General features: G+C 35.2%; 48 protein-coding genes, 2 rRNA genes and 3 pseudogenes (2 of these 53 running past the window's edge). 33 read left to right on the forward strand and 20 right to left on the reverse strand.

From position 1 onward, the window contains the following. Positions 1-346, forward strand: the 3' portion of a protein-coding gene (locus ABWU73_RS05685; protein ID WP_182282568.1) for a hypothetical protein. It extends 308 nt beyond the left edge of the window; the window shows 346 of its 654 coding nt (coding positions 309-654); its start codon lies off the left edge, out of view; its stop codon occupies positions 344-346. Positions 347-467: 121 nt separating this feature from the next. Here the strand turns inward: ABWU73_RS05685 and ABWU73_RS05690 are convergent, their stop codons facing one another. From ABWU73_RS05690 to yidC, 6 genes are all read right to left on the reverse strand, one after another. Next, positions 468-638, reverse strand: coding sequence for a hypothetical protein (locus tag ABWU73_RS05690; protein WP_010962456.1), 171 nt, complete (start codon positions 636-638; stop codon positions 468-470). Positions 639-667: 29 nt separating this feature from the next. After that, the gene (locus ABWU73_RS05695; RefSeq protein ID WP_265017868.1) at positions 668-1,285 is read right to left on the reverse strand and encodes a transposase; all 618 of its coding nucleotides are present in this window, start codon (positions 1,283-1,285) and stop codon (positions 668-670) included. A gap of 1 nt (position 1,286) precedes the next feature. Then, positions 1,287-1,616, reverse strand: coding sequence for a transposase (locus ABWU73_RS05700; RefSeq protein WP_007548762.1), 330 nt, complete (start codon positions 1,614-1,616; stop codon positions 1,287-1,289). 172 nt (positions 1,617-1,788) lie between these two features. Then, positions 1,789-2,271 (reverse strand): transcription antitermination factor NusB, encoded by a 483-nt coding sequence (gene nusB, locus ABWU73_RS05705; protein ID WP_007549265.1) that lies wholly within the window; start codon positions 2,269-2,271, stop codon positions 1,789-1,791. Further along, the gene (locus ABWU73_RS05710; RefSeq protein WP_006279647.1) at positions 2,271-2,699 is read right to left on the reverse strand and encodes a 6,7-dimethyl-8-ribityllumazine synthase; all 429 of its coding nucleotides are present in this window, start codon (positions 2,697-2,699) and stop codon (positions 2,271-2,273) included. Before ABWU73_RS05710 ends, nusB begins: the two co-directional genes overlap by 1 nt. Then, on the reverse strand, positions 2,677-4,386 hold the full coding sequence (yidC, locus tag ABWU73_RS05715; RefSeq protein WP_095742636.1) for a membrane protein insertase YidC: 1,710 nt from the start codon (positions 4,384-4,386) through the stop codon (positions 2,677-2,679). The genes ABWU73_RS05710 and yidC overlap by 23 nt, the downstream gene beginning before the upstream one ends. 134 nt (positions 4,387-4,520) lie before the next feature. Here yidC and ABWU73_RS05720 point away from each other — a divergent pair, with 134 nt between their 5' ends. Next, positions 4,521-5,036: a TIGR02281 family clan AA aspartic protease gene (locus tag ABWU73_RS05720; RefSeq protein ID WP_006279648.1), complete on the forward strand. Its 516-nt coding sequence runs from the start codon at positions 4,521-4,523 to the stop codon at positions 5,034-5,036. Positions 5,037-5,042: 6 nt separating this feature from the next. On the opposite strand, the gene secF is transcribed toward ABWU73_RS05720, so the two are convergent. The 3 genes from secF to ABWU73_RS05735 all read right to left on the reverse strand — a co-directional run bounded on the left by secF (position 5,043) and on the right by ABWU73_RS05735 (position 10,630). Continuing rightward, positions 5,043-5,918, reverse strand: coding sequence for a protein translocase subunit SecF (secF, locus tag ABWU73_RS05725; protein ID WP_264329804.1), 876 nt, complete (start codon positions 5,916-5,918; stop codon positions 5,043-5,045). 200 nt (positions 5,919-6,118) lie between these two features. Continuing rightward, positions 6,119-8,329 (reverse strand): hypothetical protein, encoded by a 2,211-nt coding sequence (locus ABWU73_RS05730; RefSeq protein ID WP_264329803.1) that lies wholly within the window; start codon positions 8,327-8,329, stop codon positions 6,119-6,121. 174 nt (positions 8,330-8,503) lie between these two features. Further along, positions 8,504-10,630: a heme lyase CcmF/NrfE family subunit gene (locus ABWU73_RS05735; protein WP_265017869.1), complete on the reverse strand. Its 2,127-nt coding sequence runs from the start codon at positions 10,628-10,630 to the stop codon at positions 8,504-8,506. 168 nt (positions 10,631-10,798) lie between these two features. Between ABWU73_RS05735 and ABWU73_RS05740 the strand changes: the two genes are divergently transcribed. The 11 genes and pseudogenes from ABWU73_RS05740 (at position 10,799) to ABWU73_RS05790 (ending at position 27,670) form a co-directional block, all read left to right on the forward strand. Next, complete coding sequence (locus ABWU73_RS05740; protein WP_341810197.1) at positions 10,799-12,040, forward strand: hypothetical protein; 1,242 nt, start codon at positions 10,799-10,801, stop codon at positions 12,038-12,040. A 122-nt stretch (positions 12,041-12,162) separates the two neighbouring features. Continuing rightward, a complete protein-coding gene (locus tag ABWU73_RS05745; RefSeq protein WP_022626228.1) occupies positions 12,163-13,488 on the forward strand; it encodes a dihydroorotase in 1,326 nt (441 codons plus the stop codon). A 198-nt stretch (positions 13,489-13,686) separates the two neighbouring features. Continuing rightward, on the forward strand, positions 13,687-14,871 hold the full coding sequence (locus ABWU73_RS05750; protein ID WP_010082165.1) for a dicarboxylate/amino acid:cation symporter: 1,185 nt from the start codon (positions 13,687-13,689) through the stop codon (positions 14,869-14,871). A gap of 3 nt (positions 14,872-14,874) precedes the next feature. After that, complete coding sequence (gene pyrE / locus ABWU73_RS05755) at positions 14,875-15,471, forward strand: orotate phosphoribosyltransferase (protein ID WP_006279657.1); 597 nt, start codon at positions 14,875-14,877, stop codon at positions 15,469-15,471. 105 nt (positions 15,472-15,576) lie between these two features. Next, on the forward strand, positions 15,577-17,406 hold the full coding sequence (gene typA / locus ABWU73_RS05760; RefSeq protein ID WP_010962447.1) for a translational GTPase TypA: 1,830 nt from the start codon (positions 15,577-15,579) through the stop codon (positions 17,404-17,406). 62 nt (positions 17,407-17,468) lie between these two features. Beyond that, positions 17,469-17,714: pseudogene (locus tag ABWU73_RS05765) on the forward strand (PD-(D/E)XK nuclease family transposase); the annotation flags it as partial. A 437-nt stretch (positions 17,715-18,151) separates the two neighbouring features. After that, positions 18,152-18,295 carry a hypothetical protein gene (locus tag ABWU73_RS05770; RefSeq protein WP_173862872.1) on the forward strand — a complete coding sequence of 48 codons (144 nt, stop codon included), beginning with the start codon at positions 18,152-18,154 and terminating at the stop codon, positions 18,293-18,295. Positions 18,296-18,683: 388 nt separating this feature from the next. Further along, positions 18,684-21,245 carry an ATP-dependent chaperone ClpB gene (gene clpB / locus ABWU73_RS05775; RefSeq protein ID WP_209473398.1) on the forward strand — a complete coding sequence of 854 codons (2,562 nt, stop codon included), beginning with the start codon at positions 18,684-18,686 and terminating at the stop codon, positions 21,243-21,245. Between the two features lie 27 nt (positions 21,246-21,272). Beyond that, on the forward strand, positions 21,273-26,015 hold the full coding sequence (locus tag ABWU73_RS05780) for an NAD-glutamate dehydrogenase (RefSeq protein ID WP_341810198.1): 4,743 nt from the start codon (positions 21,273-21,275) through the stop codon (positions 26,013-26,015). Positions 26,016-26,019: 4 nt separating this feature from the next. Next, the gene (locus tag ABWU73_RS05785) at positions 26,020-26,316 is read left to right on the forward strand and encodes a hypothetical protein (RefSeq protein ID WP_038250226.1); all 297 of its coding nucleotides are present in this window, start codon (positions 26,020-26,022) and stop codon (positions 26,314-26,316) included. Beyond that, positions 26,288-27,670, forward strand: a complete 1,383-nt coding sequence (locus ABWU73_RS05790) for a PleD family two-component system response regulator (RefSeq protein WP_264329798.1) — start codon at positions 26,288-26,290, stop codon at positions 27,668-27,670. Before ABWU73_RS05785 ends, ABWU73_RS05790 begins: the two co-directional genes overlap by 29 nt. A 144-nt stretch (positions 27,671-27,814) precedes the next feature. Here the strand turns inward: ABWU73_RS05790 and recO are convergent, their stop codons facing one another. Next, the gene (gene recO / locus ABWU73_RS05795) at positions 27,815-28,537 is read right to left on the reverse strand and encodes a DNA repair protein RecO (protein ID WP_264329797.1); all 723 of its coding nucleotides are present in this window, start codon (positions 28,535-28,537) and stop codon (positions 27,815-27,817) included. A gap of 202 nt (positions 28,538-28,739) precedes the next feature. Further along, positions 28,740-29,771 (reverse strand): YhcG family protein, encoded by a 1,032-nt coding sequence (locus ABWU73_RS05800; protein ID WP_077188564.1) that lies wholly within the window; start codon positions 29,769-29,771, stop codon positions 28,740-28,742. A 171-nt stretch (positions 29,772-29,942) separates the two neighbouring features. Between ABWU73_RS05800 and ABWU73_RS05805 the strand changes: the two genes are divergently transcribed. Beyond that, positions 29,943-30,563, forward strand: a complete 621-nt coding sequence (locus tag ABWU73_RS05805; RefSeq protein ID WP_264329796.1) for a hypothetical protein — start codon at positions 29,943-29,945, stop codon at positions 30,561-30,563. A gap of 78 nt (positions 30,564-30,641) precedes the next feature. Beyond that, a complete protein-coding gene (locus ABWU73_RS05810; RefSeq protein WP_155975170.1) occupies positions 30,642-30,788 on the forward strand; it encodes a hypothetical protein in 147 nt (48 codons plus the stop codon). A 472-nt stretch (positions 30,789-31,260) separates the two neighbouring features. Here the strand turns inward: ABWU73_RS05810 and ABWU73_RS05815 are convergent, their stop codons facing one another. Beyond that, a complete protein-coding gene (locus ABWU73_RS05815) occupies positions 31,261-31,599 on the reverse strand; it encodes an outer membrane protein assembly factor BamE (protein WP_006279908.1) in 339 nt (112 codons plus the stop codon). 131 nt (positions 31,600-31,730) lie between these two features. Between ABWU73_RS05815 and ABWU73_RS05820 the strand changes: the two genes are divergently transcribed. The 3 genes from ABWU73_RS05820 (at position 31,731) to tsaB (ending at position 34,554) form a co-directional block, all read left to right on the forward strand. Continuing rightward, the gene (locus ABWU73_RS05820) at positions 31,731-32,720 is read left to right on the forward strand and encodes a ribonucleotide-diphosphate reductase subunit beta (RefSeq protein WP_006280119.1); all 990 of its coding nucleotides are present in this window, start codon (positions 31,731-31,733) and stop codon (positions 32,718-32,720) included. Positions 32,721-32,848: 128 nt separating this feature from the next. Continuing rightward, positions 32,849-33,979 carry a cation:dicarboxylate symporter family transporter gene (locus ABWU73_RS05825; RefSeq protein ID WP_006280118.1) on the forward strand — a complete coding sequence of 377 codons (1,131 nt, stop codon included), beginning with the start codon at positions 32,849-32,851 and terminating at the stop codon, positions 33,977-33,979. Continuing rightward, positions 33,979-34,554, forward strand: coding sequence for a tRNA (adenosine(37)-N6)-threonylcarbamoyltransferase complex dimerization subunit type 1 TsaB (gene tsaB, locus ABWU73_RS05830; RefSeq protein ID WP_010962437.1), 576 nt, complete (start codon positions 33,979-33,981; stop codon positions 34,552-34,554). Before ABWU73_RS05825 ends, tsaB begins: the two co-directional genes overlap by 1 nt. Here the strand turns inward: tsaB and ABWU73_RS05835 are convergent. Further along, a complete protein-coding gene (locus ABWU73_RS05835; RefSeq protein WP_353285476.1) occupies positions 34,549-35,181 on the reverse strand; it encodes a hypothetical protein in 633 nt (210 codons plus the stop codon). The two genes, tsaB and ABWU73_RS05835, sit on opposite strands and share 6 nt — an antisense overlap. Before the next feature lie 280 nt (positions 35,182-35,461). Between ABWU73_RS05835 and ABWU73_RS05840 the strand changes: the two genes are divergently transcribed. The 5 genes from ABWU73_RS05840 to ABWU73_RS05860 all read left to right on the forward strand — a co-directional run bounded on the left by ABWU73_RS05840 (position 35,462) and on the right by ABWU73_RS05860 (position 38,376). Next, the gene (locus ABWU73_RS05840; protein WP_010082280.1) at positions 35,462-36,172 is read left to right on the forward strand and encodes a class II aldolase/adducin family protein; all 711 of its coding nucleotides are present in this window, start codon (positions 35,462-35,464) and stop codon (positions 36,170-36,172) included. Positions 36,173-36,277: 105 nt separating this feature from the next. Then, complete coding sequence (locus ABWU73_RS05845; RefSeq protein WP_007548354.1) at positions 36,278-36,412, forward strand: IS3 family transposase; 135 nt, start codon at positions 36,278-36,280, stop codon at positions 36,410-36,412. Next, positions 36,409-36,543 carry a hypothetical protein gene (locus ABWU73_RS05850; RefSeq protein WP_007548509.1) on the forward strand — a complete coding sequence of 45 codons (135 nt, stop codon included), beginning with the start codon at positions 36,409-36,411 and terminating at the stop codon, positions 36,541-36,543. The genes ABWU73_RS05845 and ABWU73_RS05850 overlap by 4 nt, the downstream gene beginning before the upstream one ends. Before the next feature lie 59 nt (positions 36,544-36,602). Continuing rightward, positions 36,603-36,749 carry an IS3 family transposase gene (locus ABWU73_RS05855; protein ID WP_080717648.1) on the forward strand — a complete coding sequence of 49 codons (147 nt, stop codon included), beginning with the start codon at positions 36,603-36,605 and terminating at the stop codon, positions 36,747-36,749. 289 nt (positions 36,750-37,038) lie between these two features. Continuing rightward, entirely contained in the window at positions 37,039-38,376 is a 1,338-nt protein-coding gene (locus tag ABWU73_RS05860) for an IS110 family transposase (protein WP_264704179.1), read from the forward strand. Between the two features lie 157 nt (positions 38,377-38,533). Here the strand turns inward: ABWU73_RS05860 and ABWU73_RS05865 are convergent. Continuing rightward, positions 38,534-39,220: pseudogene (locus ABWU73_RS05865) on the reverse strand (integrase core domain-containing protein); the annotation flags it as partial. Positions 39,221-39,298: 78 nt separating this feature from the next. On the opposite strand from ABWU73_RS05865, the gene ABWU73_RS05870 reads away from it, so the two are divergent. Next, positions 39,299-40,387 (forward strand): IS481 family transposase, encoded by a 1,089-nt coding sequence (locus ABWU73_RS05870; RefSeq protein ID WP_264329420.1) that lies wholly within the window; start codon positions 39,299-39,301, stop codon positions 40,385-40,387. 151 nt (positions 40,388-40,538) lie between these two features. Here ABWU73_RS05870 and ABWU73_RS05875 read toward each other — a convergent pair whose 3' ends face one another. The 3 genes from ABWU73_RS05875 to pstC all read right to left on the reverse strand — a co-directional run bounded on the left by ABWU73_RS05875 (position 40,539) and on the right by pstC (position 43,513). Continuing rightward, positions 40,539-40,883: a F0F1 ATP synthase subunit epsilon gene (locus tag ABWU73_RS05875; protein WP_006279902.1), complete on the reverse strand. Its 345-nt coding sequence runs from the start codon at positions 40,881-40,883 to the stop codon at positions 40,539-40,541. Between the two features lie 12 nt (positions 40,884-40,895). After that, complete coding sequence (atpD, locus tag ABWU73_RS05880; protein ID WP_010962432.1) at positions 40,896-42,323, reverse strand: F0F1 ATP synthase subunit beta; 1,428 nt, start codon at positions 42,321-42,323, stop codon at positions 40,896-40,898. 101 nt (positions 42,324-42,424) lie between these two features. Beyond that, positions 42,425-43,513, reverse strand: coding sequence for a phosphate ABC transporter permease subunit PstC (gene pstC, locus ABWU73_RS05885; protein WP_264329867.1), 1,089 nt, complete (start codon positions 43,511-43,513; stop codon positions 42,425-42,427). Positions 43,514-43,620: 107 nt separating this feature from the next. On the opposite strand from pstC, the gene rpmH reads away from it, so the two are divergent. The 3 genes and pseudogenes from rpmH to ABWU73_RS05900 all read left to right on the forward strand — a co-directional run bounded on the left by rpmH (position 43,621) and on the right by ABWU73_RS05900 (position 44,448). Then, entirely contained in the window at positions 43,621-43,755 is a 135-nt protein-coding gene (rpmH, locus tag ABWU73_RS05890; protein ID WP_006279898.1) for a 50S ribosomal protein L34, read from the forward strand. Positions 43,756-43,822: 67 nt separating this feature from the next. Next, a pseudogene (rnpA, locus tag ABWU73_RS05895) lies at positions 43,823-44,098 on the forward strand (ribonuclease P protein component); the annotation flags it as partial. Positions 44,099-44,184: 86 nt separating this feature from the next. Next, positions 44,185-44,448 carry a hypothetical protein gene (locus ABWU73_RS05900; RefSeq protein WP_077188558.1) on the forward strand — a complete coding sequence of 88 codons (264 nt, stop codon included), beginning with the start codon at positions 44,185-44,187 and terminating at the stop codon, positions 44,446-44,448. A gap of 85 nt (positions 44,449-44,533) precedes the next feature. Here ABWU73_RS05900 and rrf read toward each other — a convergent pair. Together rrf and ABWU73_RS05910 are read right to left on the reverse strand one after the other, a co-directional pair. Further along, a 5S ribosomal RNA gene (gene rrf, locus ABWU73_RS05905) occupies positions 44,534-44,640 on the reverse strand. A gap of 66 nt (positions 44,641-44,706) precedes the next feature. Further along, a 23S ribosomal RNA gene (locus tag ABWU73_RS05910) occupies positions 44,707-47,472 on the reverse strand. Positions 47,473-47,807: 335 nt separating this feature from the next. Between ABWU73_RS05910 and ABWU73_RS05915 the strand changes: the two genes are divergently transcribed. From ABWU73_RS05915 to guaA, 3 genes are all read left to right on the forward strand, one after another. Beyond that, positions 47,808-48,884 carry a methyltransferase domain-containing protein gene (locus ABWU73_RS05915; RefSeq protein WP_010082287.1) on the forward strand — a complete coding sequence of 359 codons (1,077 nt, stop codon included), beginning with the start codon at positions 47,808-47,810 and terminating at the stop codon, positions 48,882-48,884. A gap of 58 nt (positions 48,885-48,942) precedes the next feature. Continuing rightward, positions 48,943-50,727: a ribonucleoside-diphosphate reductase subunit alpha gene (locus ABWU73_RS05920; RefSeq protein ID WP_077188557.1), complete on the forward strand. Its 1,785-nt coding sequence runs from the start codon at positions 48,943-48,945 to the stop codon at positions 50,725-50,727. Between the two features lie 1,007 nt (positions 50,728-51,734). Then, the gene (guaA, locus tag ABWU73_RS05925) at positions 51,735-53,297 is read left to right on the forward strand and encodes a glutamine-hydrolyzing GMP synthase (protein WP_264329794.1); all 1,563 of its coding nucleotides are present in this window, start codon (positions 51,735-51,737) and stop codon (positions 53,295-53,297) included. Between the two features lie 32 nt (positions 53,298-53,329). Here guaA and ABWU73_RS05930 read toward each other — a convergent pair whose 3' ends face one another. Further along, the gene (locus ABWU73_RS05930; protein WP_038199715.1) at positions 53,330-54,037 is read right to left on the reverse strand and encodes a TerC family protein; all 708 of its coding nucleotides are present in this window, start codon (positions 54,035-54,037) and stop codon (positions 53,330-53,332) included. Positions 54,038-54,434: 397 nt separating this feature from the next. Between ABWU73_RS05930 and ABWU73_RS05935 the strand changes: the two genes are divergently transcribed. The 3 genes from ABWU73_RS05935 to mutS form a co-directional block, all read left to right on the forward strand. Beyond that, entirely contained in the window at positions 54,435-54,617 is a 183-nt protein-coding gene (locus ABWU73_RS05935; RefSeq protein ID WP_006279522.1) for a hypothetical protein, read from the forward strand. 185 nt (positions 54,618-54,802) lie between these two features. Further along, a complete protein-coding gene (locus ABWU73_RS05940) occupies positions 54,803-55,609 on the forward strand; it encodes an ankyrin repeat domain-containing protein (RefSeq protein ID WP_264329793.1) in 807 nt (268 codons plus the stop codon). A gap of 274 nt (positions 55,610-55,883) precedes the next feature. After that, positions 55,884-57,671: the 5' portion of a DNA mismatch repair protein MutS gene (mutS, locus tag ABWU73_RS05945; protein ID WP_264329866.1), read on the forward strand. 732 nt of this gene lie beyond the right edge of the window; only the first 1,788 of its 2,520 coding nucleotides appear in the window; it begins with the start codon at positions 55,884-55,886; the stop codon falls past the right edge of the window.

Genomic DNA, 57,671 nt, shown 5'->3' on the forward strand with positions numbered 1-57,671 from the left:
ATTGCTAGTAACAAAAGACACATTTAAGGAAATGGCAAGGAATAACCAAGTTAAAGATGAAGAAGGTAAGGTAGAAAAGGGTAAACATTATATAGCCTTCAGCTTAGAAGGCAAGAACTACCGTATTATTGTTGATATTAATCAGCTTACCAATACGCTAGGCAATACTTTACTCTTCGAGATAGGTTCACTAAAAGAGAAAAACGATGAAGGTAAGTTCGAGGCAGTAAATGAAACAAAGTGGAATAAAACATTAGGTTTAGACAAAGATGGTGCTAAAGGGGTTAACACTTATTTAGGCTCACTTATTGTTGAACAAGTTGCTTCTCAACAACAGACAGTATAGCCAAGTGAAATAAAAGAGGTAGATTAAGTCTGCCTCTTTGTTTTTTTTGATTTTTAGTGTTACGCGCATAACTGCATGGATGTTGCGATTCTCAAGGCAACGTATCTGTTTAGATGCATGGCTAATGCTGAAACAAAAATTCCAGTGTTCCCTTTCTTGTCATCCCAGTGCTTGACACATAACTGTACAAACATTCATTTTTGAAGGTAAATTGCACAACAGATAATGTCATTCCAGTGCTCCCTTTCTTGTCATCCAAGTAGCTGACACTGGGATGGCTTTGTTGCATCACACTTTATGAGATGGTGATTTATGGTAAATTCATGTAACTATCTCAAATTTAGCCATACCAATATCAGTGAATTTATTAAGCAAATAGCATTTGATTAGCAGTTCTTTTTCTCGATTTATCTCAGATTTATTCCTAAAACTAAATCCGAATATTTGCTTTAATCTTGAGAAAAACCCTTCAATATAAGATCTTTTCCCATAATTTACTTCTTTTTTCCATTCTTTCATGCCATCTTCACCGTATAATTTTATTAACCTAATAGCAGCATTCCTGTCAGACATATAATCTATTTCTGGATGTTCTGCCGCATTGTTTATTGGTGGAATTTTTGTCTTTATATCATATTCGTTACACAACTTATAAAACTTGTGCCTATCACATGCCCTATCTGCATATAGTACTTTTATGACATACTGAAAATCGACTTCTTTTAGCAAATCACAAGCTCCATAGTGATCAGAGTAGACACCGTTACTGTATTTTACAGCTATGGCTTTTTTGCTGTTTGTATTCAACATTACATGCAATTTTCTTGTCTGTTCATAGCTGCGATACTTTCTATCTTCGCTATTTTCTTTGCTATGACCAGGAGTGTTGTTGTATATACTAATTCCTGTACTGTCTATAGCAATTTCGATATCTTCCATATTATTTTCTGCAATCATTGATCTTAATATTGAGTTTCTTAAACCTTCTTGATGATTGTGAATAGCTGATAACTTGCAAATTTTTCCCAATTTGCTCAAGGTATCCTGCTATAAACCCAACTGTTTGCCTCAGGCCTATTCTAAATAAACAAGTTATTATGTGCACCAAAATTACAACTTTATCGCTATAAATATTGTTGCCACCTGGTATTTTTGGACCATTCTCGTACCACTTTTCTATGGCTTCGTTGATATAATGAAAAATATTTCCTCTTTTTTCTAGAAATTTGTTATATTCGCTATGGTTACTGACCCTCATTTTTTGTGGCATATTTTTTCTTTCAAGGTTAAATGGCTATTTTATAATGAATTTTGTCAGTAGCCACCAGATTTTTTCAGTTGCTATGCAACAAAGCCATTCCAGTGTCAAGCACTGGGATCTGGTAGACAATGTTCATACAGCAGCTACTCGGATGACACCTTGTGCTTGCTGGCTATAATTGCTAAGGATTTTTATTTAATTTAACTGCATCTTTTGCCTTATCCAATAACCCATTAATAAAACCAATTTCGCTTGGTTTATCAAGTAAATCAGATGCAATGTTAGTATATTCATTAATGACAACTGGAACTGGCGTATCACAATTAGCTAACTCACATATTGCAACACGCAAAATAGATAAGCTTATAAGATTTAACCGTGAAAGGGACCAACTTGGGTGTAAATAAGACTCTATTATTTTATCATATTCTTCACTGCTTTTTATAACCTTATATAACAAGTTTTCTAAGAACTGATGTTCAAATTCTTCACATTCAAATATATCTTTCAACTTATTTATGTAGTCCTTAAGCTCACAATTTTCCAGTTTAAAAGTGCTTTTGTTGTAACCTACGAAAATATTTGAATAAGCAATTTGTACAGCAAGAAATCTTGCCGTGCTTCTTTTTATGCGCCACTTTTTATCTACTGGTTTTTCCTCCATTATTTTAATTTATTGTGTAAATCTATCATACGCAAAACAGTTGAGGCTGCATGGCCACCAACGTTCTTTTTGTTTTTATCAGCTCTAACTAGTGCTTTATCTTTGCTGTCAGCGGTAATTACACCCATACCAAGGGGTATTGCATAATGCATAACAACCTCATTTAAGCCTTCAATTACTCCTTTACAAACATATTGATAATGATCGGTTTCACCGCGAATTACGCACCCAAGAGCTAAATAACCATCATAATTAGTATGCCCACTCTTGACTGCAAAAAGAATTGTAGCTGGTATCTCAAATGTACCAGGAACCTCAACTACATCGTAACTGGCATTACTGCCTTTTAATTTATCAATTGCACCTTCAAGCAAAAGGTTCGCTATTTCAGTATAATAAATCGAATTAACTATTAGTATTCTCGACATTTACTACCACTTTTTTTGTTAAAAACAACTTTATTAATGACTGTTGAATTAGAGTTATAATATTACTAAATATCCAATATATTACCAGGCCGGCAGGAAAAGAAGAAAAAATAAAGACAGAAATGTAAGGTAAAAACTTCATAACATTTACTTGAATATCATCTTTACTGGTTTGATCTTTCTCACTTAGCTTCTGCTGAATTATCATGGTGGCACCGAAAATTATAGGTAAAATGCCTATAGAAATAGGAAAGTTATAATTAAACAACCCAAATAATGTAAAGATGTTCGTTGGGTCAGGAGCTGAAAGATCCTTAATCCATAAAAAAAAAGGAGCATGCCTCATCTCTATAGTAACAAATAATACTTTATATAGAGCAAAAAATACCGGTATTTGTATTAGCATGGGAAAAATGCTCGACATTGGATTTACGTTGTTTCTCTTAAACAATGCAATTGTCTCTTTATGCTGCTTTAAGCTGTCATTTTTATACAACTCTTTTATACGAGTTAATTCAGGCTGCAGGCTTTTTACCTTAAACATCGAAATATATGATCTATTAAATAAGGAAAGCATCAAAAGTTTGATTACTAAAGTCAGCAATAATATTGCTAAGCCAAAATTTTTTAAAACGAAGTTAAAATATTCAAGCAGTAAAAACACTGGTTTAGTTATAAAGTAAAGAACACCAAAATCTACAGCTTTATCAAACAGGGGTATATTGAGAGTGTCCTTATAAGAATCCAGTAAATTCAACTTTTTTGCTCCAGCAAAAAAATAATTCACATTAGAAACGCTTGCACCAGGAAGTATGCTCTTGTAAGGTTTGACAAAATCTACTTGGAATTTATCAGTATTATTAACGTTTGTGTGTTTAATGCTTACATTTATTTTATCAGATTTTTCAGGTATGATGGCTGTGAGCCAGTATTTATCAGCAAAACCAAACCAATTTTTTTCACTCGTGCTTGCTTTTATTAAATGTTTTTTGGAAATATCCTTATATGTCCACTCCTCTAGTTTATTATCAAATGCACCCAGTACTCCTTCATGGGATATCCAATAAGATTCGTTGATATTGTCACGTTTACGGTTAATTTTACCATAAGGAACCAAAACTACATTATCCTTTGTATTATTTTCAACAACTTGCTCAACTTTAAACATGTAATTATCGTCGAGGTTAATTTTCATTCTAAATAAAATGCCATTCTCATTGTCCCAAGATAAATTGACCTCTTTTTGATTAAGTTTATCTGCTCGCCAGACTGCTTTAGAATCTGGAACTTTAATCTTGTTACTCGGATCGAGCCACCCAAATTCTGCAAAATATACATCTTTTGATTCTGCAGGTGACAGTAACACCACTTGTGGAGAAGAAGAACTCGGTTCTAAGTGGTAATTAGTTAAAATTAAGTCATCAAACCTTGCACCTTTCAGAGAAATTGATCCTTTAATCATGTTATTGGTTAAACTAACCCTCTGTTCTCGAGTAGAATTAATAATTTCAGAACGATTTTGGTATATTATAGGAGCAAGGTCGTTAAAAGATTCGATATGTTCAATATTTTCAATCAATGGCTGGTTTTGGTTTGTACTAAAAAAATTATCATAAATAATACGCCAAGACACCATGATTAACATGGAAAGGATAGCTGCCAAAATTAAACTTTTTGCTTCTGACATGAAATTAAATCAAACATATCTTCTTAAAGTGTATACTAAATATTGTACTAAAACAATGAAATTTACTTATTTTTAATAATAACTTTTAACGCTGATCTTTAAAATTTATTTTAATAGCTTCAAATTTTAACAATATGAACGCGGTGAAAAATCTAGTTATTTGGTTGCTAATAATAGCCACTACTGCAATGCTTATTGATTCACAAAGGGACAAACTAAGCGACAGATTTCTCAGTACTTTTTTACCATATAAAGGAAGAATTCAAAATAGCGGTCAGAATAGTGGAAGTATTGAATTTACGAAGTCATATGATGGACACTTTTATATTCAGGCTCAAGTCAATGATCGCAATATAACGTTTTTGCTTGATACTGGAGCAACCGATATTGTTCTATCACAAAAAGACGCATTACATGTTGGTATTAACTTACAAAATGTTCAGGATTTTAAAATATATGAAACTGCGAAAGGTCAAATAAAAGCTGGAGTGGTTCAAATACCTCAAGTTAAAATAGGAAATTTTTTGATTAATGATGTACAGGCAAGCGTTAACACTCATTCTATGTCTCATTCACTACTTGGAATGAGCTTTTTAAGGTATTTTCATTTCACTATAAGAGATAATAAGTTGATATTATACCGCGACTAAACACTTCTACAATCTACTTATCAAAGCTCTGTAGGTCAATATAGGAGCAGAAATAAATATTGCAGAACAAGTGCCAATCAAAATACCAAAAAAAATGATCAAGCTGAAGTCTCTCACTGCATCTGTGCAGATTAATACCAAAGGAAGAGCAGCAAGAAGGGTTGTACCAGAAGTTAATATAGTGCGAAATAATGTAGCGTTGATACTTGCATCTACTACCTCACTCATCCGCCCACTTTTACCACTCCTGCGATACTCTCGAATCCGATCATATATAATTACTGAGTTATTGATTGAATAACCAATGACAGTAAGGAGAGCTGCAACTGATGAAATATTAAACTCAATGCCATTTAGGCTAATAAAACCAACAGTTAAAATCACGTCATGAATCAGTGCTGTTATTCCACTGAATCCACATTGCCAATTAAATCTAAACCAAACGTAAAAAAATATTCCAACAATCGCGATCAACATGGATAACATTCCTTCAAATATTTGTGTTGAGCTTATTTGTGGGCCAACATAGTCTATTTTACGATAGCTTATTGAGCTCCCCAGCTTTTCTTCTAGTATGCTTTTTATCTTTTTGATTTTATCTTCATCTCCTTCATCTTTAAAACGCATGACTAAATTATCACCCGCTTTTGAACTCTGCACTGTAAAACCATTTTCTTTTAATGCATCGAGAATAGAGTGATTCTCATCTGAAGATTTTATCTCTATCAAAATTCCGCCTGCAAAGTCTATGCCTAAGTTCACTCCACGCAGCACAACAGTGAATATTGAAAAGATGATAAGAATAATGCTAATTAATGCAGTCAAATCCCTATATTTACTAAACTTGATATCGAGGTTGTCTGGAATGAGTCTAAGTGCCATGCTATTTACTTAAACTTGAATTTTATATACTTTTCAAAAAATTCACTAGTTTATTCTGTGATTGTTTGATTATGTCAATTTTTCCATCAGTTAATTCTTGTCTGTCAATTAAGTTCTATCTAGCTTGCATACTACCATTTTGAAGTACATTACAAAAGCGAAATACTGCCAATTTGGCCCATCATTTTATCTCTGCAAGCTTATCCCCCCCTTGCTATGTTAGCAACGCAACCTAAGCTAGGTTCCTTCATAGCAGTGTTAGGTACACTGCCATATCTTTCAAAACTTTCATGCTCTATAGCTTCCTCAACACTTTTTCCTCCTAAAAGACAGTTTTCCCCTAAACTTTTTCCCCTATTTTTTAACTCATTAAGCCTTGCTCTGTTTTCCCCATCAATCTCCACTTTTATTTTATTGCTGCCTTTCTCACTAGGACTTAGATAAATACTTATCTCTCCTACCTCAGTAGTAAAAGACATTTCAATACCACCTTTTGAGACATCCATGTAATTTCTTTTTCCCCCTATTTCTTCTACATTTTCAACTCTTACTATACTTTCTCCAATTTTGAGTATGCCAACTCTTAAATTTAAGTCTTTGGCTTTTTCATTGTTTAGGATTTCTGCAACTTCAACAATACTATCTTGCGAGTACTCTATACAAAAATATCTATTATCCTTGTCTACTCCTAATACATTTTGAGTCTGCTTGCTTTTGTTTACAATACTTTCATATGCTAAACCTTTTAGCTTGCTTTCAATTTCCTTACATTTCTCAGAAAGACCATCATCAAATCCATTACAAGTAACTATCTGCTCAAACTCATTCCCATCGAAAAAATTATGGCGTTTTACTTTCCCACCTTCTAACAATAAATTACTAACAATGCTTTTGATAATGTCCTCTTCGGACACTTCATTTTTTTTGTTACAGTTTTGATCTTCACTTTCTTTATTACAGTTTTGATCTTCACTTTCTTTGTTACAGTTTTGACCTTTACTTTCTTTGTTACAGTTTTTATCTTTACTTTGATAGGGAAAGTTATCAAATACAAAAGTGTTACTTCTGTTACTTATATGACTACCACTAGTAAGATCTTTTATTTCTTCAAATACTGTATTTGTTACAGTTTTGTTACAACAACTACATTTTAAATTTAACATTACTTCTTTTTCTAAGTATTTAGCTACTATGCACTTAATACTTTCTGGAGTATTTTTTATATCTTTTTGTTCATTTTGTTCTGTTATACCTCTCACCTCCCCACAGCATTTATCAATCAGATCCTGTTTACTTTGAGTTAACGACATTTTTAGTTTCATAAAAAGTGAGTCTTTTAGAAAAGGATTATCATCTTCTAGGTCCCGATCATTTTCTGAATCCAAATCATCTGTTAACTCCATTGAATCAAGATTACCTGAACTATAGTACGAACCCTTTTTTGAGTCCGAACTATCTTCTGAGTTCCCATCACTATCTGACCAATTGTCAACTTTCGGAAATTCTGAGCTTTTCTGTTCACCTTCAAAAGTCTGATTACTACCACCAGCGCCCTTTGTCAAATTTTCTTTATTTTCACAAGAACCACCTAAAGAATAGCCTTGACCCTCTTCTTGATCTGAAGCACTTAATTTACTATAAGTTGCTTGACTATAACCATTGAAGTTATAACCTAAACCATTACTACCATGCTGTAAAGGATCGCTTTCAAAAGTTTGTGGATTATCACTTTCACCTAACAAACCACCATTTGTTGGATTACATACATTTTCTGTATATTTTTGATTATTTTGTGCTTCTATTTTCCTCTTCTTGTACAACGGTTCAAACTGATCAATTTCAATCGATCGTACTCGTTTCCTTGAAGGAAAGTCCTCTGGAATCTGATCCTCATCGTCAGAATTGTGACCTGAATCACAAATTACATGATCATTGCAGGTAGAATTATGCTCTTGACTAATCAAGGAAAGCTGAATTAGATTGCTAAAAACAATATTATCTAGCTGTACTGAATCAGTACTTTCAAAAATTTGTGGATTATTACTCACGTCTGGCAAATCACCTGATAAACCAGTCTGATGATTATTTTCACCTACCCAACCATCAGTTGGTGTTGGAATGCATATTCCTGTATATCTTTGGCTATCAAGAGAATCATTAGTTAATTGTACTGCTGTATAAGTTGTCCGGTCATCCTCATCATCGGAACTAATACCTGAATCATGGCCATCACCTTCTTCAATCTTTTGAGTTTCTATATCGTGTTCATTTATTTCGCTCGACGAATCATAGTTGGAAGGGTTATACTGTTGATTAGGACGTTTAAAAATTTGACGCCAATCGCTGTAAGGCTCCTTAAAATCGAAAGGAGTGCGTATAACTTTTTCCTTGCCTGATACCCCACCATTCATATTGTATAACCATTACTCACTAATCCCTTAGTGAATATCGTAATATATAGGTCTGTCAATAAAAAAATATAACTTTCTTTGGTTCTAACCTTTGCAAATCAGTATCTATAGCTCGGTAATTTCTCATACGTTGCACTCTGGACCTAGGAGCGTTGTTAATAAAATCCACGACAGCTAGACAATCCTTGCTCGTCCACTAAAAGGAAAAGCAGCAAGGAGCGAACCAAAAGCGATAAGAAAGGATCCAAGCCAGATTATAGACATTCCAGGTTTATAGTGCACTTTGGCTGCGATTTTGCTCTTACTCTTATCAATCTCTCCAATTACAACATAAATATCAGAAAGCAAATTGTGGTAGATACTGCTTTCAACATTTTTCTGACCTTCCGCAAGGTAAAATCTATATTCAGGAGTTACTTCACCTAATATCTTATTATTCAGCAAATTCCTGATATCCATTGTACCCCTCACTGCATGGAAATTTTTTTCTTTTATTAGCTCAATATTGCGTAAAGTAACTTTAAATTTATTGACTGTTATGCTATCCCCTATTTTTAAGTAATTTTCTTTTTTCTCCTGCCAACCAACTGAATAAGCTATACCAAGCACTAGAATTGCCACTCCAGCATGAGCAAGCATCATTGCATAGTAGGACTTAGAAACTCTTCTTGCTAATAAAATTGATTCACCAAATGCTACCTTAAATAAACGAATTCTTTTACTGTATGCTTCTAAAACAAAGATTAATAATGCTATGGAGATAGTAATTGATAGCACAATTATTAGCTCCATGTGAAAGATAAACGGCAAAATAGCTGCAGCACTGCAGAATGAAAATCTATATTCACGGAATATTGGCAATAGACTATTTCCCTGCCAACTGCAGTATTGCCCGATCATGGTGAGCACTAGAATAGCTAGTGCAATAGAGTTAAATAAAGAATTGTAATATGGTGCTCCAACTGAAATTAATTCACCGGTTAAATACTCAAGCACTGTAGGGTATAAAGTGCCAACGAACACGATGAAAAAGGCAGTGATGAATAATAAATTGTTCATCAGCATCATCGTAAAGCGTGAAAAGAATCTTCTACCCTCTGTCACTTGAGTAGCAAGTTTCTTTCTGGATTCCAGTGTCAAGCATTGGAATGACATCGCAGGCGTGTGATTTTTTCTCGTAAATACTACAAATATTACTAAGCTACTGACTGTAATTACACCAAGTAGAGCTAATATATATAGTCCATATCTTGGGTCATCTGCAAACGTGTGCACTGAGGTAAGTATTCCTGAGCGGACTAGAAATGTTCCAGTCACACTCAATATAAAAGTTGTAAGCGTAAGTAAAATAGCAAAGTTCCTTAAAACATTGAAATTCCGTACCACGAGCAACAAATGTGTCAGCGCTACTGCAATTAGCCACGGCATCAAAGAAACGTTTTCCACTGGATCCCAAAACCAAAATCCACCCCACCCAAGTTCGCGATATGCCCACCAGCTACCCAAGCTGATGCCCAAAGTGAGCAGCGACCAAGAAATAAGTACCCAAGGCCTGACAATTTTAGCCCAAACATTTCCTTCAGTATTTAAAATTAATCCAGCTATAGAGAGCGAAAAAGGAACGCTAAATCCAAGGTACCCCAAATATAATATCGGTGGATGAATAGCAAGGCCTATATCCTGCAATATCGGATTAAAACCCAATCCATCTGTTTCAATGCCTGGCATTTTAGTGAAGGGGCTGGATTCAATTAAAGTGAACAGCAAAAAACAAAAGCAAATCAGCCCATGAGTGATAAGAGATATTTTTTTTAATTTACTACCATTAGTTCGTTCTGGTGTCATTCCAGTGCTTGACACTGGAATCCAGTTTTTATTACACTGCCATTTGATGTACTCATTTGCAATTAAATTGTCTGGATCCCAGTGTCTGGGCACTGGGATGACAGAAGAAGAGACTGGGATGACAGAGGGGGAAACTGGGATGACAGAAGGTATATAAATATCCATTAGTAATAAATACATGACAAGCACTAAGGTCCAAAGCAACATGGACCCTTCTTTGTTTCCCCAAACACCACAAATCTTGTAGATCAAAGGTTTTGTTGTGTGTGAGTGGTAGTATACGTTTTCAAGTGAAAAATCATTTGTAATGTGGCAGTAGATCAAAATAGCCATTGACGCTGATACACAAAAAAATATGGCAGTGGTAATAAACCGACAAGAACTAAGCGGTAAAAACAAATATGTCAAAGACAATAAGCAGGCTAGCAATAGCAATATATTCCCAAGTTCAGGCATAAAAAATTATAGTTTTTATATAAACAATATTACTGATGACAAGTTAGAAGTTAAAGTGTTAATTGATGCTAGCATAATGCTCCCGTAGTTAGCTGTGCTAGTATTAATTAAAAATTAAATATTAAATCTTTATACTTTTATAGATAGCGTTAATATTGAGGTAACATTGTGGGTACAACTAAGATTAGTAAATTTCCATTCAATATAAAAGGTAAAGTGGCAAAACAACATGCCGAACCAATAATCGAAAAAAATCTCTATACTATTTTAGGATTCAAAGATATAGAAGATTTTGAAAATAAGACAAGTAAACTTGTTAATAAAAAAGTTTGGCAATCATTTGTTGACTACTTTGCAAAAGAAATAGATTATGCAGCAACCGAAGAAGTTGTAAAAAACATCGTTTGTAACATTGCAAAGAGTGATCAAGGTAATGCTTTTACCAAAACTGAACATCTCATATTAAATGAAAAGCAAGATAATAAAAAGAGAGAAAAAGCGATTAGAAAAGCTATTAGTATTTTGAGAAAAATCAATCCAGAAAAAGCCTTTAATGAACTTTCAGTAATAAAAAAACAAGCTGAAGATTTTTTACAAACCGATTTTTGTAAAGCACAGAGTAAATCACTTCAAGGATTTGCTCCCTCTGGTGGACAGCTCTTTGCGGAAACTCTGAAATATATAGAAACACTAGAAAGATTATCCGAAGTAAAAAAAGAAGGGCTAGTTAGAGATTTCTTGTTAAATCATGTTAGTTTATTGAATAAAAAGTATCCTAAATCACAAGGTAAAAGGGAAGATGCTATAACAATACTATCAAGTGATGAGTTGAAGAATTTTTACAATAAAGGTGTAAAAGAAGGAATGTTACAACCAATGGCATCTTACAAAGGATGCAGAAACCTGTATGACAAAATGAACCAGATAAAAAATGAATCCAAAAGTATAATTAAAAGAGAAGAACGGGAAGAAAATTTAAAGAAAATAGATAAGTCGATAATCAGCGCAATTAATGACATAAAAAAACATAGAGAAGCAATCCTTAACTGTAAAGACTTTCAAAATTCTTACATAAAAGAGAAAAAAGAACATCCATTTAGAGGCAACGCATGTCAAAAAATGATTGATATATATCAAGAGAAAATTGTTGGATATCAGGAGAAAATTCGTCAAAACTTAAACCAAATAAAAGCGATATTAAAAAGTGCGCCGCAAGAAATGGATGATGTGGAAGAATTCGAGGAAATAATTGATGATATACATGAAGCAAAGCAGTGTGATGAAATTTTTGATTCAGCTTTAATTTGTTTATCGAACATACAGAATGAGCTAGATATTCAGCTGGAAAATCCTTCAACAGAACTCAGAGCTTCACACATTAACGTTAAAACTGAGCTAACTAGGTTATAAGAACCAAATCTTTAGGATAATGAAAGCACTTTAATTCAAGACAGCTCTTAGTCTGTGTTTTAATTTGGTTGTGTTTTATTAAAAAAACTTTAGATTTATTTTATAATCGATACTCAAATATAATGACTCAAACTTGGGATTTGTTGCAAACAGGGCAAAAGGAAGGCTATAAAATTGCGTATACTAATGCTCGTATTATCGACCCGGAAACTAAACTTGATATAAAAGGTTCATTATTGACTGAAGGGGATAAAATTGTTGACTTTGGTGAATCATTATTTTCAACAAGTGGAGTTGATGAAACAATAGACTGTAAAGGGCTTGTTCTAATGCCAGGCCTTATTGACATTCACGTACATTTTCGTGAACCAGGCCAGGAACATAAAGAAACTATATATACAGGCAGCAAATCTGCAGCTGCGGGGGGAGTTACAACTGTAGTTTGTCAGCCAAACACTGTTCCAGCAATTGATAGCGTTATTTTGGCTAAATATTTGAAATATAGAGCACTTGAAACTTCACATGTAAACGTTGAATTTTACGCTAAAATCACCACTTCGGAAGAACACCTGACTGAAATGGCACTTTTAAAGGAAGCAGGTGCGGTTGGGTTCACCGATGATGGCATGCCAGTTATGAACCCAATGATTATGAGACAGGCGCTGCTTTATTCAAGTATGCTGAATGTTCCTATTGCTCAACATGCAGAAGATTTAAATTTATCTGCTGGTGGCGCAATCAACGAAGGTAAAATTTCTGAAGAATTGGGAGTAAAGGGGATCTTGAGTGCGTCAGAATCGGTTATGGTAAATCGTGATATACTGCTAATGAAGGATATGGAAAATGTGCACTACCATATTCTACATGTCTCTTCAAAAGATTCACTTGATGCTATTAAACGTGCAAAAGATTTGGGATTAAATGTTACGTGCGAAGTAACCCCTCATCACTTCACTTTGACTGAAGATATAGTAAAACAACATGGAGCAATTGCAAAAATGAATCCGCCGCTTCGCACTGAAGAAGATCGTTTAGCTATGGTTGAAGGTTTAAAGACAGGTGTGATTGATTGCATTGCAACTGATCACGCTCCGCATGATCGTAGTTCTAAAGATCTACCACTTGAAAATGCTGCATTTGGTATTGTTGGTCTTGAAACAATGCTGCCCCTTTCACTTGAACTCTATCACAGTGGGCAAATGGGTCTACTTGATGTGCTTGCAAAATTGACATATAAGCCTGCAGATATAATACACATACCACGTGGTCGTATACAAAAAAACCTTGCTGCAGACTTAATTTTAGTTGACCTCAATCATGAATGGGAAATTAAAACTGACAACTTTGCTAGTAAATCAAAGAATTCTCCTTTCGATGGTCGCAAAGTAAAAGGACACGTAGTACGTACTGTTGTGTCCGGCAAAACTATATACTCGCAGAAGAGTTAGTTATCATATCTTATCTATTCCAATTTGTTATCACCAGAATGGGCTAAGTGCACCTAAATTTAAATTAAGAAATCTTACACTGTCTCCGAATAAACACATCCTCTTATCTTTCCCTAATCTGTAAAGTTATTTTGTCTATCAATCTGATTCCAAAACAGCAAAATTATTGTATAATGTTACTTTGAAGTTTTATTTTCAATGCACAAGTTTGCAATACTTTTTTCTATACTGCTTGCAATAGTTGCTTACTACCTAAACAATGAAATCATATTTGAAATAGCAAAGCTATTTAGTGATATCTTTATCAGCTTGCTCAAATTAATAAGCTTACCTCTGGTTTTTTTATCCATAGTTTCCACAATTTCCGGGCTCAAAGACTCAATTGAAATCAAAGTCTTAGTTAAGAAAACACTATTTTATACTCTGCTTACAACTATTATAGCTGCGTTTGTTGCATTATCGTTTTATTTGTTAATAGATCCAGCAAGAAAAAATTTCATAAGTAATACAATAGGGAGTATTAACAGCAATAACCACAGTTATTTTTCATATTTAAAATCACTCATTCCTTCTAATTTTGTGCAAGTTTTTCTTGAAAATAATATGATTGGTAGCATATTAATCGCTTTTTTGATGGGTGGAGCTATTGTTTCACTTTCAAAAGAAAAGCAGGATATATTATATCAAGTATTCTCTGCACTTTTTGATACGCTACTTAAAATTGCTCAAGGGTTATTAAAATTTATTCCGCTTGCTGTTTGGTCTTTTATTACATGTTTTTTGCATGAATTAAAAGGCGGTAGTGAGTTCTACAATCTTTTATGGTATTTTGTTTGCATAATGTCTGCAAATTTTGTGCAGGCATTTCTGATTTTACCGCTATTTATGTGGTATAAAGGCATATCACCAATTCAAACGCTGAAAGGGGTTATGCCAGCACTCACACTTGCGTTTTTTTCTAAATCATCCAGTGCAACATTGCCAACAACTATAGAATGTGTGCAGAACAAGCTAAAGGTGCCAAAGAAATTATCGTCTTTTATTTTACCAATATGCACAACAATTAACATGAATGCATGTGCTGCATTTATACTAATCACTGTAATGTTTGTTGCAGAAATGAACGGATACGTATTTTCCTTAAGCGAAATGTTGATATGGATTTTTTTAGCTACAGGGGCTGCAATTGGTAACGCTGGAGTGCCGATGGGGTGCTATTTTATGGCAACCAGTTATCTCATGTCGATGAATGTTCCTCTGCATATTATGGGACTGATTTTGCCTATTTATACAATCATCGATATGTTTGAAACTGCAATAAATGTGTGGTCTGATGTTTGTATCACTCAGATAATTAATAAAGAATGTAATAGTGAAACTTAAAAAATGATATTAGACGAAAATAACCTAATAATAAAAGAATTTAAAGAAGCAGAAGCAATTTTGCATGGGCATTTTGTTTTATCATCCGGGCTGCATAGTGACACATACATACAGTGTGCGAAGATTTTTGAAAATCCAAGCAGAGCCATGAAAGTTTGCGCATTATTAGCAGATAAAATAAAAAAAGAATTAAATAGCTCCATAGATTTAATATTATCTCCTGCAATTGGTGGAATAATTGTGGGTTATGAGATTGGTAGGCAGCTTGGAATAAAGACAATGTTTTGCGAGCGCGTTAATGGTAAGTTTGAATTACGCCGTGGATTTAAGATCAAAAAGGGTGAGAAAATATTGCTCATTGAAGATGTAATAACCACAGGTAAATCTTCACTTGAAGCAGTGGAATGTGCAGAAGGGGAAGGAGGTAAAGTTGTTGCTGAAGCTTCTTTGATAAAGAGAAATAGTGAAACGAAACTGCCTTTTCCTGTCATATCTTTGATTGAACTGAACATCAAAAACTACAGCGAGGAAGAACTTCCAAGTGAATTAAAACAACTACCCATAACAAAACCTGGGAGTAGGGAATATTTAACAAAGTAATCCTATAATATCTTGGAAACACAGCATTTATACACAGCTTTAGTTATTTACTCCAAGTGTATTTTATGTATACTTATTACTAAATTAATTTTGAAATGATAGAAAATGAACGAATTTAAATCGATCCGAAATATAGCAATAATCGCACACGTTGACCACGGTAAAACTACTTTACTTGATAACATGTTAAAACAAAGTGGCACATTCCGCGAGAATCAAGAAGTTCAAGAACGAGTGATGGATAGTGGTGATCAAGAGCGTGAACGCGGAATTACAATACTTGCAAAATGTACATCAATAATGTGGGGCGATGAAAAGATCAATATTATTGACACGCCAGGGCACGCGGACTTTGGTGGGGAAGTGGAAAGGGTATTGTGCATGGCAGATGGTGTGTTGCTGCTGGTTGACGCTGCAGAAGGTCCCATGCCACAAACAAAATTTGTGCTCTCAAAAGCACTAAAAGCAAATTTGAAGCCAATTGTGATAATCAATAAGGTCGACCGACCAGATAGCAGAATTGATGAAGTATTAAATGAAATATATGAGTTATTTTTTAACCTTGATGCAACCAACGAGCAGCTAGATTTTCCAGTGTTGTATGCTTCAGGTAGAAATGGCTGGTGTGCTAAGGAGCTTTCTGATGAAAGAAAAGATTTAAGCCCATTATTTTCAACGGTTATAGATTATATAAAACCTTCTGTTTATAATCAAAATGCACCTTTTGCTATGTTGGTCACTCTACTTGAGTCTGATAAGTTTCTTGGCAGAATATTGACAGGAAAGGTTTATCAGGGCATTGCAAAAGTCAATTCAGATCTTAAGGTGCTTGACCTCGATGGCAAAGTAATTGAACGAGGAAGATTAACTAAGTTGCTCTCATTTTCTGGCTTGAAACGCATTCCAGTAGAACAAGCTGTGGCGGGAGACATAATTGCAATTGCAGGACTTGAGGAAGCTTCGGTTTCAGATACTATAGCAGCACCAGAAGTTACAACTGCAGTAAGCTCAACTCCAGTTGATCCGCCAACAATGGCGATTACTCTGAGCGTTAATGATTCACCTTTTGCTGGGCAAGAAGGTACAAAGCTTACTTCAACTGCTATAAAGGATCGTTTATATGCGGAAGCAGAAACAAATGTTGCAATTACTGTGACTTTGGCACCAAGCGGTGAAGCATTTGAAGTAGGTGGGCGTGGTGAGTTACAGCTTGGAGTGTTAATTGAAAATATGAGGAGAGAAGGTTTTGAGCTTTCGGTATCACGCCCTCGCGTGTTATTTAAAGAAGAAGGCGGTAAAAAACTTGAACCTATAGAGGAAGTAGTAATTGATGTAGATGATGAATATAGTGGAATCATCATGGAAAAACTCAGCTTCCGTAAAGGTGAAGTAACTGACATGAGACCTTCTGGTAATGGCAGGACAAGATTAACGTTTTTAGTGCCATCAAGAGGATTAATCGGTTATCAAGGAGAGTTTTTAACTGATTCTCGTGGCACAGGCATAATTAACCGTTTATTTCACAGTTATGCTCCACATAGAGGTCCAATTTCTGGAAGGCGCAATGGAGTTTTAATTTCTACAGATAAGGGTGAGGCTGTGGCATATGCAATTTTCAATTTGCAAGACAGGGGAATTATGTTTATTAAGCCACAGGATAAGGTATATTGTGGCATGGTTGTCGGCCAGCATAGCCGTGACAATGATTTGGAGATAAATGTGTTAAAGGGTAAGCAATTAACAAACGTAAGAGCTTCAGGTAGTGATGAAGCTATAAAGCTCACTCCACCAAAGATAATGACACTGGAGGATATGATAGCGTATATAGATGATGATGAATTGGTGGAAGTAACTCCAAAATCTATACGTTTACGCAAGAAATTCCTTGATCCAAATGAACGTAAGCGTGCAGGAAGGGCAAAGAATAAGGAGTAATCAGAGGTTGAACATTTGCGAAAAATAGTGTATAATTATTCGTCTCCTAATTGTATTTAATTATGGCCTTTTCGAAATTTCTCGATCCAAAAAACAATTTCGCGTTCAAGAGAATATTTGGCACTGAGAAAAATAAAGATATTCTCATTCACTTTCTCAATGATATATTGGGCTTCGCTGGCAAAGATGAAATAGAAGAAATAGAATTTCTCAGCACTATCATGGATGCTGAGATTGCCTCTAAAAAACAAAGTATTGTTGATGTTTTCTGTACTGATTCTGCTGGAACCCAGCTAATTATTGAAATGGTGCGACCTGAAAGTCTTCGGTCATATTGTTTAAAAGGAGAGGAATTCCTTCAGAAAGAAACTAAAAGAGTTCTAAAACTTATTAAACCAGATGTTTTGCCATCTGAGTCTATGCATCAGTGCGAATCGGGTAACCGGTTGGTGCCAAGCGATGCGGACAATGAACCTCCTCTTGAAAAAGAAGATGCTCAATCGTGAAAGGAGCATAAACTACAAGCATCATGTGGTTGGAGAGCTAGGCTTAGTGGTATGGTGAACGTAAGTGAAGCTTCATAAGTATCGTAACGATTAAAGAGCTAAAGATGCTGATAAGCTCCGACCAAAAGGTAATGTGACATTTTTCATTTCTGGATGTACGCAAATCACCGGTATAGAGAAGTCACCTAACCCACTGTTGTATGACAGAAGGAACAGGGTAAGCCTGTATTTCCGCCTATATGGCAAGCAAACCGCAAGGAACGCTGATGAAAATGCAGGTAAAGGATAATGGAGAAAGCGAATGCCATTTTGTAACGAAATGTATAGAATTTGTAACATTAATTCGCGTGAAAACGAGCAGATTTCCATTTGGTCCCTCGTGACAAGAAACTTTGTTAACCACTTGAGGTAGAGAAGCAGATGACCTTACCCACAGAAATGATGAAGAAATTAGGAATATTTTTTACAAAAAGGACAATACTAACAAAAGAACTTTATTCTATTTAAAATATAAAGTTACAATAAATTTTCCTGTCATCTCCAAATAAATTACATTAACTTAGTATTGTATATTGTTAATAACTTAAATAATACAACCATTTTCAGCAACAAAAACCAAAGGTCTTGAGATACAAGATATTTGTATGGTTACTATGATAGTTCCTTTTTTAAGAAAGTTTTAAATTTCATACCTAACAATAAACAACTTTAGGTTTAAATTTATGAAATCAGTTGTTATATACATCAGCAAATACGAATTTAACTGGTGTTATGGACTTAAATAAATTTACCGAAAAAGCAAAAAGTCTAATTCAAAGTGCTCAAATGAAAGCGTTGGGAGCTGGGCATCAGATTTTTATGCCTGAGCATTTACTAAAAGTGATGCTTGAAGATGAATCAGGTTTAGTTCAGGATTTGATAAACGCTTGTGGTGGAAGTGTGCAAAGTATTTCTGATGCTGTGGATAGCGCAATAAAAAAGTTGCCAGTAATTGAAGGTCCAGGAAGTGGTGGCCTTCAACTTTCAAGAGAAATAGCAAAAGTTTTTGAAGATTCAATTGGTATTGCAAAGAGAAATAAAGATTCATTTGTTGCTGTCGAGCGTTTACTGCAGGGCCTCACTGCACAAAAAGATGATACTGTAGGCAAAATTCTGGCAGAGAATGGTGTGACTCCACAAAAACTGAACTCAGTTGTTGCAGAAATGAGAAAGGGCAGCAGTGCGGACTCGCCAAACAGTGAGGAAAAATTAAACGCGGCAAAGAAATATACAAAAGATGTTACAGAGCTTGCTATGCAAGGAAAGCTTGATCCTGTAATTGGTCGTGATGAAGAGATCAGAAGAACTATGCAGGTATCACTGAGGCGGACAAAAAATAATCCAGTGCTGATCGGTGAACCTGGTGTTGGAAAAACTGCAATAGTTGAGGGGCTTGCAAATAGAATTGTTGCAAACGATGTACCACTTGGTTTGCATGATGCAAAGGTCTTAGCTTTGGATCTTGGTGCATTAATCGCTGGAACAAAGTTTAGAGGAGAATTTGAAGAAAGGTTAAAAGCAGTTATTAATGAGCTTTCGAAAGCGGAGGGAAAAGTTATCTTGTTTATAGATGAGCTTCATACTTTAGTTGGAGCAGGAGCAACAAGTGGTGCAATGGATGCCTCGAATCTGCTGAAGCCTGCTCTTGCGCGTGGAGAAATTCGCTGTATAGGAGCCACAACTTTAGATGAATATCGTCAGCATATAGAAAAAGATCCTGCGCTTGCAAGGCGTTTCCAGCCTGTGTTTATTTCTCAACCAACTGAAACTGATACCATTTCAATACTCAGGGGTTTGAAGGAAAGATATGAGGTGCATCATGGTATAAGAATTACAGACGGTGCAATAATTGCTGCTGCAACGTTGTCCAATAGATATATAACAGATAGGTTTTTACCTGATAAAGCAATTGATTTGATTGATGAAGCAGCAAGTAGGGTGAGAATTGAAATGGATAGCAAGCCTGAAGTTATTGATGAACTTGAGAGAAAGGTTATACAGCTAAAGATTGAAGCAGAGGCTTTAAAAAAAGAAAGTGATGAAAATTCTAAACAGCGTTTAAAAAAGATAAATGAGAAGGTTGAAAACCTAAATAGCAAATTTGCTGACTTGAACAGCAAATGGCAGATGGAAAAGAATAAAATAGCTAGAATACAAGAAACAGCCGAAAAATTAGATAACGCTAGAAAAGAGCTGGAATTGGCTCAGCGGAGTGGAAATTTAGGAAAAGCAGGAGAGCTGATGTATGGTGTGATCCCTCAGCTTGAGAATGAATTAAAAAATCAGGAAAAGGTTACTGATAGTTTCTTAAAGAAAGAAGTGACTGGAGATGATATTGCAAACATTGTTTCAAAGTGGACAGGAATTCCAGTTGATAACATGATGCACAGTGAAAAGGAAAAACTTCTTAACATGGAGAATGAAATAGGAAGAAGAGTAATAGGGCAGAAAGATGCAATAGAAGCGATAAGTAATGCAGTTAGGCGCTCCCGCTCTGGGGTGCAAGATACTAATCGACCTTTTGGTTCATTCTTATTCTTAGGCCCAACCGGGGTTGGTAAAACCGAACTTGCGAAAGCCTTAGCTGAATTTCTGTTTGACGATCAATCAGCGCTTCTGCGTTTTGATATGTCAGAATATATGGAAAAACATTCTGTTTCAAAGCTAATTGGCGCGCCTCCAGGGTATGTTGGCTATGAACAAGGTGGCAGATTAACTGAAGCGGTAAGAAGAAGGCCATATCAGGTTATTCTGTTTGATGAAATCGAGAAAGCAAATCCAGATATATTTAATCTATTGCTGCAAATCTTGGATGAGGGTAGACTCACTGATAGTCATGGTAAATTAATTGATTTTCGCAACACCATACTGATTTTAACTTCTAACCTTGGCGCTGAGATAATGCTAAAAGGGAATGTTGATTCTGTAAGAAATGAAGTGATGCAAATAGTTAAATCAGCATTTCGTCCAGAATTTTTAAACAGGCTGGATGAAATTATTATATTCCACAGTTTAACCAGAGATGACATCTATAAAATTATAGATGTTCAATTTTCTTATTTACAAAAAACACTTGCTAAGCGTAAACTGAGTATAAGTTTGTTGCAGGAAGCTAAAGAACTAATAGCACAAACTGGCTATGACCCTGAATATGGAGCAAGGCCCTTAAAAAGGGTTATACAAGAGTGTATTCAAAATAATTTAGCTAAATTAGTTTTATCAGGGGAAGTAGTAGAAAATGATGAGCTAATAGTGTACGCTCTTGATAATGAAATCTTAGTTAAAAAGGTTTAAGTTCACTGTGTATTTTTGTTAAAAAAAATGTGTATAGATCATAATGTTGACACTGAGTCTTTATTTAAGTTAGCTGATCAAGAAAATCAGCAAGATAAAGAAAAAATTAAAAAATTTATTAAGTATTTTTATAGTTTTGTTTATAAAAGCGACCTAAAAGCCAATGATAAGTTTTTGCTATATATTGTAAACGATGCTTACAATTTTGTTTCTCAAAAAGAGAAAGATGAAAGTAAGTTAGTAGTAAGCAATATAGATGATATACCAGGAATAGAAGGCGATTTTACCACGATTAAGATAACAAACGATGATATGCCATTTTTGGTTGACTCCGTTATTGCAACTATTAAGTCGCACGATTTAACCATATGCTATCACAGCAACAGCATAATTAACATTAAAAGAAAAGATGGCCTAATAGACGAGATTTACTCTTTGGAAGAAAGCAATGGAGTCAAAGAGTCAGTCATATATGTAATTATCAAAGGTATAAGTGACAGCTTTGTTGATACATTAAAAGAATCTCTACAGAAAACGCTGAAAGCGGTTAATTGCGTTGTGAAAGATTGGCACTTAATGCTCAAGAAACTTGATGAGGCAAGTCTTTCTGTCATCCCAGCTGGGATCCAGGAAAAGGACACGTGGATTCCAGTGTCACGCACTGGAATGACACCAGACCGAAATCAAGAGCAAAAAGATTTTCTAGTTTGGTTAAAGAATAATAACTTCGTATTTCTAGGTTATCAAGAATATATTGCTGGTAAAGATGAAAAACTCGTCTGTGACAGCAAAAAGGACCTTGGCCTGATGAGAGTAGGTCAAAGTACGTTGATTCCTTCTGCAAACCTTGATTCCCTATACATATTGAGATCAGATCTAATCTCAATAGTCCATCGGCGTACATACATGAATTGTATAGGAGTAAAAGAATTTGATGACCAGGGTAATGTGGTAAAGGAACGGCGTTTTTTCGGGCTATTTACTTCTGTAGCGGAGGTCCAAGATATTAGAACTATTCCAATAATAAGAGATAAAGTTAAAGTTATAGAAAAAAATGCAGGGTTTGTAACCGGGGGCCACAATAACAAAGCTCTAATTTATATTTTACAAGTATTCTCATGTGATGAATTGTTCCAGTCTAATGAGGAAGAATTATTTCAAATTTGTACTTCTATTATGTCCCTTGCAATAAGACCAAGAGTCAAGTTATGCTTAAGAAGTAAGGGAGCGTTTACTAGTTGTATAGTGCTGATACCGATGCGTTATGCTAGCTCCAGGCTAATGCTCAAGATAAGCAATATATTGAAGGATGAGATAAATGCAGAAAGTTCAGATATTTATAACCACCACATTATAAACGAATATGACTTAATGAAATTGCACGTGGTGCTAAAGGCTAAAAACGCTAGTGTTCCTGATGATGAAGTTTTGCGTATCGAAAACAAATTAAGGAACATTACGGAAAAATGGGAAGATCGTTTTATAGACAATTTATATAATACTTTTAGCACTGTTGAGGATATATTCATCCGTTATTGCAAGGCATTTCCAATAAGCTATCAAGAGAGTTTCGAACCTCATGACGCATATTACGATATGAAAAAATTGGAGATAGTGAGGAAGAAAGGAGTTAGCGAGGTCGATTTAAGACTTACTCGTGATAATCTTAATTATCAATTAAAGGTTTATACTCCAAACAATGGAGGCCTTGAATTATCGAAGATATTAAGAATTACTAAGAATTTGGGAGCTAAAATTCTATCTCATAATGGCTATTACATAGAAATTAACGGTGGAATATGGATACACCATTTTGTGTTGTCAAGAGTCGATGAATTAATAGACAACATTACTCTAAAAGAGCAATTTGAAATAACACTTGCGAAAGTGTTTAGCAAGGAAATTAAAAATGACTATTTCAATAGTTTGATCATTATTGCTGGGCTCAAGTGGAAGGAAGTGCTTCTGATTAGAGCGCTAAGTGCCTATCTAAAGCAGACGTCATTTAACTACAACCCAGAATATATCCAAAAGGTAGTCTCAGAGTATCCAAAAGTAGTAAAGTATTTGATACAACTATTTCATGCAAGATTTGATCCTAACATAGACATTGATAGAGCAGAAACTACGGACATTGTCAGAGAAAAAATTGAGGAACTTCTAAAAGAGATCAGCAATGTTTCACATGATTACGTTTTGCGCTCGATATTTAACTTGATAATGGCTATTTTAAGGACCAGTTATTATCAAGACGATAAACCATATTTATCTACAAAATTTGACTCAAGTAAAATAAATGGTTTGCCTGATCCTCGTCCGTATCGCGAATTGTATATTTATTCAAACCTTTTTGAGGGAATACATCTAAGAGGAGGGAAATTAGCCCGTGGTGGCTTAAGGTGGTCGGATAGGACGGAAGATTTTCGCACTGAAGTTTTGGGGCTCATGAAAGCTCAGATGACAAAAAATGCGGTTATTGTCCCTGTTGGTGCAAAGGGTGGATTTGTAATAAAGCAAGCTTATAAAGATAAGAATATTTTAAGAGAGAAAAGTGTTGAGTGCTATAAGAGTTTTATTAGAGGAATGCTTGATATTACTGATAACGTGGTTGATGGTGAAATAATTCCACCAGAGAATGTGATTAGGTATGATGAAGACGATCCATACTTGGTAGTTGCAGCAGATAAAGGCACTGCTTCATTTTCTGATTATGCCAACCAGATAGCCTCTGAATACAATTTTTGGCTTGGCGATGCATTTGCATCTGGTGGATCAGCAGGTTATGATCACAAAAAAATGGGTATTACAGCCAGAGGTGCATGGATTGCAGCACAGAGGCATTTTTGGAAAATGAATAAGGATATTTACCAGGATGCAACTGTTATTGGAATTGGGGATATGGCTGGCGACTTATTTGGAAATGGTATGCTGCTTTCAAAAAATATACATTTAATCGGCGCATTTAACCATATGCATATTTTTGTTGACCCAAACCCTGATGCAGAAAAGAGTTTCACAGAGCGTAAACGTCTCTTTGAGTTACCATTTTCAACTTGGATGGATTATAATAAAGATTTGATTTCTAAGGGTGGAGGAGTATTTGAGCGTAGCAGTAAGCAAGTAAACATTTCTCAAGAAATAAAAAAGTGCTTTGATATAACAGAAGATATGCTACCTCCAAGTGATTTGATTAGATATCTATTGAAAGCAAAAGTGGACTTCATATGGAATGGAGGAATTGGCACGTTTGTTAAGGCAAAGAGTGAAAATCATAGCATGGTCGGTGACAAAGCAAACGATGAGCTGAGAGTAAATGGTAAGGATATTAGAGCTTCTATGTTTATAGAGGGTGGAAATCTTGGTTGTACACAGCTTGGAAGAATAGAATATGCTGAAAAAGGTGGATATATCAATGCAGATTTTGTTGATAATTCAGCCGGAGTGATATGTTCGGACCTTGAAGTTAACATTAAGATTGCATTTGTTTCAGCTATGAAAGCAGGGGGTATTTCTTTAGAAAAAAGGAATGAAATACTGGCAAGTATGGTGGATGAAGTTGCATCCAAAGTGCTTGAGAACCACAACAAAATTGAAACAAAAGCATTACTTCTTGAGTGTTTGCAAGCTAAAGAGAGATTGGAGCAGCACCACAGGTTACTGCTCAGTTTAGAAAAATCTGGGCTGTTAAACCGAAGCGTAGAATTTCTTCCAACTGAAGAAGAGATAGCAAGGATGTTAACTGGTGCAGAAGGTTTCAGTTCTCCTCAGCTCTCTGTTCTAATGTCTTATGCTAGAACAGCAATAAAAAATGAAATTATACATTCCGATCTGTCTGAAAAAGATCTTATATCTCATGACTACTTGCTAGGTTATTTTCCTAAAAAGATGGTAACAAAGTTTAAGGATTTCATATTAAAACACCAACTTCGTAGAGAAATTATCTCTACTTGCATTGCAAATGATGTAGTGAATAGAATGGGCTGTATATTCATCAATAATTTGGCTGAGAACACTGGAATTAAGATACAAGAAGCGGTTAACATATATATTGTTGTTAACCACCTGTATGATTTAAACAGCCTGTGGCAGAAAATTGATGAATTGGATGGAAAAATTGATGTTAACTCATACTTACAAATAGTGAGGAACGTGCAGAAATTTATTGGCAGAGTATCATTTTGGCTAGTGAAAAATCTTGGCAAGCTTAGCTTTGTAGAATTGGATGATGTTACAAAATTTAAAGATGCAATTGAAACTTTAGGCCAGAACTTAACTGATGTTTTAGATGAACACCTATTAAAGATCTATAGCCATGGATCAACTTCTTTAGTAGAACTTAATATAAATAAAGATCTAGCAAAAAAAGTTGCTGATCTATGCGTTCTTGCTTATGCACTGGACATTATATCTGTTGCTGAACAGACATCTTTGTCCATTCTTGATGCTGGTAAAATATACTTTGAGTTAAAGTCACTGTTAAGATTCGATCTGATTAGAACAATTGCCATCAAGATGAAAAGCCGCTCTTCTTATTGGGATCGCAGCTTAGTTAATGATTTATTGGACAATTTAAGCAATTACCATCACAAGCTAGCTGTTAAAGTCATAAAAGCTACTGATAACCCTGAAGATAAGGTTCAAACCTGGGCTTGTAATGATAAGGACTACATAGAACGTTATAATAGTTTTTTAGATGAGATGGTTGCTTCTAAACTTGATTTAAGCAAATTAATATTTATAATCAAAAGGATTAAAGTACTTGCTTCATAGGAAAATGTTCAATATAGGTCTTTCAGAAATTTTAGTTGTAGCTTTAGTGAGCATAATTGTTCTTGATAAAAATAAGGTGCCTGTATTTATTGATCTTATTAGGAATGTGTATAAGTATCTTATGATTATAAAATCAAAAGCTAGGAGGTTATTGAAAGACGCAGGAGTTGAAGACTTATATAAAGAATGTAATGCTGAGAAAGTAAATTACATAATTGGTAAAAATGGTAAGCTTTATCCTACTTATGATATAGATAATACATCTAAAGATAATGACAGCAAAGATTCTGGTAGTAGATGATGTACTATCTAATGTCAAGCTTTTAGAAGCTCGACTAAAAGCAGAGTACTATACGGTTATCGTAGCTCATGATGGTGAAGAAGCTATAGATTTAGTAGCAAAGCAGCAGCCCGATATTATATTACTTGATATCATGATGCCAAAGATGAATGGCTTTCAAGTTTGTAAGGAGCTAAAGAGTGATCCCTTGACAACCCATATTCCAATAATTATGGTAACTGCGCTGCATGATACTCATGATAGAGTGCAAGGTATTAATGCTGGCGCGGATGATTTTCTGACTAAACCAATAAACGAAACTGCTTTATCTGCACGAATTAAGTCTCTCACACGCTTAAAGATGATTATTGATGAATTGCGTTTGAGAGGAGAAACTAACGCTGAGATTGGTGGAGTCGCAGGAAACAGTATTATGGATTATTCCAATCAGATTTTTGATGCTAACATACTTGTTATAGATGAGGATGTTCATCAAGCAGAGCAGATATATAATATATTAAAGCAACGCTTTAGGTCAATTAAAATACTGAGTGATCCAATGGAAGCATTGAAGGTTGGTATTGAGAATGGTTACGACCTGATCATTTCTGATATGCAATTTTCAAAAACTGACGGCTTGCGTTTGTGTTCTGAGTTTCGTAGTAAGGTGGAAACACGTTATACACCAATTCTAATTCTTTCTGAGGATTATGATAAAAACAATTTAGTAAAAGCACTTGATGTAGGTGCTAATGATTATTTAACAGTACCTTTGGATGAGGGTGAGCTAATAGCAAGGGTTAATTCGCAAGTAAAACGCAAAAGATATCAAGATGCCTTGAGAATGAATTTATTTAATAATGCGGAAATGTCTATAAAGGACCCATTAACTAACTGTTATAATAGAAGATATTTTGATGCACACTTAAGAAACATTGTTAAGGACTCTGTGGAAAAGGATAGAAGGTTGTCTCTTATGATACTTGATATAGACTATTTTAAGATAGTGAATGACAGTTTTGGGCATAGTGCTGGAGATGAACTTTTAAAGCAAATACAGAAAAGAATTTCTGAAAATATCAGAGTGACAGATTTACTAGCTAGGTTTGGTGGTGAGGAGTTTGTTGTTGTAATGCCAGATACCAATGTATCAGATGCGTATACTATTGCGGAGAGAATACGAAAAATTATTGCTAAAGAACCTTTTGTACTTGCGGATAAAAATACAACCCATAATGTAACTGTGAGCATTGGAATTGCAGAAATGCAAGGATCTGACTTTGATGATATTAAAAAATTTATAGTACGTGCCGACAAATATTTATATAAAGCAAAAAACAGTGGTAGAAATAGAGTGGTTACTGGCTATAGCTAAAGTGGCTTAAGTTTACCGACAACCGTCATTCCGCTACTCGTTAGCGGAATCTATGCTGAGATACCGCGAATGAATCGCGGTATGACGTGTTGCTTGGGTTAGCTATAGATTTCTGAAATGATTTCAAAAAAATGATAACTAAGATTAAAGCGACAACATGAGGTTTCTCAGCTCTGGAAATTTCACGTTTAACTGCAAAAATAGATACTTATTTAAAAAATATCCTGTGACTTTCAGTCCTAACTGAAATTCTTGGAATGAGTAGCTGTTTTGTAGGGTATTATTGTATACATCATGCAACATTTGTGGAAAAGGTAGGAGTTTATCTGCATAATAATCTCCTACTTTTTTTGACACTGCTCTACCAGTTTTTGGAGAAATAAATTGCAGATTTTCCTTAACACCTGTTACAGCGCATTTGGATAAGTCTAACTTGAATCCCAATTGCGTAAGAAGCAGAAGCTCTAAGTTAAGATAATGGCTTTGCCAAGACTGATTGTTGTGTTTAATTACATCGATGAAATATCGAAAATTGTCATACAGCATGGCACAGGGTTCACTTTCTGGAAGCACTTTTTCTAAAATAGAGGAGAAAGAAACAATAGTAATGCTTTTTAACCTATCTTGAAAAAAATGATGGAATGGAGATTCGATTAATTCGCACTTTAAAAAACCTAGATTTTCAGGTAACTTAGCACTCCATTCTGCATGTAATAGATTACTTATCTGAAACTTATAATTGCTATTGTTTGTTAGCTTAGTTAATCCCCTGCGCTTTCCATGATTTTTTGTAAACAGAGAGAGAATTAAGTTTTTATCGCCGTATTTTTTAGCAGCTATAATGATGCCTTCATCTTTCCATCTCATTTAGAGTATATTGACCGTATGATATTATAGGATAGTACACCTAGAGCTTGTAATCCATAAAAATCACTTACTCCGTTACTATTCCAAAGTTTCAAGGCTATGAGAGAGTAAGGTATTGGCTGCCACCCTTCTTCCTGAGCCTCCATGCTGAGCTTTTGGTTTTTGGTTTGCTAAATAATTGTTTGAATGATTTTAGTAACCATTACTTTTCCTTATCTGAAATTTTGGATAATTCAGCTTCTAATTCTTCTATCGTCGGTAAAGCTGTTTTTATGTTCTCTGGTAGATTTTCAGTTATTCGATATTCCGCTAATCCTATTGGTTTATTTATGTCTTTGAGTGTATATTTAGCAAGTACATCGTCTTTAGATTTACATAAGATTAACCCTATAGAAGGTTGATCTGTCGAGTGCTTCAGTAAATCATCAACTGCAGAAAGATAAAAATTCATTTTACCAGCATATTCCGGCTTAAAATCCTTATCTTTTAGTTCAATCACTACGAAGCAACGTAACTTTAAATGATAGAATAATAAATCAATATAAAAGTCTTTATTACCAACATCTAAATGAAATTGTCTACCAACAAATGCAAATCCTTCACCGAGTTCTAACAGAAATTTTTCCATATGCCCTACGAGTCCTTTTTCTACTTCTCTTTCATGAGCATCCTTACCTATACTTAAAAAATCAAAAATATACGGATCTTTTAATGTGTAATGTGCTAGATCGGATTGTGGAGATGGTAATTTTTCTTTAAAATTAGTTATTGCTTTTCCTTGACGTTTATGTAGTCCAAGTTCTATCTGCATCACCATAATGTTACGTGACCAGCCATGTTCAATAGCTTTTTTTACATAAAATAATCTTATTTCATGACTTTCTATTTTTTCCAAAAGAGTGATATTGTGATACCAAGTTAATTGTGCAAGAGGCTCCTGCACAAATTCAACATCAGGATATTCTTCGGCAAACTTACGCATATACTTCAGATTTCTCGTGCTAAAGCCTTTCATTTCTGGAAATGTACTTCTCAAATCCTTACTTAATTGATCAATTACCTTAGCTCCCCAGGTATGTTCTTTTTGGCGTTTTAGGATCTCTGTACCAATATGGTGGTAAAGCAAAATAAGCTTACTATTTACTGCAAGTGCTGCCTTATAACGGTTTGTTGCAATACGATCTTTCAACTGCTCTAAAAGTTCTGTATATTCTTTTCCTATAATTTTTGTCATACGGTCCCTTTTAATCCATTATACAATTCTTTGTCTGTCGAGAAGACAATCTTTCGCTTGCCTGCAACTTTGAAGGGATTCCTTATTGACTTCAAAGTTGTCCATCAACTAAAATATATTGACTTTATGTGCAATATTAGCTTTAAACCAGTAAAACAAGCTGCTTAACATATGCGTTTTTTCTATTCTAATTATATTCTTTTTTTGTCTTTATGTTGTTTTCTGCTTTTTTCGTTACCTTCAACAAAAGCCCAAACGAATGATACGTCAGTTGTTCCTATACCACAAAGGAAAAAAGAATTGGTTGAGCACACTGTTGTAGCACAACCGAGGCAAATTATCGAAATGCAAGAAGAAGTCATTATTAACGAGGGTAAAGAATTCATTCCAATTCCAAAAAGAAAAAAAAGTGTAGAGAAAAAACTAAGAAGGGATGTTAGAGTGGCAAAAAATGAAATAGGAAACGAAAAAAGCGTTGAGAGCAAAAAGGATGAATTAGTTGTAACAGAAATTATTAACTCTATAAGAGACAAGCTCACAAAATGCTGGAGCATTCCTGAAAGCATAGCTTACAAAGAAAATTTTAATATAAAAATTAACTTATTGTTATCCAGTCAAGGCGAGATAATTATGGCGGATGTAGCAGACAGTGATTCCTATCGAAATAATCCACTTTTCAGGTCGATAGCAGATAATGCAATGCGTGCAGTATATAAATGTAGCCCATTGACCGGCTTGCCTACTCAGCACCACCACATTTGGCGTGAAGTAACACTAGATTTTATTCTATAGCTAAAGTAATTCTATAATTTAATAAGCCCACTGTATCCGTTCAGGATAGCAGCAAGGTAGTATAACCATAGAGTAAAAGTGAGTTTACAACAAATGGTGTCATCCCAGTGCTTGACACTGGGATGGCTTTGTTGCATCGCTACTTATGAAAGGCTAACTATAGTTAGGATTATAAGCAACCTATTGAAAATCTTGTTTTTTTGCAATCAATCTGATCAAATTTAAGAATAGTAATTTGTTATTTATATTAATAAATTTAATTCTATTGAAAATAGCTAAAGCATTGAAATTCTTGAATTTTAGCCGGATTGGTAAATGGTAGTGAAATTTCTTTTACTCAAATTTAGGTATTCATTGACCGTTCTTGTTATAAATACCAGAATAATAAGCTACTGATATTCCCTATCTTTTTTATCTTTAATCCATCATAGCTAGCGATGCAACAAAGCCCACTGGGATCCAGTTTTCTTTACAAATTCACCAAAAGTGCTTCATTCTATAACGCAAAACCCATACTTACCAAACCCAATGCATTACTTGCAATTAAGTTTCCTGGATCCAAGTAGTCTGGGCACTGCCGTCATAAAGGAACTAGTGTCAGCTACTTTCATGACACCCTTCTGGTAGGCCCAAATCGCAATGTTCGTACAGTTATGGAATGAACCGCGGTATGACGTAGGAAGATCTGAGCAAACTTTCAATCAGAAACAGCCAAAGATCTCTCTAAGATGTCAGTTTCTTTTGTATCTTCAACTTTACCGTCCTGGTCGAATGAAATTTGCAGAGACTTACTACTATACTTCCTTTTTCCTAAAAAATTGGCTTGTTTAATTTTATATGAGACATAGTACCAAACATTGTCATCGAACTTTGATACTAATGTTGGTGATCCTAAAGTGTGAACCACTTTTTCTTTATCGTCACCTACTTTTATCTTGCTCCACAATTCAACACTAATGCCAGGAGCTCCGTGATTGTGAATAGTGTGAGTGCAGCTCACTGTAAATAATAAAATAAAAGATATTAATACTCGCATTTCTGTTGATAAATTACTTGAAGCTATAATACACTAATAAATTATCTGCCGTCAAATTTCAAAAAAGTTAAATTGACTGATTCTCAATATCACTTAATATAATATTTACTTTAGAAAATAATAGGTGTCTTATGTCATTGTTAGAAGCAGATCCAATATACAAACCTTTTAATTACCCTTGGGCGTATGATGCGTGGCTGCAGCAACAAAGAATCCATTGGATACCTGAAGAAGTTCCGCTCGCTGATGACGTGAAGGATTGGAAAACTAAACTTTCAAGTGTAGAAAAAAATCTACTAACCCAGATCTTTAGATTTTTTACTCAGGCAGACATTGAAGTAAATAACTGCTACATGAGGCATTATTCAAATATATTTAAGCCAACAGAAATATGCATGATGCTTGCAAGCTTTTCCAATATGGAAACCATACACATTGCAGCTTATTCTTATCTTTTAGACACAATTGGCATGCCAGAAAGTGAGTATCAAGCATTTTTAAAGTATGATGCTATGAGAAAGAAATATGAATATATGTTGGAATTCGAGGAAAGCAAAAAACACGATAAAAAACATGTAGCTAAAACTCTAGCAGTGTTTGGTGCATTCACTGAAGGGTTGCAGTTATTTGCATCATTTGCAATTTTGCTCAATTTCCAACGTTTTGGAAAAATGAAAGGAATGGGGCAGATAATCGCCTGGTCAGCCCGTGATGAAACTTTGCACACCAATTCAATTATCATGTTATTTAATACATTTATTAAAGAGAATAATGAAATTTGGGACAACGAGTTTAAAGAGGAATTATATTCTGCATGTCGCACCATCGTTGAACTTGAGGACGAATTCATAAAGCTTGCCTTTGATTTAGGAGATGTTGAAGGACTATCCGCAGAAGAAGTGCGCAATTACATACGCTACGTAGCAAACAGACGGTTAATGCAATTAGGTCTTGAGTCCATATATGATGTCAATGATAATCCTATTCCGTGGCTTGATGAAATACTAAATGGCGTTGAACATACGAATTTCTTTGAAAATAGAGTAACAGAGTATAGCCGCGCAGCAACTCAAGGCACGTGGGAAGAAGCTTTTACTGAAAATGACACGAATAATAAGTGAATGCTAATTTCACTCTTTTTTGTCATTCCACTTTCATTACACCATTTGCTGTGCAGTTTAGACAGTTTTGCTTTACTTAACAACTAACTTACCATATATATGTCCATAGGACATTGGTATATAAGAACGTGCTACAACTATTAATCTTACTCACGGTCATCACTTCAGCTGCATTCTTTGGTCATTTAGTTCCAATGGAAGTAAAAACCTTCTTGTACTCAACGAGCCTTAGTATAAAAGAGGTTTTGCTATTTATAATGCCTTTTATTATTTTTGCGTTAATCTTTAGCAGTGTTAACAATCTTAAGCAGTCAGCTATAAAGTTCATATTGTTACTTATTATAATGATCTTCTTATCGAATCTGGCTTCAAGTTTAATAGCTTATTCTGTTGGGCATTTTATCATACAAAACACTTATTCAATACAAGATATAACGTATGAAGAAACAATTGTTCCCTTATGGTCGTTTAGACTGCCTGCATTGCTTTCTAATTTTTATGCCCTTGCTTGTGGATTTGTGTCCAGCATAGTAGTGTCCACACTGCTACCCAAAAAAAGCAGAGAGCTTTCGAACAAAATGTTAGATTTAACTCTCTTTATTTTGAAGACGTTTTTGACGCCGATTATTCCAATATTTGTACTTGGGCTTGCTTTAAAAATGCAGCATGATCAAGTTTTATCTATAATATTTAAGGATTACTCAATAATTTTCATTATTATAGCATCTGCAACCTACCTTTATGTTTTCCTCTTATATGGAGCAGCAAATTCATTCAAGATCACAAGCTGGATAGCTAGTATAGGCAATATGATACCGGCATTTATTACTGCAATGAGCACAATGTCTAGTAATGCAACTATGCCGCTTACTCTTGAAGGAAGCAAAAAAAATGTAAAGCAACCTGACATAGCATCGTCTGTTGTGCCAATAACTGCTAGCTTTCATTTAGTAGGTGATTGCTTTTTTATTATAATATTATCAATGATAATTGCCTCCGGTTATTCATTGTGCACAACAGACTATGTAACTTTCCTTCTCTATTTTTTGTTATTTAAGTTTGCTATCGTGGCAGTTCCGGCAGGAGGAATTATGGTAATGCTACCTATTCTTGAGAAATACCTCAAATTTTCTCCAGAAATGCTTTCGTTAATCACAGCACTGTATATAGTGTTTGATCCAATAATCACTTCAGCAAACGTTATGGGCAATGGTGCCTTTGCTATAATGTTTACAAAACTCTATGATAAGCTTAAGTAATGTCTATTTTAGCGATTGATACTGTAGGTATTGGTAGTTCAATAGCAATAGTTGATTATGATGGTAACTGTTTTGTAGAGCACAATTCCGCCAGCAACAATCATGCAGAATCATTTTTTCAAATTCTGAATACTTTGTTTGATAAGCACAACTATAATTATGATAAAATAGATCATTTAGTGGTAGTAGTTGGACCAGGAAGTTTCACTGGAATTAGAGTTGGTATATCAGCTGCACAAGGTATAAATCTTGCTACAAATAAGCCATTATACGGAGTTAGTGCGCTGGAAGTTCAAGCCTACGCAATATCTTTGCTTTGTACGAATAACAAAAAAAATATCAGAGCTATAGTCAAAAATGCTCAAGGGTTTTATACGCAGTTATTTGATTTCAATTTATTGCCACTATCTGCACCTGGATCCCAGTGTCACGCTACAAGCAGTACACATATGGATTGCAATTTAAATGCTAGCCATGCAGGGCTATTAGTCCGTTATAGATTAGAGAACAAGCAAAAATTAAATGAAGTTGAAGCTCTATATTTAAATGAGCCTCAGTATATGAAATCATTATAGACTATTCTTTCGCGTACATGCAATGTTACTAAGCTTGTGCATCTGGTTTACTATCTCTTGAGCTACTTCTTTTATACTCATATCTGAATTTTCTATCTCTATGGCACTTGGTGGTATAAATAAATCGTCAGTCCTAAATTTCTCTACAATGCTATTTAGATTAATCACCTTCCTATTTTTTCTTTGCCTTTTTAATGCAATACGCTTTTGTAATGTCGGTAGATCACACCTAAGTACCACAGGAAGGATTTCTGTGTTCATTTTTTTACTAAGCCTTACTATTGAATCATACATCCTCATGTTCTGGTCATTATTTTCCATCAACTCATCAATAAATATGTAATTTTTTGAGTGAATCGGATAATTTTCTATTACCTGAAGCATAATTTGCATAATTTGCATAATGCCATATATTCTATCTTGAACTTCTTTAGGTATTTGATCACGTTCAAAGACACCATCGTATATAGAGCAAGCTTGAACATTGTTATAGAACTTACTATTTACAATTAATGCGTTTATCATATTAGATAATTCTATTGCTGTGGAAAGTTTACCACTTCCCGAAAGACCAGAGAGATATATGAAAAATCCTGCTGGCTGTTTTTTTGTGTTAATATTTACCATATTATTTTCAATCTTGAAACTTACATTTATAATAACATAAAAATGAAGCTTTAAAACATATGAAATATTATATAGAAAATTATTTTTGTAGTTAAGATATTATGTAATTTAAAAACATAAATTCTGTATATAAACTCTATAATAACGATAACTATTTTTAAGCAAGCTACAACACAAAAGTGTTTGGTATTCAGAAAGCAAGACAGAGTGGCATAGACTTATTAGTTTACTACAAGTCTCTTTTCGCGTATAAACCTTCAGAAGATTCTAACAGAGGATTGTGTTGTTAACAAAGAGCAGAGTAAAAAGGGATCTAGTCTATGCCTATCAGATTTTGTCCTACCTTAAGTTCGATGATCATACATATACTCACCTTTCAGTGCGTTCTGAAGATCAAAAGTCGTTTTATATTTATCCGTTTGGTATGCGTTTTGATGAAGTAGATGAACGTTCGTTAATGAAAGTATCATTTGATGGAGATGTAATTGAAGGCAAAGAATATCAATATAATAGAACTGGCTATATAATTCATGGTTTTGTTTATCAAGCAAGGAAAGATATTCAAGCAATTTTTCACTTGCATACACCTTCTATTGTAGCGGTTTCTTCTCTCAAAGATGGGCTGCTTCCTATAAGTCAATGGGCACTGCACTTTTACAATAAAATCTCTTACCATAATTATAATTCCCTAGCACTTAGCGATACAGAAGGAAAGAGGTTAATAGCTGATCTGAAAGAAAATTTTGTCATGTTAATGCGTAATCATGGATCTATAACGTGTGGTCGGACTATACAAGAAGCAATGTTTTACTCGTATCATTTAGAACAAGCGTGCAAAACTCAATGTTTAACGTTAGCAATGAATAAGGAGTTATCAATTCCAAGTGAAGAAATTTGCTCAAAAGCTGTAAAGGATCTCCTATCTTTTGAAAGCAATCTTGGTGAGAGGGATTGGCACGCATGGGTTAGACTAATTAAAAGTAAGTTGTAAGAGACTTTCGCACTACTATCTGTCATCCAAGTAGTGACCTTACCCAGAAAAAGTAGAGAGAAAGTTAAGACGTTTTTGGAGTAAAATAAAACGTTTTTTCAAAATATGACAAATAGAAGAGAATATACAGCAGAATTCAAATTAGAAGCTGTTAAGCTGGTTAAAGAAACAGGTCAAGCAAGTACAAAAATAGCAAAAGATCTAGGTATAGATGGCAGTATGTTAAGTAAGAAAATATGATGGAAAAATGTCTGGAGCATACGCATTTCCAGGCAAAGGCTCCTTATGACAAAGAAAGATTTGATCTAAAAAAAGAGCTAATAAGAGAAAGAGACATCTTAAAAAAAGCCCTGGGCAAAGAAAAAGAGTAAAGTATTCTTTTATATAGAAATTGCTATAAAACACAGGAACTATGTAGGGTTTTGTACTGGTGGTATGGGTTGCTAAGGAAAAAAGCAGTAAAGAATTAGCAAAAGAAGGGCTTCTAGCAGATATTCAAAAAATACATCAAGCTTCTAAATGCAGATATGGAGCCCCTAAAATTCACGCTGAATTAAAAGCTTTAGGCAAAAATTAAAACAGTACAAAGTGTTATGCAAGCATCGAACAGACGAAATCTGTCAAATCAGAAAGAAACACACAAATTTAAGTTTTTAGTAGTTTTCAAGTATAGTTGTACAGGGAGCGCCTTTGCAGTTATGACCGACATTTTCAATGGTGCCTAAGTGCCCGTATGCAAGCATGGTTTTGGAAGGAACGGTCAAATCATTGATGGAGTCATTTAGACTACCTCGGTTAGGAGATTGTACTATCAACCGTTCCAAGCTGAAGCGTTTCCCTATTACAAATTATATGCAGGAGTTACCATGAAAAAAGCAAAAAGTAAATTAGAAATAGTGAATCCTAATGCAGCAGGAATAGACATTGGTTCAGCTGTACACTATGTGTGTGTACCTGAAGGAAGAGATGAACAACGCGTTCAGAAATTTGGCTGCTTTACTGAAGACCTTCATAACTTAGCACAGTGGTTGAAAAAGTGTAAAGTTACAACAGTAGCTATGGAATCAACAGGAGTATATTGGATTCCTTTATTTCAAATACTTGAGTCATACAAATTCGAGGTAAGATTGGTAAATGCACGGCATGTAAAGAATGTACCTGGTAGGAAGTCTGACGTTCAAGATTGCCAATGGCTCCAACAACTGCATAGCTACGGACTGCTTCATGGATCGTTTAGGCCAGATAATCAGATGTGTGTATTGCGCAGTTACGTGCGGCAACGCAAAAATCTCACTGAAAGTGCATCTACACATATTCTGCGTATGCAGAAGGCATTAATTCAAATGAATATACAATTACACAAGGTTATTAGTCATATTACTGGGATAACTGGTATGAAAATCATTGAAGCTATAATTGAAGGCGAAAGAGATTCTGAAAAATTGGCAGAATTCAGGGACGTGCGAATGAAAAATGATCAGTCTACTATTGCAAAAGCGTTAGCTGGTGACTATAGAGAGGAACACTTATTCACGCTAAAGCAAGAATTTGAACTATATAATATTTATCAAGAAAAAATAGCAGAATGTGATAGAAATATTGAAGCCTATTATAAAACGTTTGAAACAAAGTCTTGTGAAAGCAAACAGCTAAGTAAGCAAAAGAATAAAAATAGCAAAAGTAAGCCAAGCTTTGCTTTGTATGAGGAACTGCACCGAATAACTGGTATGGATTTCACTAAAATTCCTGGATTTGATGTATTAAGTATACAAACCATAATTTCAGAAGTTGGTATAAACCATAGTAAATGGCCAACAGAAAAGCACTTTTCATCGTGGTTGGGACTCAGTCCTGCTAATAAAGTTACAGGGGAAAAAGTGTTTAACACAAGAACACGTAAAGTCATTAACCGTGCTGCAAATGCTTTGCGAATAGCTGCTCATTCTGTAGGAAATAGTAAAAGTGCGTTGGGTGCATACTACAGAAGATTGAAAAAACGACTAGGAGCACCAAAAGCAATAACAGCTACTGCAAGAAAAATGGCATGCATATTTTATAGTATGCTCAAATACGGACAGGAATATGTAGAAAAAGGAATGGAATACTATGAAACACGCTATAAAGATAGAACTGTAAAAAATTTGATCAAAAAAGCGAGCGAATTTGGCTACATATTAGTTCAACAAGAAGAGTTAGTTGAGTGAGTTTCTTAGGAGAAAATGGCATTAAAGCCAAGTTTAGACGAAGGTTCAAAAATAAAAAACAGCAAATAAGCAACCGAGTTGTGGCTCCGAACACATTGGATCAAAATTTTACTACTGATCAGCTGTAATAGTTCAGACTTGATCTGACAGGCGTGAATTAACTGACAGAAGAATTGACAAAGTCAAAACCAAAATCAGCATCCTGTTTAATGCTATCAATATTTTTCTGATAAGCAATATGCATACTATCAAAAAAGGTTTGCATAGGTGTCTTACCATAGCAATATTTACCTGAATGCGGTCGAGATCTATTGTAAGAATGCACCCAATGGTCTACATCTAGCTGAAGCTCTGCCAAAGAGGTGTAAATTTTCTTTCTGAAGATAATATTGTAGCATTCATCTTGCATAGTTCTGTGGAACCTTTCACAGATGCCATTAGTTTGTGGAGAACGAGCTTTGGTTCGAGAATGATCAATATTTTCTACCCCCAAATACAGCTGGTAAGCGTGATTTTCAGGTCTGCCACAGTACTCTGTACCACGATCCGTCAAAATGCGTAGCAATGATACTTTCTGTTCATCAAAAAACGGTATCACCCTATCATTGAGAAGGTCTGCAGCTGTAATAGCAGTCCTTTCTGTATAAAGCTTAGCAAAAGCAACTCTAGAGTAGGTATCAACAAAGGTTTGTTGGTAAATTCGTCCAATACCTTTGATATTACCCACATAATAGCTATCTTGGCTACCCAAGTATCCTGGATGTTCTGTTTCAATTTCTCCATGGGCCTCTTTTTCTTCCTTAGCCTTCTCTAGAGCTGTTATCTGCTCTTCTGTTAAGATAATGTGTAATAGTTCAGACTTGATCTGACAGGCGAACAAAGTAAGATAAAAATATGAATAAATTTTAAAGGAGTGTCAGATATGAGTACAACACAAGAAAAAATACTAAAACCAAAGTTGGGATTGCTAGAACTTGCAAAGCAATTAGGAAATGTATCACAGGCGTGTAAGGTAATGGGATATTCAAGGGATACATTTTACCGCTTCAAAGAACTGTATGAAAAAGGAGGAGAAGAGGCTTTACACGAGATAAGCAAAAGCAAGCCATTATATGCAAATAGGGTATCGGAGGATATAGAAAAAGCAGTAATTGAAATAGCAATAGAATTTCCAGCGTATGGACAAGAAAGAGCAGCAAACGAACTGAAAAAGAGAGGAATTCTCATCTCTGCAAGTGGAATAAGATCAGTGTGGCAAAGAAACGATCTTGAGAATTTCAAAAAGAGGTTAAAGGCATTAGAAGCAAAAGTAGCTCAAGATGGCATTATCTTAACAGAAGAGCAGATAACAGCTCTAGAGAAGGCTAAGGAAGAAAAAGAGGCCCATGGAGAAATTGAAACAGAACATCCAGGATACTTGGGTAGCCAAGATAGCTATTATGTGGGTAATATCAAAGGTATTGGACGAATTTACCAACAAACCTTTGTTGATACCTACTCTAGAGTTGCTTTTGCTAAGCTTTATACAGAAAGGACTGCTATTACAGCTGCAGACCTTCTCAATGATAGGGTGATACCGTTTTTTGATGAACAGAAAGTATCATTGCTACGCATTTTGACGGATCGTGGTACAGAGTACTGTGGCAGACCTGAAAATCACGCTTACCAGCTGTATTTGGGGGTAGAAAATATTGATCATTCTCGAACCAAAGCTCGTTCTCCACAAACTAATGGCATCTGTGAAAGGTTCCACAGAACTATGCAAGATGAATGCTACAATATTATCTTCAGAAAGAAAATTTACACCTCTTTGGCAGAGCTTCAGCTAGATGTAGACCATTGGGTGCATTCTTACAATAGATCTCGACCGCATTCAGGTAAATATTGCTATGGTAAGACACCTATGCAAACCTTTTTTGATAGTATGCATATTGCTTATCAGAAAAATATTGATAGCATTAAACAGGATGCTGATTTTGGTTTTGACTTTGTCAATTCTTCTGTCAGTTAATTCACGCCTGTCAGATCAAGTCTGAACTATTACACCTAAAGTACTCCGACACTGGGATGACACCCCGGGGTTTCTGGGATGACAAAAAAGAGCCCCCTGAGCAAAAATCTTATAGCCACTTGAATGATAATTGACTTTTTGCCTAAAATAACTAAGAAAGAAACTTCTCATCAAGATAACTTAAATATATACTAATTCTCTTATTTTTAAACGATTTCTCATCATGAATTGCACGATCAAAAACCTGAATTTGACTTGTTATAATGCTACAATTATTATTTGCAACTTCTAATACGCCACTATCAATTACAACCTTCTTTTCTGTTTGGTTACTCATTTTAACAGTAATCATACCAGGCAATAAATAAATTAAGTAAGGAGCATGGTGAGCTAAAATCATAAGCTCCCCTTCGAGCCCAGTTACTGAAAGAGAAACCACTCCACTGAATGAAATTTGATCATCAGGAGAGAAAAATTGCACTTTAAAAGTATTCATAATCTTTAACTTTTATTTAGCTTCAGCTTGTATTAATTCAGCCTTTTTTATTGCTTCATCTATATTCCCCACCATATAAAAAGCAGCCTCTGGTAAGTGATCATATTTGCCTTCAACAATCCCTTTAAAACTGGAAACAGTATCAGAAAGTGAAACAAATTTACCAGGCATGCCAGTAAATATTTCTGCAACGTGAAAAGGTTGAGAAAGAAATTTCTGAATCTTACGAGCCCTATCAACAATAATTTTATCTTCATCAGATAGCTCATCCATACCAAGTATTGCGATAATATCTTGCAGTGATTTATAAGTTTGCAATATACGTTTCACCTCAGAAGCTACATTATAATGTTCTTCACCAATGATTTCAGCAGATAAAGACTGAGAAGTTGAATCAAGTGGATCAACAGCAGGGTATATTCCCATTTCAGCTATTTGCCTTGACAACACTGTGGTTGCATCAAGGTGAGAGAATGTAGTTGCTGGGGCTGGATCAGTCAAATCGTCCGCAGGAACATATATAGCTTGCACAGAAGTAATAGAGCCAGAAGTTGTTGAAGCTATTCTTTCTTGCATTGCACCCATATCAGTTGCAAGGGTTGGCTGATAACCAACAGCTGACGGTATTCTTCCAAGTAAAGCAGAAATTTCAGAACCAGCTTGTGTAAATCTAAAGATATTATCCACAAAAAATAGAACATCTTGGTTTTCACGGTCACGAAAATACTCTGCCATAGTAAGTGCTGTTAAAGCAACTCTAGCCCTTGCTCCAGGAGGCTCATTCATCTGACCATAAACCAAAACAGCTTGAGATTTTTCATGCTCATTTATATTTATTACATTTGAAGTGATCATCTCGTGATAAAGATCGTTACCTTCACGCGTTCTCTCCCCTACCCCGGCAAACACAGAAAATCCTTTATGAGCTTTTGCTATATTATTAATTAATTCCATTATTAGGACTGTTTTACCAACACCGGCTCCACCAAATAAGCCAATTTTTCCTCCTTTAAGATAAGGTGCAAGAAGATCTATAACTTTTATTCCCGTAACTAAAACTTCTTCCTGTATTCTCTGTTCAGTAAAACTTGGAGGTGCTCTGTGTATAGGCTCTAAGTTATACTTTCCCTTCAGTGGACCACACTCATCTATAAGCTCTCCAACAACATTAAAAATCCTTCCTAAAGTTGAACGCCCAATTGGCACCGATATTGGTGCACCTGTATCAACAAATTCATCCCCCCTTGACATGCCATCTGTGCTATCCATAGCAATACAACGAACTATATTGTCACCTATATGCTGCGAAACTTCTAAAACCAGCTCCTTATCCTTATATTTTAGTTTGCTTTTTAAAGCATTAAATATTTTAGGCAATTCACCTTCAAATTTTATATCAACAACTGCTTGAGTTACCTTAATCGCTCTACCTATATTCATCTCTTTATTTTTATCACCTAACACTATAATTCCATAAAAGAACTTTTAAAGAAAATAAATTTTATATTATTAATAGAAATTTTGCAACATTAAAACGCTTACTAGTTACGCTTCATTACAAACAATGCAAATGCATTTAATAGCCAAGTAATAATAAACAATACTAAACTAAGCGCATAAGCAGCAAGAGTTTGTACACTATTGAAATCCTGATCTCCGGTAAGTAATGTAGCGATCTGCACGGTAATGGTAGTAACTGAATTAAGAGGGTTAAAAGTCAAATTTGCGTTGATTCCCACAGCCATTAGCACAATCATTGTTTCACCTATCACTCTTGAAATTGACAATAAAATTGCACTTAAAATTGTAGGCATTGCATAAGGTATTGTTATATGCCATATAGTTTCCGCTGGAGTTGCACCAAGTGCAATGAAGCCATAACGCAAGCTTTTTGGAACAGATCTTATGGCATCTTCGAGTAAAGAAATAATAAAAGGAAGAATCATTATCCCAATCGATAAACCGGCAACTAAGGCACTTTCTGAGTGTATACTTAAACCAAAAAAATTTGCTACCTGCTTTATAAAGAAAGACAAAAACACAACCGCGAAATATCCATATACAACCGTAGGAATAGCAGACAAAACTTGCAAAGTTGTATTAACAATATAACGCACTTTCTCACTCGCATATTCACTAATATATATTGCAGAAAATAAACCAAGCGGAACGACAACTAACATTGCTATAATAGTTATAAGTAATGTACCAACTAAAAGCGGCGCTATACCAAAACATCCTATCTTCTCTTCATTGATAGTGACTACATTGTGGCCCCATTTCAAGCAAAACAAGAATTCTGAAATAGCTACTTTATTAAAAAAACTAATGGATTGAATAAAAATAGACAGCATTATAAATAAAGTGATAAAAAATGATATGGCCAAAGCCACAAATAACGAAAGTTTTATTATCTTATTTCTTTTATTTTTAAAGATAAAAGCAAGCATGAAAAAAAGTAACGCTATAGAAATAAAAGTTACAAAACAATTATTATAGAATACTAACAACCAAGTTAGCATCCATACACAACTAAGATATAGATAAGATTTAACCTTATTTACTTCTTGAAACCTACTAAAACAAAATAAAAGGATTAGTAAGACAGGTATGACTATCACCGAATTCATTCTTCCATGCATCAAATTTTATTCTACGAAAATGTCATACAAGTTCACCATTATTTGACAATAAAGTAAAACAATTTAAAATAAATAATTATATTAATATAAAAACAATGAAGAGAACATTTCAACCAAAAAATTTGATAAGAAAGCGCAGACACGGATTTCGTTCACGTATGGCAACAAGAGCTGGAAGAAAAATCCTTAATAGGCGCCGTTCATTAGGGTGTAACAAATTATGCGCATAGTAAGTATAAAAAAAAAGATTTTTCTTCTGCTTTCAAAAATAAGTTAGCACTCAACAGTCTTTTTTATCGTGGGCTTTATATATCACTGTACGCTATAAAAGAAAGAGAACCTGAAAAGTACATTCATACTATTAGAGTAGGTCTGGCTATCAGTAAAAAAACCGGAAAAGCAGCAAAAAGAAATAAAATAAAAAGGCAACTACGAATGCTTGCTAAAATTAGCATTTTAAATATAAGTAATATAGGGCACTACTACATAATACTAACTCATAGAAACATTATGCAAGCAAGTTATAAAAATTTACAAAAAGATCTAACTATTTGCTTAAAAAAGATAAAATAAAAAAAAATCTCAATTAAGGTATTTACAACTATATTTTTTATGATAATATAGGTAAAATTTTTAAAAATAGTTAATGGGTGTGGTGAATGGTAGAGCATATAAAAGAGGTAAATAACACAGGCTTTGGTCAGATGTATCAATTCTTATTTCTTCCTAAAGGAACAGGAACAGATTGGAGGTCAGCATTTCGCCAACAAGAAGAATTATTTAAAAAAGTGGGAGGTAATGTAATATTACCAGAAATCAGTAATTCTCCTTCAAAAGGGAATCAATTAGGGGAAGTAGGAACAATGCTAAATAATGTAGAAAATGACCAAGAACATATAAGAAAAAAAAGATATCGTAGTTAAAGTAAAAACTTAAAGAATAGTAACAAAACAAGAAAGTTAAAATATAAGTATACCTACTGTCTAATTAACAAAGAAATTTTTATAAACTTGGCGGCGACCTACTCTCCCTTTTCAAGTACCATCAGCGCTAAAAAGTTTCACTTCCGAGTTCGAGATGAGATCGGGTGGTTCATTTTTGCTATAGCCACCAAGTCAATAAAAATTTCTAACTTAACAATTTTAACTTAATATTTAACACTGCATACACACATATAGAAAGCAAATAAATCAATCAGGCTATTAGTACTAGTTAGCTTCACATGTTACCATGCTTCCACAACTAGCCTATCAACGTGGTAGTCTTCCACGGCCTTAATTGGGAAATCTTTTTGAAGAGGGTTTCTTGCTTATATGCTTTCAGCAATTATCCCATCTATACATAGCCACCCAGCGATGCTATTGGCATAACAGCTGGTACACCAGAGGTATATCCATCTCGGTCCTCTCGTACTAGAGTCAGACCTTCTCAAATTTCCTTCACCCACGGCAGATAGAAACCGAACTGTCTCACGACGTTCTAAACCCAACTCACGTATCACTTTAATCGGCGAACAGCCGAACCCTTGGGACCTTCTTCAGCCCCAGGATGTGATGAGTCGACATCGAGGTGCCAAACGGTGTCGTCGCTATGAACGCTCGAACACCATCAGCCTGTTATCCCCGGCGTACCTTTTATCCGTTGAGCGATGACCCTTCCATACAGAATCACCGGATCACTATGACCGACTTTCGTCTCTGCTTGGCTTGTCAGCCTCGCAGTCAGGCAAGCTTATGCCATTATACTATCAAGCTGATTTCCGACCAGCTCTAGCTTACCTTCGCACGCCTCCGTTACTTTTTAGGAGGCGACCGCCCCAGTCAAACTACCCACCATACAATGTCCTAGTTCCAGATAATGAAACATAGTTAGATATCAAAAGTGTAAAGGGTGGTATCTCAAGGTTGACTCCATTATAGCTAGCGCCATAACTTCAAAGTCTCCCACCTATCCTGCACATCACACTTTTAATAGCAATGTAAAGCTATAGTAAAGGTGCACGGGGTCTCTTCGTCTAACCGCGGGTACCCCGCATCTGCACGGGGAATTCAATTTCGCTGAAGTGATGTTGGAGACAGTGGAGAAATCGTTACGCCATTCGTGCGGGTCGGAACTTACCCGACAAGGAATTTCGCTACCTTAGGACCGTCAGTGTTACGGCCGCCGTTTACTGGGGCTTCAATTCGGAGCTTGCACCCTTCCTATTAACCTTCCAGCACCGGGCAGGCGTCAGACCCTATACTTCCACTTACGTGTTTGCAGAGTCCTGTGTTTTTAGTAAACAGTCGCTACTCCCTATTTTGTGCCACCTACTCATAGTTGCCTAAAAGCAGGTTACCCTTCTTCCGAAGTTACAGGTATAATTTGCCGAGTTCCTTCAACATCATTCTTTCAACACCTTAGTATACTCTACTCATCCACCAGTGTCGGTTTGCGGTACGGCCTCATAAATATAAGTGCTATTTCCTGGAGCTTCTTTTAAGCATAGATCAATCCAATAAGATCTATACAAATACGAAACCCGTCACACTTAAGAGGTTTAGGAATATTAACCTAATTGCCATCGACTACTCCTTTACGGACTCGCCTTAGGAACCGACTAACCCTACGCAGATTAACTTAACGTAGGAACCCTTAGATTTTTGGTGAGAGTGTTTTTCACACTCTTTTACGCTACTTATGTCAGCATTCTCACTTCCGATATCTCCAGCAGTTTTCACAAACCACCTTCACAGACTTACGGAACGCTCCGCTACCGCGCCTATTGATCGAAATCAATAAGCACTCACATCTTCGGTATACAGCTTTAGCCCCGGTACATTTTCGGCGCAGAAAAACTTATTTAGACAAGTGAGCTGTTACGCTTTCTTTAAAGGATGGCTGCTTCCAAGCCAACCTCCTAGCTGTAATGGTTTTTCTACTTCCTTCCCCACTTAGCTGTAATTTTGGGACCTTAGATAGTGATCTGGGTTGTTTCCCTCTTCACCACGGACTTAGCACCCGTAGTGTGCCTGCTGTATAATTAATTGTTGGTATTCGGAGTTTAGTTAGATTTGGTAAGACGGTGAATCCCCCTAGTCTATCCAGTGCTCTACCCCCAACAACATACATACAACGCTCTACCTAAATAGATTTCGCGGAGAACCAGCTATTTCCAAGTTTGATTGGCCTTTCACCCCTAATCACAACTCATCCAATAATGTTGCAACATTAACTGGTTCGATCCTCCAGTGTGTTTTACCACACCTTCAATCTGGTCATGACTAGATCACTTGGTTTCGGGTCTAATCCATAAAACTAAAACGCCCTATTCAGACTTGCTTTCGCTACGCCTACACCTAACGGCTTAAGCTTGCTTCATAGATTAACTCGCTGACCCATTATGCAAAAGGTACGCTGTCACTCTAAATATCAATAAATTGATATAGAGCTCCAACTGTTTGTAAGCACTTGATTTCAGATTCTATTTCACTCCCCTCCCGGGGTTCTTTTCACCTTTCCCTCACGGTACTTGTTCACTATCGGTCGTTAAGGAGTATTTAGGCTTGGAGGATGGTCCCCCCATATTCAAACAGGATTTCACGTGCCCCGCTCTACTCAAGGATTTAAAAACTTTCTACTTATACAGGACTATCACCTTCTATGGTTACTATTTCCAGAGTATTCTAATTCTTATTCTTAAATCACTAGCCTTTTCCGCTTTCGCTCGTCACTACTAACAGAATCTCGGTTGATTTCTTTTCCTTTGGCTACTTAGATATTTCAGTTCACCAAGTTTGCTTTACATACTTAGTACGTAATGACTAGCTAAACTAGTTGGGTTTCCCCATTCGGAAATCTGCGGATCAAAATTTGTTGACAATTCCCCACAGCTTATCGCAGCCTGCCACGTCCTTCATCGCCTCTTAACGCCAAGGCATCCATCAAGTGCTCTTAATAATTTATTTATCCGACTATATGCAGAATATGCAGAGTTAAATATTATTAAAATTGAATTGAGATTAAATTAATCTCTACCATAAAACTTGTCAAACATCTAAAAACTAAATTAATCTTTTATATGTTATAACCTAATAAATAATATGTCAACGCCTTTTTGCACAAAACATTTACTTATATTATCAACAACAATATACTAGCAATCCTAAACAGTATAATCTGAGAAATATGTGGTAAACTTATATATACAGTAAAAATTAATAAAAAAGATATTTTGTAAGATAAAATGTGTTAAAATCAATTGCCTAAAAATGATAATAAACATTCGGAGTATTTCTAACGTATGAAAAGTAATCTCTCTTTTATAAAAAACGTTGCTTTAAATTGTATGTCTAAGCTCATTGGCGTATTAAATATTAAGAAAGTAAAACACTTCATTGTGAATAAATATAATACTCTTCATAAAGAAATGACAGTGCTTCTTAAAAAATCTAAGAACCTGTTAAACACCAACATTGAAATCGGTTTATATCACTTTTATAAAGGTAGCATATCAGATGCAAAGTTACGATTTTGGTTAATTAGCATATTTTACCCCCATTTACCTATAGTCTGGTATAACATCGGAAGGTGTCATTTTGCGGTAGGGAATACTAACAAAGCTTATAATTATTTAACAAGGGCACTAAAATTAGATAATGACCACGAGGAGGCGTCTTACTATATAAAAAAAATGACAAACTCAGCGCCTATTACAGAATTGCCAAAAAACCTCATAAGACAATATTTTGATTACACAGGTGAATATTTTGTTGAGCATTGGTTGATTGCCAAACAATATAGAGGGCATGAACTTGTACACATGATAATTACAAAAATCTTCAACAACTCCACTTCTGAGCTCAATATACTCGACCTTGGTTGTGGAACTGGAATATGTGGTCATTTCTTGAAAATAAATAGTATTGGAAACCATATAACAGGAATTGACATTTCAAGTAGAATGCTAAATATCGCAAGAGGATGCTTTATAAAAGGTAAGCCTGTTTACAATGAATTAATACATATGGAAATGAAAGAGTTTCTTAAACAAGAGAAAAACCAGCAGTATGATGTAATTATCTTTGCTGAAGTGCTACATTATCTACATGACTTTCAAGAAGAGTTGGAATTAGCAAAAAGATCTACGAGCAAAAAAGGAGTTATTGTATGTTTAATAAGAAGAAAGGAAGGTGAAGGTATTGACTTTGTAAACAAAGGAGACTATTTTCGTCACTCAGAAAGTTATGTTCAACATGTTGCAAAAGAAATAAATATGCAAATAAGTTATATGAGTTACTGTAAAATATATGGCAGTCAGGTTGACGGTATCTTGTTTGCATTACAGCATCAACAAAAAAATCCGAAAAACCTAACTTAAAAATCGCTCAAAATGACTTTTAAGTACCTATATATAATAAAAGAATAAAAGGAACTTTATGAATAACATTACCATTAATTACGCAAAGGACAGCAAATTAACCGACTTTGGAAAAGCAGTTCTATCAGACAGGTATTTAATAGAAAATGAAAGTTATCAAGACCTCTTTGCACGTATTGCTAATTACTATTCTGATAATAAAGAACATGCGCAGCGTCTTTATGACTACATGAGCAACTTGTGGTTCATGCCTTCAACACCAATACTCAGCAATGGTGGCACTAAGAGAGGGTTACCTATCTCTTGCTTTCTTAATGAAACCGAAGACAGCTTGCAGGGAATAGTTGATCTATGGAACGAAAATGTTTGGCTTGCTGCACGTGGAGGAGGCATAGGTAGTTATTGGGGAAATTTACGCTCAATAGGCGAAAGCGTAAAGGGTAGCGGCAAAACATCAGGAATTGTTCCATTTATTGTAGTGCAAAATGCTCTAACGCTTGCAATTAGTCAGGGATCCCTAAGGCGAGGAAGTTCAGCAGTCTACCTTCCTGTATCTCATCCGGAGATAGAAGAGTTTCTAGATTTACGCAAGCCAACAGGCGGTGACCCAAATCGCAAAGCGTTAAATATACATCATGCTGTAATAGTAACAGATAAATTTATGCAGGCTGTTGAGAATGATCAAGAATGGAATTTAATAAGCCCTCACAACAATAAGGTTATTTCAACTGTAAAAGCGCGGGATATATGGATCAAAATATTAACAGCAAGAGTTGAAACTGGAGAACCTTACATTATTTTCCTTGATGCAACAAATAACAATAAGCCAGAATCTTACAAAAAGCTCAACTTAGACATCAAGATGTCAAATCTATGCAGTGAAATAACTTTAACCACAGGTTATGATCACCTGAATAAGTCACGCACTGCTGTGTGTTGTCTATCATCCGTAAACCTTGAGTACTACGAAGAATGGAAAGACAATAAACTCTTCATAGAAGATATAATGCGCTTTCTTGATAATGTATTGGAAGATTTCATAAATAAAGCACCGAATGAAATGCAGCGAGCAAAATATTCTGCAGCCAGAGAACGCAGTATTGGTCTTGGTGTGATGGGCTTTCACTCATTTTTACAAAGCAAAATGGTTCCTTTTGAATCAGTAACAGCACAACAATGGAATAAAAAAATATTTAAGTATTTACGCGAGCAAGCAGATATAGTTTCTAAAAAATTAGCAGAAGAAAAGGGAGCATGTCCTGATGCCAAAGAAGTTGATCTAATGGAAAGGTTTACACACAAACTCGCTATTGCTCCTACTGCCTCGATCTCCATTATTGCAGGTAATACCTCCCCTGGAATAGAACCATACGCAGCAAACGTATTCATACAAAAGACACTTACAGGCTCATTTGTAGTGCGAAATAAATTCTTGCAAAAACTATTAGCAGAAAAAAATCAAGACAATGATAAAATATGGTCTTCAATTTCAACAAACGAGGGTTCCGTTCAGCATTTAGATTTTCTTAGTGAGCATGAAAAATTGACATTTAAAACAGCGTACGAGCTTGACCAAAGATGGATTATAGAACATGCAAGTAATAGAACTTCGTATATTTGTCAATCTCAATCAGTAAATCTGTTCTTACCTGCCAACGTACATAAACGTTACTTGCACAAAATACACATGCTTGCTTGGAAAAAAGGATTGAAGAGCTTATATTACTGCAGATCACAATCAATGCAGAGAGCCGATAAGGTCTCGCATGACATATTCAAAAAAAGTGAAATATTGCAACAAAAAACAGATATTGACTACGATGAATGTCTGTCATGCCAATAGCGGCCTTACTCAGAAAAAGTAGAGAGAAAGTTAAGCAAATGGGTAAATAGACTTCTTGCATAACCATATAACGCACTTTTATTGGGAATAGAAACGAAAAAACTTTCTTGACAAACTCCGCCAGCTCCCTTATCATAAAACTGAAGCTATTTATTTATCTTCGCAATCTGTGCAGGTTAATGACAAAAAACTTAGGGTATTTGGCGTCTCATGTTTAATTTTTCGCACTACGTGCATCGCATGTCTTTAAAAATTTTTAGGTTTTTACCTATATAAGCCGAAACGCGCTTACAAAGCGTTTAAGACAGCAAAAAACGTCAAATTGACAAGGGAGAATTTGAATGCTAGCTACTACGGGGTTTCTTTGCCTTTTTTCCTGCTTAGTAAATTTCTTAAACACTTGCGGTGTAGGTTAGTTGCAAGTTAAAAGCAGCTAAATCGCTCTTAATCAAGCGTTTTAGAATAAAAAAAACGCCGATATTTTAGTACATAGTAAATAGCCAACCACCATGGGGCTTCTTTTGCCTTTTTTTTCATTTGGTAAATTTCTTAAACATTTATGGCTAAACGACAATCGTCATCCCGCTACTTGTTAGCGGGATCTATTGCCGAGATACCGCGAATGAATCGCGGTATGACGGTTCGCGGTGGCATGACGATAAAGTTTATACCTCGTCATCCCGCTGCTTGTTAGCGGGATCTCTTGTTAGCGGCTGAGATACCGCGAATGAATCGCGGTATGACGGTTCGCGGTGGTATGACGGTTCGTGGCAGCATGAAGATAATCCCGCTACTTGTTAGCGGCTAAGGGATACCGCGAATGAATCGCGGTATGACGATAAGCTCGTCGTCCCGCTACGTGTTAGCGTCGTAGCGGTATGGTGTAGGAAAATTAGCTATATAGCTAACTTGTACCACGCGTTAAAGCTTTTAAACAGGTCTTGGTTTACTTACTCCATTATTTTCTTTATTATCAGATATCATTTTAAATAATATGGAGGAGCAAATTGTCAGCAATTGCCATTATTGATTTTGGTTCACAGTTTACACAGCTTATCGCAAGACAAGTAAGAGGAATGGGCGTTTATTGTGAAATATTTCCAAGCAGCGTCAGTTTTGAAACAATATCAAAATTCAATGGGTTTATTCTCTCTGGAGGACCACAATCTGTAAATGATGATTGTTCTGAAACAAGTAGAATAGTACATGAAATTATAAAACTTAATGAGGCAACAAGCGTTCCTATACTTGGAATATGCTATGGACAGCAACTCATTTGTCATTATTTTGGAGCAAAAGTAAAAGAGAGTTTCAAACAGGAGTTTGGTAGAACTAAAATCAAGATACTAAAAGAATCCCCCATTGTAAAGGATACCTGGGATGTTAATTCTGAAGTGGATGTATTAATGAACCATGCGGACAGTGTTGATACTATACCACAGGGATTTACTGTTATCGCATCAGGTGTGATAAATCAAACAATTGCAATGATTGTCAACGAACAGCGGAAGATTTACTGTACTCAGTTCCATCCTGAGGTTAAGCCCACAACAAATGGCAGTAAATTGCTCTCTAACTTCTTGGATATTGCAAATTGCAAAAGAGACTGGACAATGAAGTCGTTTATTGAGGAGCAAAAGGAAAAAATCAAAAATGTAGTAGGAGAGAAAAAAGTAATCGCTGCAGTAAGTGGTGGGGTTGATTCAAGCGTTGCAGCGGCTCTCACACATAAAGCTATAGGAAAACAATTGAACTGTATTTTTATCGATACTGGGTTGTTACGCAAGAACCAAACCATCGCTATGTTGAAAGAGATTCCGATAAATTACGTTGATAAATCAAATTTATTTTTGAGTAGGTTGAAGGGAATAACTGATCCAGAAGAAAAGCGAAAAATTATCGGTAACACTTTTATTGAAGTGTTTGAAGAAGAAGCAAAAAAAATAGGTGATGTGGATTTTTTGATGCAAGGTACCATCTACTCTGATGTAGTTGAGTCAGGGCATGCCTCAAACAACACTAGTACAATTAAGTCTCACCATAATGTTGGTGGGTTGCCAGAAAAGATGAACCTGAAGCTAGTGGAGCCTTTACGCTACCTCTTTAAAGATGAGGTAAGGCTACTTGGAAAAGAAATTGGGCTTTCAGATGAGATAATATTTCAACATCCATTTCCTGGACCTGGACTTGCAGTGAGGATTATAAGTGAAGTCGATGAAGAAAAGGTGCGAATATTGCAAGAAGTAGATGAAATATATATTAATACGATGAAAAATTACGATCTATACGATAAGATATGGCAAGCTTTTGCTGTATTATTACCAATAAAAACTGTAGGCGTTATGGGAGATGGTCGTACGTATGGACATGTTTGTGCTTTAAGGGCTGTAACATCATCTGATGGTATGACAGCCGATGCATTTCCATTTGAAGATAAGGATCAACACTTGCTAGTATTTTGGGATTTTTTACGCAATGTCGGCAGTATAATTGTTAATAATGTTCCCGGAGTAAATAGAGTTGTTTATGATATCACTTCTAAACCACCCGCAACTATTGAGTGGGAGTAAATCAAAAAGATCCCGCTGCTTGTTAGCTGGATCTAGAGATACCGCGAATGAATCGCGGTATGACGGTTAATTTTCTTTATTTTGCTTATAATTTCCACAAGCAGTGCAAACATAAATGAAGAATACAAATATCCTTTTGGTAATTCTATATGAAATCCATGAAGTATGAGGTACACACCGACAAGTAAAATAAATAAAATGGCGATTATTTTTAACCCTGGGTTAGATTTGATTAACTGGGCGGTATAACTTGATAAAAACAGCATTGCTAGCATGGAAAATGTAAATGCTGTAGCAATTATTACCATGTTATAAGTTAGTGCTATAGCAGTTAATATCGAATCAACCGAAAAAACTAAATCTATTAATATAATTTGTAGCACAACTAAAAAAAATTTTGATTTAACGTTTGCTTTCTTTTTATTTTTCTTACATACAAAGATGTCATCCCGTAACTCCATAGAGCTCTTAACAATAAGGAATAATCCCCCTGCGATCATAAGTAAATCCCTTGCTGATGCAGTGTGAAATATAGGTTTTTGCATTGATAATATAGATGATGTAAAAAATAGTATTACAAAACGCATTAATAGTGCTAATCCAAGGCCCATAAGGCGCACTCTTTCTCTCAGCGCATTTGGTACCTTATCTATTGCTAGAGAAATAAAGATTAAATTGTCTACACTAAGTATAGTTTCAAGTAGTGTAAGTGTCAGTAAAGTCCAAGCATCAGTTAGCATTTTTGTTTCAAATTCGGTTCTTCTTACTCTACAATAGATGTGTAAAAATTAAGTGACTTCACTCAGAAGTTTTATAGCAGTTCTCCAGAAAAACAGGATATATAAAGTTCAGCAGCTTCTTCTATTTTCGTTTTTGAGCAAAATCAATAATAAGAGAGTTTCTTATTTTCATGCACGCAAATAAGATAAAGCCTTATTTTCATTTTTGACTTTATTTGAAAATAATATATACTATAAAAATAGTGTGCTCGGTTGAATGAATGTATATTAAAGGATCACCATCAGGCAAAGTATTCGCTGGTTATCAGGCATTTATACCAAGCCCCTTGCCACCAAAATTTGAATGGGACAATGATTTAGTTAATAGTCTTTAAACCCTTACTTTACTATAAGGAAAGTGGTTGAAAACTTAGGTGTCGTATTTACAACAGCCCAAAGAGCAATCGTAAAGCTTGAAGATTTAGGCATCGTTTCACAAACTTCTCAAGGAAAGAGAGATCGGGTTTATTGTGCAACTGATATTTTGAATATTCTAGAAGAACCAACTAAGATTACAGAGAACTTCGATAGCACATTGTAGCTATTGTGATGAATAAATTCAGCAAACAGCAAGCTTAAAGAGTCTGATCCAATGGACATGCTGAACAAAAAGTAAGGAGCTCCTTTTGGAGGATTATATTAACTTATTAATTAATTGCTTGACTTTTAGCAGGATTTATTATATTATTTATTAATGAGTAATGCAATCAAACCAAGGAGGATAGCATGATAAATAATTTGGATTCAATAATTCTTGGAATAAAAGATGGTGAAAAGGCGATTGAAGATTTAAGGGTTGTTCTTAAAAAAAGAAAAGAAGAAGTTATTACTACACAGACATTTAATTACGCTTTACGATGCCCAAAAACTACAAAGGAAGCGATAGTACACGAAATTCTGCTTCATTTTATACAAAATCCTGGCGAGCAATCACTAGAACAAGTGATACAATGCTTAGATAGAGCAATACAATCTGGGATATATGCAAAAAACAACCCAATAAGAAATCTAGATGAAGAATTTCGTACTCATATAAACTTTAAAGATGAAGAGGGAAATACATTACTACATCATGCAGTTATAGGTAATAAAACTGAAGAAATAACCACCCTTCTTGTTACATATAGTGCAAATCCTTTGATACAAAACGCGGATAATAAAATTCCTTCAGATTTAGCTCAAGGAAAAACAAAAGAAGTGCTTATTAAAAGTATGAAAAAACAAGCTAATACGAAAAAAGAAAGCGCTATGGTAGGCAGTTTGGTGCCTGGCGTAATAATTGGTGGTTTTCTTGGTGTTGTACTTGGAGCTGGTGTGTGTGTTGCAGTAAGTCTTTCTGGTGGTATGATACTAGGTGTAATGATAGCATCTTCTCTTGTTGCTAGTATAGCTATTGGACTGGCCATGTATTTTTTGAGTCAAGACTATGAACAGGCTAAAGCGATAGAAAAAACTATTAGCACTGTTAGCTCTGAAATATCTGTTGATGATACAACTGTCGCAAATGGTAAAAAGGGGCCACAACTTACATAGAAAAAGCTATAGTATTTTTCAAACTAAATAATAAACCTTGTAATTAGGATATTCTGGATTCCAGCGTCACGCGCTGGAATGACAACTGTGTTTTTGCTTTTTTGTCATCAAATACTCCTACTCTTTATGTCATCCAAGTGTCCTGACTACTTGGATCCAAGAAATTTAATTGTTTTAAATTTTCCCCTCTATACACCTATTTAAAATTTATGTTATTCACATGTGCAATATAATCTATAATAACGTTTATCAATACAATATATTAAAAAATATTATGAGCTTCGTAAAAGAAAAAAACACCCCTGTGATGGAGCAGTATTTGAACCTGAAAGCTCAATACAAGGATCATCTGCTATTTTATAGGCTAGGAGATTTTTATGAGTTGTTTTTCGATGATGCTATTAAAGCTGCGAAATTGCTGAATATAGTGCTCACTAAGAGAGGTAATTCGTGTGGGCAAGAAATACCAATGTGTGGAGTGCCAGCACACAGTAGTGAGTCTTACCTGCACAAGCTAATAGATTTAGGATTCAAAGTAGCAATCTGTGATCAATTAGAAACTGCTGATGAAGCAAAAAAGAGGGGCTATAAATCCATAGTAAAACGTGATGTAGTGCGAGTTGTAACTCCAGGTACAATTATAGAAGATTCACTACTGGAGGATAAAAGCAATAATTATCTCGCGTCCATAGTTGAACAAAATGACGAATATGCTATTAGTTGGCTTGAATTATCGACGGGAAAATTTTTTCACACTTTAACGAGTTTGAAAGCTCTAGATAGTGATTTGTTGCGTATATCACCAAGAGAATTATTAATTTCTGAAAAATTCACTGAGGACGAAAAAATTAGATCGATTTTAAAAAATTATAAAATATCAATTACGCAACACGCACAGAGCTTTTTTGAGTATAGTAAATCTCACAGAACATTATGCGAGTTTTATAAAATCAGGGAACTTGGGAGTATAGGAAATTTCAGCAAAGTAGAAATCATGGCGTGTGGTGCACTGCTTGAATATGTCAGAGTAACACAAAGGGGCTCTATTCCAAGGCTTGAATTCCCAAAAACCTATAAGCAACAAAATTTCATGCTTATTGATGCTTCAGCAAGGAGAAATCTTGAGTTATTTTCAACTCAATTTGGTGAAAAGAAAGGTTCACTAATTTCAGTTATTGATCACACAGTTACAGCCTCTGGTGGACGCCTGCTCAAGCAAATGCTCGCTTCACCACTTGCTTGCTCCAAGGCAATCAATTTGAGGCTCAGCACCGCTCAATTTTTTGTAAATAATCATGAGCCACGCAGAAAAATACGAGAGATATTATCTAACATTCCGGATATTGAGAGGTCTTTATCGCGCTTAATACTAGGGCGTGGTTCACCAAAGGATATGAACCTATTGAAAATAGGCCTAGGAAAAACTTTAGAGTTGTCTGAGTTTCTGTCTACCTTGCATAATTATTGTTTAAGTGAAGAACCAGTAGCTAACTCTCAGATGTCATTCCAGTGCTTGGCACTGGAATCTAGAGAAAAGGAGTCAGTGTCTACCACTCAGGTGATAAGTAGTGACGAGAGTGAACTAAGCACAATACATAAAAGCCTTGGCAATCATAAAGACCTATTTGAACTGTTAAATAGTGCTATACTCGATAATAACCTCAGTTCCGTGAAAGAAGGAGGATTTATTCACTCAAAATACAACTCAGAATTATCTGAGTTATCCTACATATTAAATAATAGTAATAAACTAATAACCAAACTCCGTGAATCTTATCGCGACCTAACTGGCATTGCCGCACTCAAAATATTACACAACAACATACTTGGTTATTACGTTGAAGTGTCGGCAAATCACAAAATAACTTCGGATATATTTATTCATAGGCAAAGCTTAGCAAATAGCATGCGCTACACTACTAATGAATTGAAAGAACTAGAAAATAAAATTCTTACGGCACGTGATGCTGCAATCGGCTTAGAAATGAAAATTTTTAGTGAACTGTGTAGTGAAGTCGCTAAAGAATCTGAAAAAATTGCTCTTGCTGCAAATGCTTTGGCA

Source organism: Wolbachia endosymbiont (group A) of Andrena helvola (genome assembly GCF_964028415.1).
GTDB classification, from domain to species: Bacteria; Pseudomonadota; Alphaproteobacteria; order Rickettsiales; family Anaplasmataceae; genus Wolbachia; species Wolbachia pipientis.

Excerpts from the sequence above, each read along its gene's own strand:
- yidC (WP_095742636.1), bottom strand. The coding sequence starts at position 4,386 with ATGTCAGAAGCAAAAAGTTTAATTTTGGCAGCTATCCTTTCCATGTTA.
- ABWU73_RS05785 (WP_038250226.1), top strand. The coding sequence starts at position 26,020 with ATGTTCAATATAGGTCTTTCAGAAATTTTAGTTGTAGCTTTAGTGAGC.
- ABWU73_RS05745 (WP_022626228.1), top strand. The coding sequence starts at position 12,163 with ATGACTCAAACTTGGGATTTGTTGCAAACAGGGCAAAAGGAAGGCTAT.
- ABWU73_RS05940 (WP_264329793.1), top strand. The coding sequence starts at position 54,803 with ATGATAAATAATTTGGATTCAATAATTCTTGGAATAAAAGATGGTGAA.
- ABWU73_RS05800 (WP_077188564.1), bottom strand. The coding sequence starts at position 29,771 with ATGACAAAAATTATAGGAAAAGAATATACAGAACTTTTAGAGCAGTTG.
- ABWU73_RS05695 (WP_265017868.1), bottom strand. The coding sequence starts at position 1,285 with ATGGAAGATATCGAAATTGCTATAGACAGTACAGGAATTAGTATATAC.
- ABWU73_RS05700 (WP_007548762.1), bottom strand. The coding sequence starts at position 1,616 with ATGCCACAAAAAATGAGGGTCAGTAACCATAGCGAATATAACAAATTT.
- pyrE (WP_006279657.1), top strand. The coding sequence starts at position 14,875 with ATGATATTAGACGAAAATAACCTAATAATAAAAGAATTTAAAGAAGCA.
- ABWU73_RS05835 (WP_353285476.1), bottom strand. The coding sequence starts at position 35,181 with ATGGTAAATATTAACACAAAAAAACAGCCAGCAGGATTTTTCATATAT.
- ABWU73_RS05930 (WP_038199715.1), bottom strand. The coding sequence starts at position 54,037 with ATGCTAACTGATGCTTGGACTTTACTGACACTTACACTACTTGAAACT.
- ABWU73_RS05920 (WP_077188557.1), top strand. The coding sequence starts at position 48,943 with ATGAATAACATTACCATTAATTACGCAAAGGACAGCAAATTAACCGAC.
- ABWU73_RS05780 (WP_341810198.1), top strand. The coding sequence starts at position 21,273 with ATGTGTATAGATCATAATGTTGACACTGAGTCTTTATTTAAGTTAGCT.
- ABWU73_RS05730 (WP_264329803.1), bottom strand. The coding sequence starts at position 8,329 with ATGAATGGTGGGGTATCAGGCAAGGAAAAAGTTATACGCACTCCTTTC.
- clpB (WP_209473398.1), top strand. The coding sequence starts at position 18,684 with ATGGACTTAAATAAATTTACCGAAAAAGCAAAAAGTCTAATTCAAAGT.
- recO (WP_264329797.1), bottom strand. The coding sequence starts at position 28,537 with ATGAGATGGAAAGATGAAGGCATCATTATAGCTGCTAAAAAATACGGC.
- pstC (WP_264329867.1), bottom strand. The coding sequence starts at position 43,513 with ATGAATTCGGTGATAGTCATACCTGTCTTACTAATCCTTTTATTTTGT.
- ABWU73_RS05770 (WP_173862872.1), top strand. The coding sequence starts at position 18,152 with ATGGCAAGCAAACCGCAAGGAACGCTGATGAAAATGCAGGTAAAGGAT.
- atpD (WP_010962432.1), bottom strand. The coding sequence starts at position 42,323 with ATGAATATAGGTAGAGCGATTAAGGTAACTCAAGCAGTTGTTGATATA.
- ABWU73_RS05720 (WP_006279648.1), top strand. The coding sequence starts at position 4,521 with ATGAACGCGGTGAAAAATCTAGTTATTTGGTTGCTAATAATAGCCACT.
- typA (WP_010962447.1), top strand. The coding sequence starts at position 15,577 with ATGAACGAATTTAAATCGATCCGAAATATAGCAATAATCGCACACGTT.
- ABWU73_RS05805 (WP_264329796.1), top strand. The coding sequence starts at position 29,943 with ATGCGTTTTTTCTATTCTAATTATATTCTTTTTTTGTCTTTATGTTGT.
- ABWU73_RS05850 (WP_007548509.1), top strand. The coding sequence starts at position 36,409 with ATGATGGAAAAATGTCTGGAGCATACGCATTTCCAGGCAAAGGCTCCT.
- ABWU73_RS05710 (WP_006279647.1), bottom strand. The coding sequence starts at position 2,699 with ATGTCGAGAATACTAATAGTTAATTCGATTTATTATACTGAAATAGCG.
- ABWU73_RS05790 (WP_264329798.1), top strand. The coding sequence starts at position 26,288 with ATGACAGCAAAGATTCTGGTAGTAGATGATGTACTATCTAATGTCAAG.
- ABWU73_RS05815 (WP_006279908.1), bottom strand. The coding sequence starts at position 31,599 with ATGCGAGTATTAATATCTTTTATTTTATTATTTACAGTGAGCTGCACT.
- ABWU73_RS05870 (WP_264329420.1), top strand. The coding sequence starts at position 39,299 with ATGAGTACAACACAAGAAAAAATACTAAAACCAAAGTTGGGATTGCTA.
- ABWU73_RS05820 (WP_006280119.1), top strand. The coding sequence starts at position 31,731 with ATGTCATTGTTAGAAGCAGATCCAATATACAAACCTTTTAATTACCCT.
- ABWU73_RS05845 (WP_007548354.1), top strand. The coding sequence starts at position 36,278 with ATGACAAATAGAAGAGAATATACAGCAGAATTCAAATTAGAAGCTGTT.
- nusB (WP_007549265.1), bottom strand. The coding sequence starts at position 2,271 with ATGGAGGAAAAACCAGTAGATAAAAAGTGGCGCATAAAAAGAAGCACG.
- ABWU73_RS05875 (WP_006279902.1), bottom strand. The coding sequence starts at position 40,883 with ATGAATACTTTTAAAGTGCAATTTTTCTCTCCTGATGATCAAATTTCA.
- ABWU73_RS05900 (WP_077188558.1), top strand. The coding sequence starts at position 44,185 with ATGGTAGAGCATATAAAAGAGGTAAATAACACAGGCTTTGGTCAGATG.
- rpmH (WP_006279898.1), top strand. The coding sequence starts at position 43,621 with ATGAAGAGAACATTTCAACCAAAAAATTTGATAAGAAAGCGCAGACAC.
- tsaB (WP_010962437.1), top strand. The coding sequence starts at position 33,979 with ATGTCTATTTTAGCGATTGATACTGTAGGTATTGGTAGTTCAATAGCA.
- secF (WP_264329804.1), bottom strand. The coding sequence starts at position 5,918 with ATGGCACTTAGACTCATTCCAGACAACCTCGATATCAAGTTTAGTAAA.
- ABWU73_RS05860 (WP_264704179.1), top strand. The coding sequence starts at position 37,039 with ATGAAAAAAGCAAAAAGTAAATTAGAAATAGTGAATCCTAATGCAGCA.
- ABWU73_RS05750 (WP_010082165.1), top strand. The coding sequence starts at position 13,687 with ATGCACAAGTTTGCAATACTTTTTTCTATACTGCTTGCAATAGTTGCT.
- ABWU73_RS05735 (WP_265017869.1), bottom strand. The coding sequence starts at position 10,630 with ATGCCTGAACTTGGGAATATATTGCTATTGCTAGCCTGCTTATTGTCT.
- ABWU73_RS05915 (WP_010082287.1), top strand. The coding sequence starts at position 47,808 with ATGAAAAGTAATCTCTCTTTTATAAAAAACGTTGCTTTAAATTGTATG.